This window comes from Specibacter sp. AOP5-B1-6, assembly GCF_052376555.1.
Taxonomy (GTDB): domain Bacteria; phylum Actinomycetota; class Actinomycetes; order Actinomycetales; family Micrococcaceae; genus Specibacter.
Genome location: NZ_JBQSVT010000026.1, coordinates 1 through 57,671, shown reverse-complemented (window position 1 = coordinate 57,671; position 57,671 = coordinate 1). Strand labels below are relative to the sequence as shown.

General features: G+C 62.0%; 38 protein-coding genes, 1 tRNA gene and 5 pseudogenes (1 of these 44 running past the window's edge). 13 read left to right on the top strand and 31 right to left on the bottom strand.

The window, feature by feature from the left end:
* The 12 genes from pglX to ACT3TS_RS13470 all read right to left on the bottom strand — a co-directional run.
* Positions 1 to 2,570, bottom strand: the 5' portion of a protein-coding gene (gene pglX / locus ACT3TS_RS13525) for a BREX-1 system adenine-specific DNA-methyltransferase PglX (protein WP_444532028.1). Its footprint begins 874 nt before the window's first position; the window shows 2,570 of its 3,444 coding nt (coding positions 1-2,570); its start codon is at positions 2,568 to 2,570; its stop codon lies beyond the left edge, outside the window.
* 12 nt (positions 2,571 to 2,582) lie between these two features.
* The gene (gene brxC / locus ACT3TS_RS13520) at positions 2,583 to 6,107 is read right to left on the bottom strand and encodes a BREX system P-loop protein BrxC (RefSeq protein WP_444532027.1); all 3,525 of its coding nucleotides are present in this window, start codon (positions 6,105 to 6,107) and stop codon (positions 2,583 to 2,585) included.
* The gene (locus tag ACT3TS_RS13515; RefSeq protein WP_444532026.1) at positions 6,104 to 6,715 is read right to left on the bottom strand and encodes a DUF1788 domain-containing protein; all 612 of its coding nucleotides are present in this window, start codon (positions 6,713 to 6,715) and stop codon (positions 6,104 to 6,106) included. The genes brxC and ACT3TS_RS13515 overlap by 4 nt, the downstream gene beginning before the upstream one ends.
* Positions 6,712 to 7,395, bottom strand: a complete 684-nt coding sequence (locus ACT3TS_RS13510; protein WP_444532025.1) for a DUF1819 family protein — start codon at positions 7,393 to 7,395, stop codon at positions 6,712 to 6,714. Before ACT3TS_RS13510 ends, ACT3TS_RS13515 begins: the two co-directional genes overlap by 4 nt.
* Before the next feature lie 31 nt (positions 7,396 to 7,426).
* Positions 7,427 to 7,624: a helix-turn-helix domain-containing protein gene (locus tag ACT3TS_RS13505; RefSeq protein ID WP_444532024.1), complete on the bottom strand. Its 198-nt coding sequence runs from the start codon at positions 7,622 to 7,624 to the stop codon at positions 7,427 to 7,429.
* A 272-nt stretch (positions 7,625 to 7,896) separates the two neighbouring features.
* Entirely contained in the window at positions 7,897 to 9,087 is a 1,191-nt protein-coding gene (locus tag ACT3TS_RS13500) for an ArdC-like ssDNA-binding domain-containing protein (protein WP_444532023.1), read from the bottom strand.
* Positions 9,088 to 9,103: 16 nt separating this feature from the next.
* A complete protein-coding gene (locus ACT3TS_RS13495) occupies positions 9,104 to 9,655 on the bottom strand; it encodes a hypothetical protein (protein ID WP_444532022.1) in 552 nt (183 codons plus the stop codon).
* A 2-nt stretch (positions 9,656 to 9,657) separates the two neighbouring features.
* A complete protein-coding gene (locus ACT3TS_RS13490) occupies positions 9,658 to 11,448 on the bottom strand; it encodes a type IV secretory system conjugative DNA transfer family protein (protein ID WP_444532021.1) in 1,791 nt (596 codons plus the stop codon).
* A gap of 29 nt (positions 11,449 to 11,477) precedes the next feature.
* Positions 11,478 to 12,938: an ATP-binding protein gene (locus ACT3TS_RS13485; RefSeq protein ID WP_444532020.1), complete on the bottom strand. Its 1,461-nt coding sequence runs from the start codon at positions 12,936 to 12,938 to the stop codon at positions 11,478 to 11,480.
* Positions 12,935 to 14,401, bottom strand: coding sequence for an SCO6880 family protein (locus ACT3TS_RS13480; protein WP_444532019.1), 1,467 nt, complete (start codon positions 14,399 to 14,401; stop codon positions 12,935 to 12,937). The genes ACT3TS_RS13485 and ACT3TS_RS13480 overlap by 4 nt, the downstream gene beginning before the upstream one ends.
* Positions 14,394 to 15,701 (bottom strand): type IV secretion system protein, encoded by a 1,308-nt coding sequence (locus ACT3TS_RS13475; protein WP_444532036.1) that lies wholly within the window; start codon positions 15,699 to 15,701, stop codon positions 14,394 to 14,396. Before ACT3TS_RS13475 ends, ACT3TS_RS13480 begins: the two co-directional genes overlap by 8 nt.
* Before the next feature lie 264 nt (positions 15,702 to 15,965).
* Positions 15,966 to 16,256: a hypothetical protein gene (locus tag ACT3TS_RS13470; RefSeq protein ID WP_104111952.1), complete on the bottom strand. Its 291-nt coding sequence runs from the start codon at positions 16,254 to 16,256 to the stop codon at positions 15,966 to 15,968.
* A 402-nt stretch (positions 16,257 to 16,658) separates the two neighbouring features.
* Between ACT3TS_RS13470 and ACT3TS_RS13465 the strand changes: the two genes are divergently transcribed.
* Positions 16,659 to 18,341, top strand: a complete 1,683-nt coding sequence (locus ACT3TS_RS13465; protein WP_444532018.1) for a hypothetical protein — start codon at positions 16,659 to 16,661, stop codon at positions 18,339 to 18,341.
* Here the strand turns inward: ACT3TS_RS13465 and ACT3TS_RS13460 are convergent.
* The 7 genes and pseudogenes from ACT3TS_RS13460 to ACT3TS_RS13430 all read right to left on the bottom strand — a co-directional run.
* Positions 18,278 to 19,584, bottom strand: a pseudogene (locus ACT3TS_RS13460) (ISL3 family transposase). The gene ACT3TS_RS13465 and the pseudogene ACT3TS_RS13460 overlap by 64 nt on opposite strands.
* Positions 19,585 to 20,144: 560 nt before the next feature.
* Positions 20,145 to 21,704, bottom strand: a pseudogene (locus tag ACT3TS_RS13455) (type I restriction enzyme endonuclease domain-containing protein); the annotation flags it as partial.
* A protein-coding gene (locus tag ACT3TS_RS13450; protein WP_444532035.1) for an IS5 family transposase occupies positions 21,703 to 22,585 on the bottom strand; the annotation gives its coding sequence in 2 pieces (ribosomal slippage) (positions 21,703 to 22,239 and positions 22,241 to 22,585; 882 coding nt in all). The pseudogene ACT3TS_RS13455 and the gene ACT3TS_RS13450, both read right to left, overlap by 2 nt.
* A gap of 78 nt (positions 22,586 to 22,663) precedes the next feature.
* A pseudogene (locus tag ACT3TS_RS13445) lies at positions 22,664 to 23,191 on the bottom strand (IS110 family transposase); the annotation flags it as partial.
* A 623-nt stretch (positions 23,192 to 23,814) separates the two neighbouring features.
* Positions 23,815 to 25,173 (bottom strand): FAD-dependent oxidoreductase, encoded by a 1,359-nt coding sequence (locus ACT3TS_RS13440; RefSeq protein WP_029153962.1) that lies wholly within the window; start codon positions 25,171 to 25,173, stop codon positions 23,815 to 23,817.
* A gap of 235 nt (positions 25,174 to 25,408) precedes the next feature.
* Positions 25,409 to 26,624 (bottom strand): annotated as a pseudogene (locus ACT3TS_RS13435) (IS256 family transposase).
* 130 nt (positions 26,625 to 26,754) lie between these two features.
* A pseudogene (locus ACT3TS_RS13430) lies at positions 26,755 to 27,723 on the bottom strand (ISL3-like element ISPfr3 family transposase); the annotation flags it as partial.
* A gap of 393 nt (positions 27,724 to 28,116) precedes the next feature.
* On the opposite strand from ACT3TS_RS13430, the gene dld reads away from it, so the two are divergent.
* On the top strand, positions 28,117 to 29,832 hold the full coding sequence (gene dld / locus ACT3TS_RS13425; protein WP_444532017.1) for a D-lactate dehydrogenase: 1,716 nt from the start codon (positions 28,117 to 28,119) through the stop codon (positions 29,830 to 29,832).
* A gap of 231 nt (positions 29,833 to 30,063) precedes the next feature.
* On the opposite strand, the gene ACT3TS_RS13420 is transcribed toward dld, so the two are convergent.
* A complete protein-coding gene (locus ACT3TS_RS13420; RefSeq protein ID WP_444532016.1) occupies positions 30,064 to 31,395 on the bottom strand; it encodes an ISL3-like element ISPfr3 family transposase in 1,332 nt (443 codons plus the stop codon).
* Positions 31,396 to 31,644: 249 nt separating this feature from the next.
* On the opposite strand from ACT3TS_RS13420, the gene ACT3TS_RS13415 reads away from it, so the two are divergent.
* A complete protein-coding gene (locus ACT3TS_RS13415; protein ID WP_444532015.1) occupies positions 31,645 to 32,952 on the top strand; it encodes an ISL3 family transposase in 1,308 nt (435 codons plus the stop codon).
* 518 nt (positions 32,953 to 33,470) lie between these two features.
* Here the strand turns inward: ACT3TS_RS13415 and ACT3TS_RS13410 are convergent.
* Positions 33,471 to 34,502, bottom strand: coding sequence for a C40 family peptidase (locus tag ACT3TS_RS13410; RefSeq protein WP_444532014.1), 1,032 nt, complete (start codon positions 34,500 to 34,502; stop codon positions 33,471 to 33,473).
* Between the two features lie 818 nt (positions 34,503 to 35,320).
* The gene (locus ACT3TS_RS13405; RefSeq protein ID WP_444532013.1) at positions 35,321 to 36,394 is read right to left on the bottom strand and encodes a hypothetical protein; all 1,074 of its coding nucleotides are present in this window, start codon (positions 36,392 to 36,394) and stop codon (positions 35,321 to 35,323) included.
* Between the two features lie 99 nt (positions 36,395 to 36,493).
* Between ACT3TS_RS13405 and ACT3TS_RS13400 the strand changes: the two genes are divergently transcribed.
* Positions 36,494 to 36,823: an ArsR family transcriptional regulator gene (locus ACT3TS_RS13400; protein ID WP_444532012.1), complete on the top strand. Its 330-nt coding sequence runs from the start codon at positions 36,494 to 36,496 to the stop codon at positions 36,821 to 36,823.
* Here the strand turns inward: ACT3TS_RS13400 and ACT3TS_RS13395 are convergent.
* Together ACT3TS_RS13395 and ACT3TS_RS13390 are read right to left on the bottom strand one after the other, a co-directional pair.
* Positions 36,771 to 37,274 carry a hypothetical protein gene (locus ACT3TS_RS13395; RefSeq protein ID WP_146213115.1) on the bottom strand — a complete coding sequence of 168 codons (504 nt, stop codon included), beginning with the start codon at positions 37,272 to 37,274 and terminating at the stop codon, positions 36,771 to 36,773. The two genes, ACT3TS_RS13400 and ACT3TS_RS13395, sit on opposite strands and share 53 nt — an antisense overlap.
* A gap of 167 nt (positions 37,275 to 37,441) precedes the next feature.
* Positions 37,442 to 38,287, bottom strand: a complete 846-nt coding sequence (locus ACT3TS_RS13390; protein WP_444532011.1) for a GIY-YIG nuclease family protein — start codon at positions 38,285 to 38,287, stop codon at positions 37,442 to 37,444.
* Between the two features lie 254 nt (positions 38,288 to 38,541).
* Between ACT3TS_RS13390 and ACT3TS_RS13385 the strand changes: the two genes are divergently transcribed.
* The 3 genes from ACT3TS_RS13385 to ACT3TS_RS13375 all read left to right on the top strand — a co-directional run bounded on the left by ACT3TS_RS13385 (position 38,542) and on the right by ACT3TS_RS13375 (position 40,412).
* The gene (locus ACT3TS_RS13385; protein ID WP_444532010.1) at positions 38,542 to 38,811 is read left to right on the top strand and encodes a winged helix-turn-helix domain-containing protein; all 270 of its coding nucleotides are present in this window, start codon (positions 38,542 to 38,544) and stop codon (positions 38,809 to 38,811) included.
* 121 nt (positions 38,812 to 38,932) lie between these two features.
* On the top strand, positions 38,933 to 39,148 hold the full coding sequence (locus ACT3TS_RS13380; protein ID WP_062292601.1) for a helix-turn-helix domain-containing protein: 216 nt from the start codon (positions 38,933 to 38,935) through the stop codon (positions 39,146 to 39,148).
* A 121-nt stretch (positions 39,149 to 39,269) separates the two neighbouring features.
* Positions 39,270 to 40,412, top strand: coding sequence for a site-specific integrase (locus ACT3TS_RS13375; protein ID WP_444532009.1), 1,143 nt, complete (start codon positions 39,270 to 39,272; stop codon positions 40,410 to 40,412).
* Positions 40,413 to 40,591: 179 nt separating this feature from the next.
* On the opposite strand, the gene ACT3TS_RS13370 is transcribed toward ACT3TS_RS13375, so the two are convergent.
* A tRNA-Thr gene (locus ACT3TS_RS13370) sits at positions 40,592 to 40,665 on the bottom strand.
* A gap of 108 nt (positions 40,666 to 40,773) precedes the next feature.
* Positions 40,774 to 41,679 (bottom strand): DsbA family protein, encoded by a 906-nt coding sequence (locus ACT3TS_RS13365; RefSeq protein WP_444532008.1) that lies wholly within the window; start codon positions 41,677 to 41,679, stop codon positions 40,774 to 40,776.
* A 188-nt stretch (positions 41,680 to 41,867) separates the two neighbouring features.
* Here ACT3TS_RS13365 and ACT3TS_RS13360 point away from each other — a divergent pair, with 188 nt between their 5' ends.
* From ACT3TS_RS13360 to ACT3TS_RS13345, 4 genes are all read left to right on the top strand, one after another.
* Entirely contained in the window at positions 41,868 to 43,325 is a 1,458-nt protein-coding gene (locus ACT3TS_RS13360; protein WP_444532034.1) for an alpha,alpha-trehalose-phosphate synthase (UDP-forming), read from the top strand.
* On the top strand, positions 43,322 to 44,107 hold the full coding sequence (gene otsB, locus ACT3TS_RS13355; RefSeq protein ID WP_444532007.1) for a trehalose-phosphatase: 786 nt from the start codon (positions 43,322 to 43,324) through the stop codon (positions 44,105 to 44,107). The genes ACT3TS_RS13360 and otsB overlap by 4 nt, the downstream gene beginning before the upstream one ends.
* 153 nt (positions 44,108 to 44,260) lie before the next feature.
* Positions 44,261 to 45,364, top strand: a complete 1,104-nt coding sequence (locus ACT3TS_RS13350; RefSeq protein ID WP_444532006.1) for an ABC transporter ATP-binding protein — start codon at positions 44,261 to 44,263, stop codon at positions 45,362 to 45,364.
* Positions 45,365 to 45,456: 92 nt separating this feature from the next.
* A complete protein-coding gene (locus ACT3TS_RS13345) occupies positions 45,457 to 46,824 on the top strand; it encodes a DUF4032 domain-containing protein (protein ID WP_444532005.1) in 1,368 nt (455 codons plus the stop codon).
* A 222-nt stretch (positions 46,825 to 47,046) separates the two neighbouring features.
* Here the strand turns inward: ACT3TS_RS13345 and ACT3TS_RS13340 are convergent, their stop codons facing one another.
* From ACT3TS_RS13340 to ACT3TS_RS13320, 5 genes are all read right to left on the bottom strand, one after another.
* Positions 47,047 to 48,444, bottom strand: a complete 1,398-nt coding sequence (locus ACT3TS_RS13340; RefSeq protein ID WP_444532004.1) for an FAD-binding oxidoreductase — start codon at positions 48,442 to 48,444, stop codon at positions 47,047 to 47,049.
* Between the two features lie 69 nt (positions 48,445 to 48,513).
* Positions 48,514 to 50,439, bottom strand: a complete 1,926-nt coding sequence (locus tag ACT3TS_RS13335) for a glycoside hydrolase family 13 protein (RefSeq protein ID WP_444532003.1) — start codon at positions 50,437 to 50,439, stop codon at positions 48,514 to 48,516.
* A gap of 2 nt (positions 50,440 to 50,441) precedes the next feature.
* A complete protein-coding gene (locus ACT3TS_RS13330) occupies positions 50,442 to 51,356 on the bottom strand; it encodes a sugar ABC transporter permease (RefSeq protein ID WP_444532002.1) in 915 nt (304 codons plus the stop codon).
* Complete coding sequence (locus ACT3TS_RS13325) at positions 51,353 to 52,891, bottom strand: ABC transporter permease subunit (protein ID WP_444532033.1); 1,539 nt, start codon at positions 52,889 to 52,891, stop codon at positions 51,353 to 51,355. The genes ACT3TS_RS13330 and ACT3TS_RS13325 overlap by 4 nt, the downstream gene beginning before the upstream one ends.
* A 198-nt stretch (positions 52,892 to 53,089) precedes the next feature.
* Complete coding sequence (locus tag ACT3TS_RS13320; protein ID WP_444532001.1) at positions 53,090 to 54,388, bottom strand: sugar ABC transporter substrate-binding protein; 1,299 nt, start codon at positions 54,386 to 54,388, stop codon at positions 53,090 to 53,092.
* A 308-nt stretch (positions 54,389 to 54,696) separates the two neighbouring features.
* Between ACT3TS_RS13320 and ACT3TS_RS13315 the strand changes: the two genes are divergently transcribed.
* Both ACT3TS_RS13315 and ACT3TS_RS13310 read left to right on the top strand, forming a co-directional pair.
* A complete protein-coding gene (locus ACT3TS_RS13315) occupies positions 54,697 to 56,463 on the top strand; it encodes a glycoside hydrolase family 13 protein (protein WP_444532000.1) in 1,767 nt (588 codons plus the stop codon).
* Positions 56,464 to 56,484: 21 nt separating this feature from the next.
* Positions 56,485 to 57,516 carry a LacI family DNA-binding transcriptional regulator gene (locus ACT3TS_RS13310; protein ID WP_444531999.1) on the top strand — a complete coding sequence of 344 codons (1,032 nt, stop codon included), beginning with the start codon at positions 56,485 to 56,487 and terminating at the stop codon, positions 57,514 to 57,516.
* The last annotated feature ends 155 nt before the right edge of the window (positions 57,517 to 57,671 follow it).

Below are 57,671 nucleotides of genomic sequence, written 5' to 3'. Positions count from 1 at the left end.
TCGCGAATTTTCTGAACCCGTGAGGAAGCGCTCTGTCTCACTTCCTCGAATGCCGCCTCAATCAATCGATGCTGGCTGGTTAGGCTCAATGGCCCTAAGAACTCCAACGATGTTTCGTTGGAATCCCAGTCATATTTGGAAATTGACACAAGCTCTTCAGCAATTTCGCGAAGACGTTCAGAATCGATCTGGCGCGGAACAGGAAGCGAAGCAATATTCCCCTCTGTGAAGTTTAGCGTTGGCGCATACGCCGCAAGCACGTCCTCAATTACACTAGAATTAAGAACTGCCAAAAGGGCAAATAAATCTCCCTGTATATGCGGAAAAAGTGCCCCGGCCGCCCCATCGAACATATAACCTGCAGGTACATGCCTGAAAGAAGGGCGACCCGAGGAAACCTTAGTCCAAGTTATAGATTCTCGAAGATAGTAGCTGGGGTTCCTCACTACCGACTTTGGGTATGCTCGAATTTCCGCCCCTTGATCTTGCCAGTTGACAACGTGCTCAACATTTCCGAACCACTTACGAAATCCACCGCCTTTATTATAGGGGTACCACTTCATAACCGCTGAACTACCGAGTGTAGTGCGTTCAAACGAAACCTCCCACCAGGCCCGCATGAATCTCGGCTTATCAGCCGGAGATAATCCCTGTCGCACATCCGCTATTGTTTCAAATTTCTCCGCTTCCCCTAGAACAGCCATAAGCTCCAGGCCAAGCCAATAAGAGATTGGTGCGCCGGGGACTCGTACGAAATCCAAGGCCGAAGCTACAAAACGCCGCTCAGAAGAAGGATCGTTGATCGCATCCAAAAACGCTATCCGCTTTTCATCAGAATTCAAAGGTGTCAGCCTTATGAACGGCGCCTTACGCCCAGGGGCGTCTGTCTTTGCCAGAACAAAAGCCGCATTAGCACCGAAAATATCTGGATGATTTGATACATCCCGGAGATGCACAAAACTATCGAATGAATGGCCCGCGAGAATGTCCCTTCGAAAATTTTCAAAGCTGACAATTGACATCCAGGTATCGCCAATAACCTTGGCGATGTAGCCGCCAGTGACGACCATTTCCAGTGATCGAAGAACAAAGCAGCCGTATAGGTCCTGTTTCCCATCAGGGTATCGGTCCTTGACATACGACGCGAGAATATCCTCCATATATTTTGATCCCATATAAGGCGGATTGGCGACGGAAACGCAGTACTGGGTGGAAAGGAATTTGGCCTGATGAATCACCTGCTCGGCACGTCCCAGGGCGTCTTCCACGAGAAGGTCTCCCCCGGAGTCGAGGGGAATGACATACTTGCCCAACCGGCGTGTCAGCACCGGGTCTGGTTGGATGAGCGCACCAAGAATATCGGCATGTTCGAACTGATTCCAAAACGTTTCCTCGTCATGGCGGTCGCCATCGCGAGTGGCGAGAAAGTCCAGCTCTTCGGGTCCGAATGAGATTGGTTCAATGACGCAAATCTTCGGCTCAATCTGTTTGCTGAAAAAGGTGCGCTGCCTGGCCCGAGCTTTCATGGCCAGCGCAAAAGCGGCGAGGACCCCGGCTCGCATGTCGATCTCGGCGCCGAAGAGATTGCGCGTGAGGATTAAGCTGGGAATGTCGGCCGGCGCGTAGCCCTCCTCTTCGTAGATGGAATAGAGCAGATCGAAAGCGTAAGTGAGCATGTGGCCGGAGCCGCAAGCAGGGTCAATTATGGTCAACTCTTCGGGTGTTGAGATCCTCAGAAAGTCGGTGTCTTCTTCAACAGGGGAGATGTAGTATCGCATTTGGTCAATAAGGCGCGAGGCTGGCCTGTTGAGCATCCATAGACGCCCTAGAGAGTTTTCGACGAGGTATCGGACGATCCAATGAGGAGTGAAGAGCTGAGTTGCTGCGGGAATCTCGTCCGCCCCTCTTTTGGCTTTGCTATCGAAGATCTGTTGTTTTCGCTCAGATGTGTAGAACTGATAGAGCCAACCGATCACCTCGACGTCCTCGCACACTTCTGCGGTGAGCACCTCGCGGACACAGGTCAGGATCGCGCCATCTGCGAGAAGGCCTGTGGGCACGAGTAGCTCGGTGTAGTCACCTTCGCGCTCGAACATGAACGGCATCGATTTGTGCCAGTAGCGGCAGTACTCGGTCAGCAATAACGCGTATGCCTCGCCCTCGGCATCAGTGCTGCGGCGGCTGCCATCGAGTAGACCGATAATCGCTTCTGCTTCGTTTTTAACGGTAAAAACTTCGGCATCTAGGTTGCCACGCTTGGCATCGGCGAGGATCTCAGGCTGCCCATGCATCTGCCCTTGCGCAGGCGAGACTACTCCGGCAGCCGTGTAGCCACAGGCGTCCATAAAGCGCAGCGCGACGATGCGGTTGAACCAGGTATAGGCGACTTTGTCTATCACATGGTAACGCCCGTGCGCGGCGATCTCTTTTTCGAGTTTCACTACCGCGCTGGCGCGTTCGCTACGGGCGACAGACCCGGGTGCGAGTATTGTAGTTGCCTGTGCGTCGACGGCTGCGAGGAGGTCACGGCGCGCCTGTGTTGCGAATCGCTCTAGAGGTTTAGTTTCCATGTCGTTCTCGTCCTAGAGCGCGATGCGCTTATTGTCGTTTATGGTCGCGAGCAGTGTCGCACGCAGCCTGTCAAGGTAAGTGTCGATGTCGTTTATGGTTTCGAGCACCTCACCAGCACCTGGAAGAGCAAGCGTGTTGATCGATACGGTGTGCTTCACCGGCACTGGCGCACGGCCCGGTCCGCTGCTGGGCTCAGGGGTTGGCATGGGAGCCTGACCCGGTACGACTTTGGCGGCTTCCAACTCGTCAAGGATGGACGGGTAGACGATGTCGGCGAACTGAGAGGCCAGATTCCTAACCGCCGGGATCTGTGTCTCGCGTTGTACCCGCTCGAGGACGACCTGCGCCTTGCCCGTCACCGACTGCTGTGCCTTCTCCGTGGCGCCAGCATAGGCCTCACTGTCGGGTACCTGGCGCCAGCGAGTCATGATGTCGTCGATTGCAGCATCGCGCTGCCCTTTGATCACCGTTCTGAGCTGAGCTTCCAACTCCTTCACCGCAGCGCCCATCTGCGTGGTTCTGTTGCCCCGGAAGATGTGAGGATCATTCAGGGCCAATGCAATCGCATTCATAGCCCCAGTGGGCAGGTAGGCCATATTGGCCTGGTTTGCCTGCATGAATGCCAGAGCGCTTTCGAAGATGCCGCGCTGGCTGCTGTTTGGGTGCAGGAAAGCTTTGATCGGGTCGATCACGTTGTCCTTGGCTTCCATCAAGTCATCAGCGCCGCGGAAGTCAGTGATGAACCAATCGACTTTGTGCTCGCTGAGTTCGGTGAGCATTTGGATCGGCTCATCGAGCTGGTCAACAAATGAGTAGTTGGCACCAAACCGCAGGGCCTTGAGCTCCTTGAGCCTAGACTCAAGGAGCTCCTTTCCAACACGAGCCAGCTCCAAGGGGTCCTTGGAGATTGCACCGTCGTCTATGAAGTCAACGACGAACTTCCGGAACGAGGTGACGACCTTCATGTCAAATATACGCTGCGGAGCGACAACCATGCTCGGGAAACTCTGAGTGTTGCGAAGGGCCCCGGGGATCTCTGTGCGGGCAAGCACCTTACCATTGAGCTGGACCTCGATCTTCGACTGGCCGGCAAGGTAGGCAACAACCGCAGCAACCGACCGCTGGTCCCATCCGAATGGCTTGCTCGTGTAGCGCTCCACCACCTGTTTCATCGTGACCATCTCGTGGCGCTTACCTCGCATCTCGAGATGCCCGAGCAAATCACTCCCTGGTACTTCCAGGATGCTGGCCGTCTCCTCCATGAGCGAGCCGTCGGACAGATTTACAAGGCCAACGAGGCTCTGCTCGTCAAAGGTCTTGCCTCCCAGCATGCCAAGATTTGTGTAGGTGGCCGCAATGACCCGTTGAAAGCCGTCGTTGATCCGCGCCACCGCGTCTGACGACGTAACGTCGAGTATGCCTGCGTTGTAGATCAAGGTCGAATTGCCTACAGCACTACGGAGTCGTTCAACGATCTCCTTTTCTCGCTCGGCGTTCTGCGTGCCCTTCGTCTGCAAGATTGTCTGCTCGATTGCAGTGCGGCTGGCGCCTTGTGCCCGCTTGACATACTTCTCTGTTTTCAGCTGTAGTCGCAAGTCGGCGAGGATCCGGTCTACTTCGAGAGGAAGCGCGACGCGGAGTTCGTCAAGCCCGGCACTATGGGCCTTGATCTGGTCTAAGCTGAACCCGGTCTCAGGACTGGTGAAATGCAGCGCCAGTTCGTGCTGCTTGCTCATCGCTTGCCCGTCCAGCTTGAACCCGAATGGGAAGTTCTGGCCGTTCTTGCTGTAGGTAACCTTGGGTAACTTAATGACTGAGGCAGTGAGTAAATCGGAGAACTTCTTGGAAACCTCGGAACTGTCGATGTCGACGTTCTTGATCTCCTGCTCGATCTTCTGCTCTTCATTCGTTAGGTAGTCGTAAACGTCGCCGTTGCGTTGGATGTATGTCTGTGCTTCCAGAGCGGCAAGAGCTATGTTGACGTCTTTGCCCAGCTGTGCAAGATCGGTATCAAAGCGGTTGTAGACCAGCACGGTGAGGTTACGCGGCGTGGCCTTGAACGTGTCCACATACTTTACGAGGAACAATGCCTTGAGCAGCCGGACCGCGAGCGGCGGCAGCGATGGGCTGCGCTCCGCTTCAATGATCGCGCGGTGGCTCGCTGCTTTCAGAGCGGATCGGATGCCTTCGAACATTTGGTCGAACGATGCCAAATGGCCAAGCGATTCAGCAGCGAGTGTCCGAGCAACTTCCTGAACGACTCCGAGCATTGACCGCTCACCCACCGAGCTGTTACGACCCTCGAAGATGTTGTGGTCACTGATGCCCTCGATCGCTGACTGGAACAACGGGAACTGGTACGTCACGAACGGGTATGTGCCTACAAAGTGCGTTTGGTCGCGATAGTTCGGGTAATGGCGTCCCTCAACGAAGTCGAAGAGCGTCCTGAAGTTCGTATGTTCAACCACGTAAGTCGCTGCAAGGTCTTGTTCGGAGGTTTCAGTCTTGGCCAGGAGGCGCTTCCGGATGACTTCCTCGACGTCCTGACTGGTGAGCTTGAGACGGTTCTTAAAGCGGGCTTGGATCTTGGAGAAGTCATTGGCCTGCGACTTGGTTCGGTCGCCCCCCACCTTTTCCATGTCTTCCTGAGAAGTAACGAAGATCCATGACCTACCGTGGCACCTGGTAGCAAGCGACTCAGCAATGGTCTGCAGGTTCAACATCAATTTGGTGTTGGTACCGATGAACTGACCGACCTCGTCAACGAAAAAGTTCAGCCGGAACCCGTCGGGTTGCTGACCGAGCCAGAGGGCAACTTCGTCGGCGAAATCGTCAATGGAGACCTTATAGTTGGCGCTGTACTGGCGGATGATACCGGGACTCTCGGTGCCGTTGACCTCGGTGAAGGCCTGGTCGATATGACCGGCTTCAAGCGCGGCCTGCTCACGTCCCTGCAACCACGGGATGCCAGCGATTCGTTCGAAGGCTGACTTAAAGGCTATGTATTGGCCCCGGGAGTCCAGATCACGCTCAAAGCGGGCGATGTGGCCTTGATTCCCGTAGTAGCCGCGGGACTCATCGAAGATCTTCACAAAGACTCTGAGCAGGGCATCGTTTTGGTCCTTGGAGATCAAGGTCGCCTTTTGGTCAATGTTGAACAGCAGGCTCTTCCCCGCGATGCGGTCAGCTTTCTCGATCAGAGCAGGCAGGAATGCATCCTCGGTCTTGGATCGAAACGACTCCGAGACCTTCTGGCGCGGGAAGTCATGACCGTCGATGTCGCCCAGCAAGTGCGCGAGCATCTTCAAAAGGTGTGACTTACCAGAACCAAAAAAGCCCGAGACCCACACGCCGTTGGCGTTCGTGTAGTTCGTGTACGCCTCTAGCACATGCTCAATGCCTTTGGCTGCTTCGTTGGTGAGAACGTACTCTTCGACCTCTGTGGCGAGTTGTGACGCGTCATCGGCCTTGATAACACCCTCAATTGCACGGCCGATGGGTTTGGCGAAGATGTCGTTGATCAGTGTCATGGTCATGGTTCCTGCTCCAAAATGTCCTTGGCCCGGTAATAGCTGTCACTTGTGCTGAGGTTGAGTGCGCGAAGCTGATGTCCACCTGTCTGAGTGAACTCGTAGGTTCCCGGGAACCACGCAAGCATCGGACGCCCAGTAACGACGCTTTGCAAATTCTCCAGCACTGTGTGGGTGCGGATGAAGGGAAAAACTTCGCCGATGCCTGTCAGGAAGACGATGTCGCTTGGCGTCTGTGAGATGAACTCGCGGATAGCGGGTGCGAGGTGGTCGTGTGGGTCGAGCATCCCCTGCAAGACTTCGCGGAATTCGGACTTGTCCATCTCCGGCTCCAACGCGAGAACCCGTTCCCATACGCCACGCTCTACTAGAAGCCTGACTGCGAGATCGTACAGATTGATCTCTACGACGCTCAGACCGTCATCGCTGCGGAGCTTGTTCGACACCCTATCCCGCATGTCTTCAACTTCAAGAGCCCAGGCAGGTGGGTAATGGTAGATGAAAAATGGCACCTCGTTGGAGAGACCCTCCATCTTGAGGAACCGTTCACTGCGCAGCACATCATAGACATGAGTCTCCTCCGCTTGGATGTTCCGTCTTTCAGTTGTATTCATCGTGTGGCCGCCTCGATCGACAAGTTGGTTGGGAAGAATCGGACGTCGCTCCGAGCCTGTCCGACGACCACCTCGTGGACGCGTTCCGAGAGAACGGCGGGGACGATCTCCCCTCTCTCGCTGAGCAGCCCGGACTCGTGGAGCATACGGAAGAGGTTCTGCCGAAGCTTAGCGCGCGTCGACGGTTTGAGTTCATCGAGCTCAGGATGCCACAGACCCTTTTTAACTATGAAGCGTTCGAAGTCTTCGAAATCGAGAGTCGGGGTGAGTAGTAGGAACCGCTCGCGAAGAACCTCCTCGGCAAAATCTCCGATCAGCTCGTAACGACGGCACGCGGCGACCCACATCAACTGACATCGCTCAGTCGGACTCCCATCTGCAAGGAGTTCCAACTCGGCATCGTCAAAAGTGCTCAACCGTTGGATCGTTTCGCGTGTCACACGAGCGCTCGACGACACCGTCCGCGACTGCAAGAGGTTTCCGTTCGTGACAGCGTTCCGCACCTCCGTCCAGTCTCGCTCACGTAGATAGACGGTCGTGATCACGTCTGCTTCACGCGCTAGGAGGCCACCGCTAGTGAAAGACAGTGCGAAGCGAGCATGATCGTTAGGATCGGGTGCCAACGGGCGCCTCCTTCCAGTTGGTGGGCAGTGGATCAGGACATTATTGAGCCCCAACATTGGGGTCGGTGGCTCGGTATGGCAGGATCCGTCAGCTCGGCCCTTCTTCGTCGAAAGCGGCCGCACTTCCTCGGCGAACCCAGTCATCGACCTCGACTGTCTGAAACTTCCACAGGCGGCCGATCTTGTGGGCAGGCATACCCTTGTCGGCGATCCATGTGTATACAGTATCTTTAGTGACTCCAAGGTGAAGGGCAACGTCGTCAGCGGATATCCATGGCTCGGTCACATCGGTCCTCCATAATCACGGTGGCCCGTAAGCGGCCAGCTATCCCCATGCTACCGGATTGAGCCGGTTTTGTTCGGGGTTATCCCGGTATAGGCGGCAAGACCTCGACCGCTCGGGCTATGGGACTTCGGCCTGGCTCATTCAAAACTTAGCCAAGCAGGTCTGTGCGGGATTCCAACGTCTTTCCCGCCGGCGCAAAATTCAGTTTGGCAATGAACTGCAACGTGACGATACACCCGATGGCAAAACGAATCGTGGCATTCTCAAGTGCGCTACCGCCCAAAGGCCGGCGGCGCGCAACTGTTATTGCTATGCGCGTTTTCCGCAGATCGAACACTCAAGACTGACGGCAAGTACTGCACACGCGCGCTCTCTCGACTTATCACCGGGCGGATTGGGCCCAGTCGCCCGCCAACCCCGGACGGGTTAGTTGTTTCAAGAATCGTTTTGGCCACGAATGTAACTCGGCCCAGCACGGACTTGGCAATGTCGACCCGGGACGTGGGCTTCCTGTCCCGAGTGCAGCGGAGTATCGAGTCGGCCTCGGCTTCCAAAACGGCGTCGGCCCATCCCGCCAAGTAACCAACTGACTGCTCACCGCGGTCGATGCCATGAGCCCTGAGGACCACATAGGCAACTGACTCAGCTTCTATTTCAGCCAGGCCTCGGTGTTCGGTGCTGCTCCCATAAAGGGCTCCGATGGCGTCACCGGGAACGTGCAATGAGGCGTGGGCAAGTTCGTGTGCGAGCGTTGCAACACGGTCTTCAGCGCCCAGCCAGGACCCGACGCTGATGAGGCGGCGTCCGTGGTCGATGTAGCCGTCCGCCAATCCTGCCTGCTTCTCTGAGACGACGATGTTGTAGCGTGCGTTTCGCGCCACTCCCGCGAGGGACTCCCACAGTTGCGTGCATGAATCGGTTTGGAATGGCACATCTGCCCGACCGGCAACGGGAACAAGCAAAGGCTCCCCCTCGGTCTGCGACACATCGAACACTGCTTGGCCACGCCATCCGACAATCCTGGATCGGTGTTCACCGTCCCCGGGTTCCGCAGGTTCAAGATCCCGCGTGCCGGCGGCCTTGCCTTCTTGATCGTCAGGTGTGATTCGGGCGGTTCTTGGCGCAATCACATACAGGGCGTGTTCACCTTTGAGAACATAGCGGCCGTGACGTTCCCACTCCTTGTACCCCGCAACCAGGGTCGGCTTCACTGGGCTTCGTTGGGCCATCTGCATCATCAACAGCGCCACGTTGCCTCCTGAGTACCGCCACATGGTCGCCGAGGCATCGAGGAGCCGGTGCCATTGCTGCGGGTGGTCCACAGCGTCCGCGAGCAGTGTGTAGAGGCCGTCGGTGAGTTCGGTAACGCGCTGTTCAGGACTGGGGTGTGTGGCCGGCGGCGCTCCCCCATTTGTTTGAACTGCTGTCAGCCATCGTGGTGTTGGTTCGGATGTAGTTTCCATGGCTCCATTCCTCCGTTTAATGCCCAGAATCGGTGGTGCCTGAATCCGCACTGCCGGGTGTTTCCGAATCGGACTGCTTTGCCCCGTCCACGCCGGTATGCGGCAACCCCGTCATAGCGGGACCGTCGTCAGGCAGTCGGCGCACGGGTGGCTCTCGGTGTTTCTGCAAGCTGACGCACCCAGCTGTCCTGGTCAGGTCCCTCAAGCGGACGACGCTGTGCTCCATGCGCTCATGAAAACCCAAGGGGCCGAAACCGCCATCGTCCTCGGTGTAGGAGGCCTGCTCCGCCCGCTGCAGCGCATACAGCTCAGCCACAATGTCCGAGTGCCTCCACCAGCAGTCGGGGATCACAGAGGTGGGCAGGTGGTAAGTTTCCACGAGCCAGCGAACCCAGCTGCCGAGGTGGTTCCACACTGTCTCGGCGGTGCGGGGGTCCATATCCCGCCACCGGTACGTCATGGGTACCCGCTCGGGTCGCAGGCCGCGCGTTGAGCCGAAGAGCAGGGCAGCGAAATTGTCTTCGGCACCGTTCTCGACGTCGTATTCAAAGGATTCGTCCTCGTCCATGGCTATGACTCCTGTTCTCCTGCGGGGATCGGTGTTTGTTGTTCGTGCTGTCGTTTGAGGTGGCCGGTGAGCAGTTCGAGCTCGGTTTGCTCCTTGGAACGACCCAACTGCGCTGCATCCTTACGCTTGTGCCATTCACGCAAGTCCAGCAGGATGGGGCGGCTGCGACGCCCGAGCATGATGGCCGTACCGGCCGGAAGCCGGCGGATTTCATGCAATGGGATTACCGGCGACTCCCTGATTTGTTCACCGTCCTGGCGACCTTGCGATGACCAGGATCGGGTGTTGAACGTCAGTGTCCGTTCACCGATGAGGCCGGCGAGTGCGCGGAGGTCGCGTTCGTCCGAGCCGCCTCCGAAGATGACCTTGATGATGGCGGCATCCCAAATGGTGGCGGCTTCGTCCATGGACCAGCCGGAGCGGGCCTGGGACAGTGACTGCAGAACGACGATGGTGGAGATGCCTATGCCACCACCGTCCGACAGCACCACCGGCAGCCCCGGCCATGGGGAGAGATTGGCGATTTCGTCGAGGATGAGCGACAACGGCGGGTCAAGCCGACCACCCGCGCAGACGAAAGCCATCTCCCTGGCGGCGTAGTCAATGTCATCGATCAACGCGGACAGGAAGGGACCGGCAGCGGCCGCGCCGCTCTTGGTCCCGATCAGGTAGAGCGTGCCGCGTTGTTCGATGAAGGCTTTGGGGTCGAATTGTTCGCTGCTCTCTCTCGGGTTCAGAGCAGCCAGGACCTTGGGTGAAGACAGCGGCGCAGCAGCCGCGGTTACGCCGATCCAGGAGTTGGAGGTGTTGCGGGGGTCGTCGTCGACGATGCCCATCAAATCGGCTTGCCAGCCCAGTGCAGCCTCGGGCCGTCCGAGGATGTTGAGGGCTTCCCTGGCCAGTACGGGGTTTGATGCCCAGCGGCGAAACGACGAAACTCCCTCACCCGAAAGCGCAGCGGCATGCAGCAAACATTGCAGCACTATCTGCGAGCGCTTTTGCCAAGCTGCGTTCTCTCCTTTGAGTGCGGCGTCTGCAGAGATGACAAGTGCTCGGCGGGTGGCGACGTCGGGGTCTTCGCAGCCCCTCACTGGTGACCAGCGCAGGGTTGTGGGCAGGCCGGACATTCCTTGTGGGTCGAAGACTGTGACGGGGCGGCCGTTGGTGGCGCGGGCTTTCATGGTCACGACGAGGTTGTCTGCCCGGGTTGAGGTGGTGACGACGGCGCCGGGTGCGTCGAGGATGGCGTTGATGATGACGTAGAGGCCCTTGCCGGAGCGGGGTGCGCCTTGGATGACGAGGGATTCTTCGGTGGAGACGTGGACGGTGACGCCGCGGGATTTGCCGATGGTCCAGGAGACTTCTTCAACTTTGGGGTTTTTTGCACTGGGGCGGGTGTAGCGGCCTCGCTTCAGTGCTGCCTTGGCGCCGAATTCGCGTGAGATTTCAGCCCGCCGCGCCACCCCATCACGGCTGAGGATGTCCTGCCGGAGCCAGGCCCCGGATTGGCGCCAGACATGCCAGCCGAGGATGCCTGCGAGCGCGGCAACAGCTACGAGAACAAGGACGGGTGCGACGATGAGCCAAACCTGTCCGGTACCGATACGACATGGGTCTTGGGCGGGCAGGATCCATTGGATCCGTCCACTGAACAGGCCGGGCAGGACGGCGGGGCTGAATTCCCACGGCGCAGCCGAGTTGCAATGGGCTGAGTAAGCCATGTGGGCGGCTGCCTCAATGAAGAGACTGAATCCCACATAGATGGTCGTGGCAACGAGTCCGATGGTGACCATCGGATTTCCATCATCCAGTCGCCGGGGCATCAGAGCATCCGTTCATCGGTGCCGAACACCGCCAGCTCGTCAGTTGTGACCTGGTTCGCCACAATGAAAGACCGATTGCCGACCTTCCACAGGCCCACGCCCTTGGGGAGTTTCTCTACGTGTTCGCATTCGGCTTCGGTGAGGCCAAGTGCTTCCTTGGTGAGTTGCATGGCGTCGTGCTTTTGCCGGTAGATGACCCTGGTGTCGGCTTCGGTTAGCAGGCCCAGTGCTTTTTGCCGCAGGCCGCTGGTGCTGTCGCCAATCTCGTTAAGGTCGGCGATCTTGTGCATGATGAGCAGGTTCGAGATTCCGTAGCCGCGGGCCAGGCGCCATTGTTCGCTCATCTTGGCGAGCATGTAGGGGTCTGCAAGCATCCGCCAGCCTTCGTCGTAGACAACTATCCGCTTGGCCCCGTCGGGGTTCGTCACAGCTGCTTCCAGCCAGGTCGCGCCACAGGCAGCCGCTAGGGACAGTGCCTGTTCCGAGGCGCCGATCAGGGCAGAGGTATCCATGACCATAATGGGGGCATCGGCGTCGAAAGCCACGGTTGAGGGTGCATCAAACATGCCTTCTAGGTCGCCTGAGACTGTTCTGCGCAGTGAATGTCCGACGCCGGTCCCACCGTTGGGCCCGACGAGTGCGGCTGTCGCTGGGGTGGGGTTAAGCAAGTACTCCAGCACCATGGGCAGCGTCGGGGTGCTATTGGCAGCTACGGCATCCGTCAACGCCATATCCAGTGCCGTATGTTCCACCGGGCTCAGCGGAACACCCGGACGCATAAGCGAAACCAGGGCCACGAGCAGGTGCCGGCGTCGCTGCCGCACCACTGCCAGCCACTGTGCATCGGACAGCGCGCTGGAGCGGGGGCCAGCGTCGAGTGGGTTGACCCTGGTCGCCCGTCCAGGCCCTACCGAGATGACCTTGCCGCCAGGGATCGCGTTGGCTACGGGAACCCATTCTCCTTTCGGATCCGACGCCACAGCTGCTTTGCGTCCAAGGGTGATGGAGCGGGTGACCAGCGACTTCCCGCACATGGACTTTCCAGTACCCACGGTGCCAATGACCACGATGGACGGACCGCTGATGAAACCTTTGTCGTACATGACCCACGGGTCGTAGCAGAATGCGCCGGAGCCAAACAAGTCGGTGCCGATATAGGTTCCCTCCGGGCCGAGACCCGACTCGGTGAGGAACGGGTACGCTGCAGCCATAGTCAGGGTCGAGGCCCGGTGCGGGGATGGGTGCACCCTGTGCGGGCCCCAGAGTGTGGATCCTTCCCGTTTGCCCCAATCCCCAGCCAGGCCGCTGCCTCCTGTTTCCGCTGCTCGCTGCGCCCGCAACTCACGCAAGGAAAGCTTGGGCGAGGTGTCCAAGGAACGTTCGCGCCGCCGTCGTACTTGCCGTTCGTTATGAGTCTCGCCGGCGGGAGCAATACTGACTGTGGCAACGTGCTTGTTCATTTCAGGCCCCTTCCCAAGGGCAGTGCCCCGGCGATGAACGCCGGCCATTGCTGCCCGGCCATAAGCCGCAACTCCACGAACGACCCTGCGGCGGCCGACTCGAGTTCCTGCCGGCAGCGCGACAGCTCATCGAGAGTGCCGGCTGTGATAGTTACATAGGCTGCGGGGCGGACATCCCCATGACCGGCGACGATCTCTTCCTCACGCTGGGAGACTTCTTCCTCTTCGGCTCGCTGTTCGCGGGTTAGGGGCCGGTCCAAGCGGGCGTTGATTCGACGGCGCGTGTCATGTGCCTCCTGCGCCGACCGGATGTCCCGGAGTGCCTGGTCAGTGGGCACTGTCCGGATCACTTGGGAGATGGTATGCCGGAACTCCCCCACATAGATCAGCGGTTGCAGGAACCCTGGATAAACCTGTTGACGGGGCCACTCTGCGACCCAAAACGTTTGGTGGAAGCCGGAATCAGTGCGCAGGTACGTCCAATGCTCGTCAGCGGCCATCGGACCCGGAGACACCGATGTGCTGCCATTGCTGCCTCCGGTTGATGCCGCCCACTTCGCCACGGCTTCCGGGTCAAAGGCCCCGCGGACCATAGCCGTCACAGCAGTGTCTGACAACCACTCCGTCACCGTCACTCCGTGCGTTTTCAACCCGGTACTAAAAGCCTCGACTTCCGAGCGAAGAACGTGCTCCAATCCGGCCATGGCGCCGCCTGCATCCTTGATCCGGCGGTGCGCCTTGGCCGTATCAAGAACAATCGTCATGATGATCTCGTGACTCATGGCAGACCCTGCTGCTTCGATCAAGTCCAGATAGGACTCGTCTCCCCACTGTGCGTCGGCAATTCGTTCCGGGGGCACGGCACGCTCGTAGTAGGCCCGGAGCGCACTGGATGGGTAGGGAACCGTATAGTCCTGAATGGCGATCCGGGCAATGGCTGGCCGCCGGGCCATGGCCGCCTGCACCCTTGACCAGGACTGGACGGCGAAGGCTTTGTCGTCGTTGTCCATGAGGGCAAAGGACGTGGTGGTGCAACGCAGCGAGGCCATGGCCTCATGCCCGTCGCGGTCCAGGACGAATCCTTCGCCACTCGCTGTCGTGCACAGTTCCAGACTGCCCAGACCGCCGGGCAGTGCCATGGTTCCGACCTTCTTCGGTTGTTCCGGGCGGGCCAGGTAGCGGGTCTCGTTCAACACTGAACGCAGAAAGAAGATCGACGCCGTAAATGCCCACACCGGGTAAGGGATGCGGGCGTATTGCAGGACTCCGAACAGCATGAGCCCCAGCCACACCGGCGCCGTCAAGATGAAGGTCAGTGGACCTCCCATAGCCGATGAGAGGGCAGCAATCAGCATTCCCAAGGCAACCAAGGAAAGCTGGTACCACTGCAACCCCATAAACAGTCCATGCCGTTCATGGCGCGGGAATCGAACAGGCTGCAATACGCGGGTGTCTTCAGTCATGATGTCCATCTCCATGGGTGGGAGGCTTATTCGGTAGTCGCTTGGAAGGATCAACAGGATAGTTCGGTGTGGGCGGTGCTGGGCGGGGCAGTGGACTCGTTGGGCCGGCCTTTGGCGCAGGGTTCGGACGGTCCGCCTTCGGCGGAGCCGGCCGGGACGCTCCTGCATTTTGTGGCATTGCTGTGCTACTTGAGGTTCCGGAGCTCCTGCCGGGGTAACGAGACGTAGTTGGCCCTGTGGGCGCGGGCGGAGGCGTCGAGGCGGATCGGCCAGGGGCAGCAGGCGGTTCGTGGCCATTCGCCGGGGCACCGGATTGTCCGCGCTTGGCCGATGGCCCCGGCGGCATGGGCCAGGCCGTGGACGCTCCCGATCCATGCTCCGGTGCTCCTGCATGGGCCGAGCCATGCGCTTTAGGGCTCGAAGCTGTCGGGCCCGCAGCCTGTGAGGGGTTGCCGATCCATGCCTTGCTCGCCCCTGCATGCATAGCGGCGGGGTGCAAGGGTGTTGCAGAATGCTTGGACGCCACCGGCGTCGGCCCCTTGCTACCTATACCTGGCATGTGCAGTTTGCCGCCAAACTGACGACCAAGCTGCCGGCTCGTGAAGCTTCCGGCCCGACTGGCAACATGGCCGCCACCTGCCATCTGGGCAGCGCCGGCAATCTCACCGCCGGCAAAGCTAACGAGCTTGAGGGCCATCAGTGGCGCCCCACAGGCCAACACCATTCCCACGGCGCCAGACGCAAGTCCGCTGAACGACGTCGAATCCGCAAACAATTTCACTGCCACCGCAAGGACAGTCGCAGCGAGTGGTTTCGCAATCAACAGCGCAATGACCGTCTCGCACCACATCCTGCTCCAGGACTTCGTCTTCTCCCAGGGCAGGAGCATGAGCGCCACCGGAGCAACAGCGGCCAAAACAATCAGCGCGAATGACCGAAAGATCATTGAGCACATGAGAATGAATGCCAGAATCCACACGACGAGAACGGCGATCGCCGTCACGACCACTGCCCCGGATAGGTCTCCGTTCGTCCCGGCGCTAAGGGACACGACATCCCACTCACGTCCAGAACCAGCTTCGGCTCGCTGGAAGCCGAACAATCTCATGAACACCACATACGGATCTTTACCGAGCGATGCGAGCAAGGCTGTGGACGCCGAATCTGTGAAGCTGGAGAGCTTTGCCATGAGGTTCGTCGCCAAGTAGACCAACGGGACAGCCAGCGCGCCGCCAAGAAGGGCGCGGCCGATGCGACGCGGCTGTTGACTGACCAGCCCTGCGATGAGCTGGATGATCATGACCACAGCCAAAGGCGTCATCATGACAACTACCCACCAGTTCGTCAGTCCACCAACAATGCCCCATTCCGATGCGTCAATGTCTGAAACGCCGAATGCACCAGAGATAAACGACCACATCCACGACGCCATGCTCTCGAGGATGCCGGCGATGTAGGAGGTAACCGACGAGGCGAAGTTGTCGTTCGCTTGGGACACGATGCCACAGCCGGGCGGCCACCAGCCGCCCATGCTGCATTTGACCATCGGTAGCATGGTCCACGCCTAGAATCCGAGGTTGAACGCGTTCTGGGACCACAGGATGTAGCCGTTGATGCCGCCCAAGATCGCGGCGACCGGTCCCGTCCAGAGTAGAATCATGCCGCCGCCAGACGCCAGACGCGAGGATTGGCTGAGCTTGCCAGCCAACAGCATTGCGGCCCCGATGATCGCCACGATGGCTATCACGATGAACGCGCCGACGAGGATACCCCCGCCGATTTCTTTAAGGGACTCGAGGAATGGGAAGTTGGTGTTCGGGGTGATCCCGGGATCCACCGCGGCCAGGTACAACATTGTGAACTCCAATCGATGGTTGCCCACATGCGTGGACGTTTTGTTCACCTGCTTCATGCCTGCGGGGAGGGAAAACTACATGACCGTGACCGTGGCTGTCTCAAGGCAACAACCCTATGGACCTTCGAAATTCGGTTTCATGTGCAACCTGCTAGCAACAAATTCACCTACAGATTGGGACTCTTGTCTGCCGGGATCAACGCGACGTATCCTTCCCAATGTCGCCCCTGGCTAAATTCACGTTCTGAGGGTGCACCACGGCTGTGCTGGCTCTACATCCGGTCACCTGGCTGACGATGCATTGAAAAAGCTAAGCCAAATGACCGAAGCCGAAGCTTGCGTTTTGCCCGCCTGCTCCGCACACTAATCTCAGGCAGGATAGCGGCACTCACAAGGGAGATCATGATGATCGCTGATTTTTGGCGCACCCCTACGAAACGGCTGCACATGAGCCCAGGGGTAGCAACACTGGCCGTGCTTGTATCGGTACTCCTGCCACTCATTTCCTCAAGCACTGTCGCAATAGCTGCCACACCACCTCAATCTGCGTCACGATCAGTTCAAGAAGTTTGCCAACAAGCAGATTTACTTACAGACAAAGACGAGCCACAAAAGGCATTGGATCTTATTAGAGAACTGCGCAAAGAGTCCGCAACCCCCGGTCCAGGCACTTCCAGCCCTATCGGGATCACCTCTACTTCATGTGCACAAGAAATGCTTAACGCCCAATATGCGATTGCAAAAATAACGAACATTAAAGTACCCGCCAAGGGATTCCCGAAAAATTGGGAAAAATATATAGGCATGTGGTCCCTCCCTCCTTACGGTGCAGGACTCGGACTGGTTGTGATGATCGCCATCAGTATAATATTAGCTCGACTACTTTCACAGGTACCCATAGCCGAGCATCCAAAATCACGAAGATCGCTCCGCGTTACCATCACTTGGGTAGCGTCATTGCTGGTAGCTGGCGGAGCGATCTGGCCCACGATTCTCTTAACGAAGATTGCTACCGGAGTTCCCGTACAATCTACGTGGATATATATTTCCTTTATCCCAATTACAGTTGGCACACTCACTCTGTCTTGGGCATTTGCACAGCGAATGAGAATGCGCATTACAGTAAGAGATGCAAAAGGAAAGATCACAGAACCACAAACTAGTCAAATAGTAGCGCTGCTTCGCGAGCTTGGAAATAAAAAATCATATGGAGTCGACGTACCCCTTGGCACAGGAACTAAGGCACTAACAGGATCAACAGTAATCGGAACGCCAGAGAACCGGATTATGGCCATTCTGCAAGTTGTGTTCGAAAACATAATTGGCATCACTCCTTGGCATGTTATTATTGATTCAGTCAATGAAGACACGCTAATTGTAGTGGTAATGCGAAACAGCCGCTCTAAAGGAGCCGCTCACCTAAATCGGAAAGATCTGGGACTCCATGAACCGCCGACAACTGACGATAGTTTTGGGGCCCTCCGAGGACAAGGTCCAGATTTACACAAGATGGCCGCCGCCGTCATAATTGCCACGCTAGCTATGAGCTACAAGGACTTCCAAAGTCTATGTGGCGCGACACAATGGAAAAGCATCGGTTTCCAATACATCGCTGCGACAGACTACATAGGGGACAGTGAAGCAGCCAAGAGACTTCTGATCAACGCGGTGCAGATAGACTGCAAGAACCTACCAGCCTCCCTAATGCTGCACGAGAGATGCTACAAAATTCCTCACGATGCCACACCCGCCGAGAGTGGGGAAATATTGCACGAGTACGCAAATTGGCTACTTAAACAAGGCCATAGTCTACGTGATGCTAAAACAAAGAAAATTATTTCAGGCTATGAAAATTCATACTTCATTTGCCTCAATTCATATCTCACGACTGTTAGAAACCTCAGAAATATCGAAGGATTTAATCTGAGTCACAGCGACGCTCATTTAGAAGCCGATGAGCTAATTGCCGCATTAAGGCCGGATTCGGCACCGTCCAAATCCGCCCGCGCTATAGCGGCTCTTCACAATTCGGGGTGTAGGTGTGGTCTGAATCCGCTGGCTTCGAGGAGTGCGCGGGCGATGTAGTTGGTGAGGTTGCGGAAGCCGAGGGCCAGGCCACGCAGGTGCTCGAGGCGACCGTTCACGGCTTCGGTAGGTCCGTTGCTCGTGCGCGGCCGGTCGAAGTAGGCCAGGACGTCGCAGGCGCGTCTGGTCAGGGTGCGGCCGAGCTTGCGCAGTTCTACCAACGCCTCAGGCACACTGTCGGCGAGGGCGTCGATCACGGAGCTCATCTCGACGCGGCCGGCTGCCCGGTCGGGGTGACGGTAGGCGGAGATCATGCGCTGGTAGATCCCCAGGTGCACTCGACTTGCACGTGCCGGTCCCCAGCGAAGAGCTTGTCAAGGCGCTCGTGCTGGCGGTCGGTGAGCAGGTCAGCCCCGGTGTGCAGGGTCCGCCGCGCGGTGTAGAGCGGGTCGCCCTTGCGTCCGCGGTGTCCGTGCAGTTCCTGCTGGACTCGGCGGCGGCACTCATCGAGAGCGTCCCCGGCCAACCGGATGACGTGGAAGGGATCCATAACCGTGACGGCGTCCGGCAGCTCCTCGGTGGTGGCGGTCTTGAAGCCCGCGAACCCATCCATGGCCACGACCTCGATCCCATCGCGCCAAGCCTGGTCCCGCTCGGCCAGCCAGTCCTTGAACGCCTTCTTCGACCGACCTTCGACCACGTCCAGCAGGCGTGAGGGCCCGGTGCCGTCCCGGACCGGGGTGAGGTCGATGATCACGGTGACGTACTTGTCACCGCGCCGGGTGTGCCGCCACACGTGCTCATCGACCCCGACGACCTTGACACCGTCCAGGCGGGTCGGGTCCTCGATGAGCAGACGCCGGCCCTCAGCCAGGACCGCGTCGTTGGCGGTGTTCCACGCCACGCCCAGTCCTTCGGCAACTCGGGCCATCGACAGGTGGCCGACGACGATCCCGACCAGACCCCACCGCAGGCCGGCGCGGGAGATCTTGGCCCGCGGCGGCGCCGCAGCGGTGGTGTCCTGACGCCACACGTGCGAGCACTCCTTGCAGCGGTAGCGGCGCACGGTGAGCACCAGCGTGGTAGGGCGCCACCCGAACGGCTCGTGCGCCAACTCCCTGCTCACCGTGTCACGGGGCACGCCCTGGCAGCCGCACCGCCTGCACCAGTCGCCCGGCTCCACGACCCGGCACGCCAGCACGGACCGGTCAGGCTCGAGCAGCTGGCCGGTGACCTCCAGACCGAGGCCGTCGAGGCGGGTGAAGGTAGTCAGGTCAGGGCGCGTGAAGGTAGCGTCAGGCACGTCGAGGTCTTCCGGACGGGTTGTGTGAGAACTCCCATCATCGGAAGACCTCGACCCTCACCCCGACACCGACGCGCCGCCCCAGGTCGCACCACAGCTACACCCTCATCTGTGAAGAGCCAGGAAAGTGATCGGATGGGCCGCCTCAGCAGACCACCCCTCAAGACTTCTAGCCTTCGCCCGTGGCCTAGTTGCAGCCGTATGGCTACCTACCTCTCCAATGGCAATTAACGCATGGATAATGCCTGCGTTTACAACCTTGGGCGAAGTCACTGTAGCCGTGCGGACGGGCTTTGTGACGTTGCCGTTGTTGTCAGGGTTTGGCTCAAATCGATGCGTTCCCTTTTCTGCCAGTCTTCTCAGTAGGAGCCCGATGTCATCTGCCAGGCCGCCGCCGCACTTAGCACTATACGGCTCGTTGCCTTTAATTCTGTTCGGATAGGCCTCCACGACAAAAACACGGAAGCCATATGCTCGTGTCATCGCTACAGGTCACCGATCCTTTGTGTTAACGAAAGGAGAATAAAGTCTGGCTCAGTACTCCTGGGATCATTCATTCGTCAACCAGCTTTCGTTCCGTGTCCGCTGACCGACCCGGCGAACACCTCTGCTTGTTCCAAGACGAGTTCGATGGCCTTGGCCTCCGCATCAGGTGGATAGTCGTGCTTGGCGAGGATGCGACGGACCTTGGAGCGCATCGCTGCCAGCACGGGCTCCTTGAGGTTCCAGTCGATCGTTGCTGATTGCCTGACAGACTTCACGAGCTCTTGAGCGATCGCCTTGAGTGTCTCGTCGCCCAACTCCATCACCGCAGAGTCGTTCTGCACTACCGCGTCATAGAAAGCGACCTCGTCTTCGCGCAGCCCGAGCTCCTCGTGCCGCTTCTGAGCGGCGCGCATCTGCTTCGCGAGCTTCACCAGCTCAGCGATGATCTCAGCGGTCGTCAACGACCGGTTCGTATAGCGGTTCACGGCCTCATCGAGCATCTCCGAGTACTTGCGCCCCTGGACGACGTTCGTGCGCTGCACCGTACGGATCTGGTCGTTCAGGAGACGCCGTAGCAGCCCCATCTGAAGGTTTGGCTTGTCCTTCTCCGCAAGCGAATCGAGGAACTCATCGCTGAGGATCGAGATCTCAGGCGTCTCGATCCCGGCGAGCTTGTACACGTCCACGACCTGATCAGCAGTGACCGCCTCGTTGAGAAGTTGACCGAGCGCGGTGTCGATCTCGACCGCGCCCGAACCGCCCCGGCCGGAGTCGGGGTTCTGGATCTTCAGGATCGCTGCTCGGACGTCCGTGAACAACCGGACATCGTTCCGAATCGCCGCCGCCTCGTCGCGCGCGCCCGCCAGCGCGAACGCGTTCGCCAGAGCCAGGACCTGGTCATTGAATCGCGATGTCCGGTCTGGGTCTGCCATGACGAAGTCGAGGACCTTCGCGTACTCGTTCAATCGCTGTGACGCTGTCAGCTCCGGGGAAGAGTCGAACTGAACTCCGTGGAGGAGTCCGCGCACGATGTCGTGCTTCTCCAGCATCACCTGGACCATCTCGTCGATGGGCACGCCTGCCTGATCGCGGTCGGACGGCGAGTACTCGCTCAACGCGTTCTGGAGGTTCGCGAACACTCCGATGTAGTCGACGATAAGCCCGCCAGGCTTGTCGCGGAACGTCCTGTTGACCCGAGCGATGGCCTGCATGAGCCCCGCGCCCTGCATGGTCTTGTCGACGTACATCGTGTGCATCGACGGGGCATCGAAACCGGTCAGCCACATGTCACGGACGATCACAAGTTCCAGCGGGTCGTCCGCGTTCTTCGCCCGCAGCTTGAGGTCCTTGCGCACGTCCTTTGAGTGGATGTGCGGCTGGAACTCAGCAGGATCAGACGCGGACCCGGTCATGACGACCTTGATCTTGCCCTGTGCCGGGTCATCCGAGTGCCAATCGGGCCGCAGTGCGACGATCTTCTCGTACAGCCGCACGGCGATCCGGCGGCTCATGGTCACGATCATGCCCTTGCCGAGCAGGGACTCCCGGCGCTTCTCCCAGTGCTCCACGATGTCGCGGGCTACGAGGTCAAGTCGTGCCTCCGCTCCGACGACCGCCTCTAGGGCGTGTCTCCTATATTTGGAGCCATTGGAGGATGGCGTGTAGGACTGTGGCTGACCTGCAGGTGACGGCAAGCTTGTCGTACCTGGTGGCCAGACCACGCCACTGTTTGACGCTGTTGAAGGAGCGTTCCACGACGTTTCGTCCCTTGTATGCCTCTGCGTCAAAGGCGGGTGGACGGCCTCCCTTGGAGCCCTTCTTCTTCCGGGAGGCGATCTCGTTCTTCTTCTGGGGGATCACTGCCTTGACGTGGTGATCTCGAAGGTATTCACGGTTCACGCCCGACGTGTAGCCCCGGTCCGCCATGACCGTGTCGGGTGTGGTGCGGGGCCTGCCGGTGGGCCTGGGGACGTAGATGTCCTTCAAGGTGTCCTGCATCATCGCGCCGTCGTTGCGCTGGCCTCCAGTGACGACCATGGCCAAGGGACGCCCGTTGCCGTCCACGACCTGGTGGATCTTCGTGGTCAACACCCCGCGCGAGCGTCCAATGCCGTGACCTGCAGGCTCATCCTCGCCCAGCGGAGAATTCTTGTAGTTCGATGAAGCCCCCCGTGTCCTGGTCGGGGCGCGTCGTGTTCGTGGCGTGTTGGTGGGCACGGTTGATCGTGGCGTCAATGCTGACCGTCCAATCCACTTTCCCAGCCGAATCCGCTTGGGCCACCACCTGAGAAAGGACACAATCCCACACGCCCCGCCTCGCGTAGGAACGGTGACGCTTCCACACCGTCTGCCACGGCCCATACCTCTCACGAGGCAGGTCTCTCCAAGGAATCCCCGTCCTGTAGCGGTAGATGATCCCGTTGACGATCATCCGACTATTCGAGAACGGGCGACCCCGACGCCCACAGTTCGTTGGCAACAGGGGCTCCACACGCTCCCACTGCTCATCCGTCATCGCCTCAAACCGAGACTTCTCATTCACCCCGCCAGTATCCCGCGACCCTCACCTCACATATAGGAGACACGCCCTAGCCAGGTCATCGAAGACGATCAGTGCGGCGGGAAAGAACTCCCGCAACGCCGAACGCAGGCGCAAGACGTGGCGGGTCCGTTCCCAGATCAGGTTCTGGTGCGCGCGGGCCGCGAGCTTCACGCCTTCGGCCAGGGCCGTGTCGCCAGCGATCGGGCGGTGATGGGCCCGGTCCAGGCGGACGAGCTCTGCCAACAGGTGGGCGTCGGCCCGGTCTGACTTGGCGCCCGACATCGAGTGCCTGTCGCGGTAACGCGACGCCATCCTTGGGTTGATCGCGAACACCTCGTAGCCGGCCGCGACCAGCGACGCGACCCAGGCTCCCCGGTCGGTTTCGATCCCGACGACCACCGGCGGCCAGGCGGCTGGATCACCGTCTGGTTCGCCCAGGTGATGGGCGATCAGCTCGTGCAGTTGCGTGATCCCTGCCAGTCCTTCCGGCAGGCGTTTGCGGGCCAGGACCTTGCCGTCCTCGTCGATGATCTCGACGTCGTGGTGGTCCTCGGCCCAGTCGTCCCCGACGAACAACATGGTGTGTCTCCCCGTTCTCGACTATCCGCTCCGACAGCAGCAGTGAGGGAACTCCCAGCGATCTCATGGCCACAGTGCTCACCCAAACCCGCGGGGGCACGACATCCCAGTAGCGGTCACTGTCCCCTCACGATGGGCGGGCACACGGTCTGCCGCCAGGCCTTCCATGGCCAGATGAGAAACGCGAGTGCTGACCCGCCCATCGCTACCGGAACCAAGCCTGACACTCGACCGACAGGCCCGGTAGAACCCATGAGTTGAGGACGTTCTGATCGCGGGTAGCCCGCCCGTTCCGCTCTAGCCTCTGCGGACGAGGATGAACCCGTCCCATCCCTTTACGCCGACAGTTTGGAGCACAGTGGCGGTCAGGTCGGGATTAGCGGCGATGGCATCGACGACAGCACGGACGCCTCGAACCGAGCCATCTTGCGATGCATACCCCTACAGGGTACACCTATTCGAACCACGATCCGGCAGGGTCTATTCCCGGGGCGGGTCGGTCAGCCTCCAAGACATGCGGTGCCTGCGTCGGCGGCGGGGCCGGACGCCGGGCCCGACCGCCCCCGTCGAAGCAGTACGCCCTCCGACCCATCGGGTCGGAGGGCGTACTCGTGCCTGAGCGGTCAGGCCAATGGCTCCAGGGTGCCGAGCACCTCGTTGAAGGCCTCGGTGCTGGACGGGTGGGTCCAGATCCCGTCGCGCAGGTCGGAGACCTTGGCGCCCAGCCGGATGGCCAGGGCGACCATGTTGACCAGCTCCTGGGAGTCGATGGAGAAGATCGTCGCGCCGAGGATCTCTTGGCTGTCGGCGTCGACGAACAGCTTGAACAGGCCGTGGGTCTCGCCGACGATCTTCGGCCGGGGCATGGCGGCGATCTTCGCCACCTCCTTCTTCGCCATCAGGACGTTGCGGCCGGACTTGCGGGCCTGGGTCTCGTCCATGCCCACCATCGACAGCGGCGGGGTGATGAAGGTGGTGTTCGGCACCGCCACGCGGTCGCTGCGGCGGCGCGTGCCCTGGCCCATCACCGCGTCCCACACGATGCGGTTGTCGTCCAGCGAGACGTAGGTGAACTGCGGGCCGCCGTTGACGTCGCCCACCGCGTACACACCGGGGACGCTGGTCTGCAGCTGGTCGTCCACGACGACGAAGCCCCGCTCGTCCACCTCGATGCCGGCGGCCTCCAGGCCCAGCTCGCCGGTGACCGGCACGCGTCCGGCGGCCACCAGCACGGCCTCGGCCGCGAAATCGCCCTTGGTGGTGTGCACCACGGCGTGTGTGCCGTCGTCGTCCAGCGACGTGGGCCGGACGCCCTGCTCGATGGTGACGCCCATGTCGAGCAGGGTCTGCCTCACGGCCTCGGCCACGTCCCGGTCGACGCGGGGAAGGAGCTCCTCGCCGCGGTCGAGGATGGTGACCTTGGAGCCGAAGTGGGTGAACATGCTAGCGAACTCCAGCCCAATGAAGCCGCCGCCCACGATCACCAGCCGTTCGGGCAGCGGGTCGATGTGCTGGATGGTGGTCGAGTCGAACACCCGCGGTGAGTCGAAGCCGGGCAGGTCGACGCGGCGCGAGGTCGCACCGGTGCCGATCACCACGGTCTCGCCGGTGAGCTCCACCTGGCCCTCGGCGGTGTCGACGACGACCGTCCGCGGGCCGGTGAACCGGGCGGTGCCGTCCACCAGGGTGACGCCCGGCTTCTCCAGCATCTGGTGGTTCGCGGCGTTGAGCGTGCCGATCAGCGCGTCGCGGCCGGCGACGGCGGTGCGGAAGAACTCCTGCGGGTCGTCGGAGTCGCGACGCTCCTCGGCCGAGACGACGAGGTCCTTGGTCGGCACGCAGCCGATGTTGATACAGGTGCCGCCGTACATCTCGGGCGAGCGCTCCACCAGCGCCACGGTCTTGCCGGCGGCCGCGAAGCGCCCCGCCAGGGTCTTGCCTGCCTTGCCCCAGCCGATCACCAGCAGGTCAACGTCCATCATAATTCTCCTTCGCGTAGTCACGCTCTCGCTCGCAACGCTCGCAATCCACGAGGTGCGGGATTTGCCGGTGGGCATCCTTCCAGCGGCGCCGCTGAGATGGAAAGCCAACTGCTGACATCGCTCTGCTGGTCGGAGCCACGGCAGGTTCAACCGGTCGTCGCAACACCGGCTTCTTCCAAGGATCATAGTTGCTCTTCGAAGACCGAGCAATAGTCAAGACCTGTGGATCGGCGTGTCATGCGGCTTGAGCGTCACCTCCTGATTCGTGGGTGGAGGTCTGCTCGTCGTGGCCGTCTGGTCGTTCGACGAGGATGCCGTTCTTGAACGTTGCGCCGGCGCGGACGAGGGCGACGAGGTGGGGCGCGTTCACGGCGCGCCACCTCGTCTGGGCGGACTCGATGAGCTTGAAGGCCATCGCGATTCCGGCGGCTCGGGAGCCGGGTCCCTTCGTGACGCGCTGGCGCAGCCGGACGGTCGCGAACGTGGACTCGATCGGGTTGGTCGTGCGTAGGTGAACCCAGTGCTCGGCGGGGTAGTTGTAGAACTCCAGGAGGACGTCGAGGTCGTCGGCGATCTTCGCGGCGGCCTTGGGCCACTTGGTGCCGTAGTCAGCGACGAACGCCTCCGCAGCACGCTCGGCGTGGTCGCGGTTCTCGGCGTTCCAGATCTCGGCCAGCGCGGCCTTCGCGCCCGGCTGCGCGGACTTCGGCAAGGCGTTGAGGACGTTGGCGATCTTGTGGAACCAGCACCGCTGCTCGCGGGTCTGGGGCCAGATCTCGGCCAGCGCGGCCCAGAACCCGAGCGCCCCGTCGCCGACCGCGAGGACCGGAGCCCGCATCCCGCGGCGCTTGCAGCTGCGGAGCAGGTCGAGCCAGGACTCGGTGGACTCTCGGTGCCCGTCGTCGAGCGCGACCAGCTCCTTCGTGCCGTCAGCACGGACACCGACGATAACCAGCAGACACACCTTGTCCTGCTCCAGGCGGACCTTGAGGTGGATCCCGTCGACCCAGCAGTAGACGAAGTCGGTGCCGGCCAGGGACCGCTGGTTGAACGCCCTGGCTTCGTCTTGCCAGTCCCTTGGCCAGCCGTGTAATCACCGACGCCGACAGGCCGTGGCTGGTGCCGAGGAACTGCTCCAGTGCGGGGGTGAAGTCGCTGCTGGACAGGCCGTGCAGGTACAGCAGCGGCAGCACCTGCGCAACCCGCGGCGCCTTGACCGGGATCGCGCCCGCCGCGGTGGTCACCTCCCGCGGCTCGTGGAAGCCGTTGCGGACCACCAGGCGACGACCCGCCTCGTCGAGCTCGTCGGTGAACTGCTCGACGTAGGCCGCGACCTCGGCCTGCAACGCCGCCGCCAGCATCTGCCGAGCGCCGTCGCCGACGATCTCATCGAGCAGCGACCCACCGGCTGCATGGTTGGACGCCTCGACGTCTTGGACTACCTTCAACATGAGCGCACCTTCCCGAACCAGCGCGCCAACGCCGGTCCTGATCAGAGTTCTGTGACTACAAGATCTTCCTCGGGAAGGTGCGCTCCGTCGCGCTCACCCGCCGAGGGCCATCCACAGGTTCTGATCATTGCTCGTCGGCGAACAGGGTGTCCAGTCGGTCCTTCTGCTTGTCGTTGAGCAGGTCGGCGCCGGTGGACAGGGTCCGGCGGGCGGCATAGAGCGGGTCGCCCTTGCGGCCGCGGTGCCCACAGATGGCCTGCTGAACTCGCCGTCGGCACTCATCGAGCGCCTCGCCAGCGAGGCGCGTGACGTGGAAGGGATCTAGCACGGTCACCACGTCGGGCAGTTCCTCGACGGCGGCGGTCTTGAACCCGGTGAAGCCGTCCATCGCGACCACCTCCACGCCGTCGCGCCACTCCTGCGGGCGGTCGGCCAGCCAGGTCTTGAACGCCTGCTTGGAGCGTCCTTGGACCATGTCCAGCAGCCGTGCCGGGCCGGTGCCATCTCGCACTGGGGTGAGGTCGATGATCACGGTGACGTACCTGTCGCCGCGACGGGTGTGCCTCCACACGTGCTCATCGACCCCGACGACCTTCACCCCCTCGAAGCGGTGCTCCTCGTCGATCAGCACCCGCTTGCCCTCGGCCATAACGGCGTCGTTGGCGGTGTCCCAGGCCACCCCGAGCCCCTCGGCGACCCGAGCCACGCTCAGGTGCTGGACCACGATCCCTTCCAGCGCCCACCGCAGAGCGCGCCGAGACAACTTGGCCCGGGGCTCGGCCGCGGCGGTGGTGTCCTGGCGCCACACATACCCGCAGCCGCTGCAGCGGTAACGGCGCACGACGACCTCCAGCGTCGTGGGCCGCCAGCCCAGTGGTTCGTGGGCAAGCCGTCGGACCACGGTGTCACGTGGTCTCCCTTCGCAGCCGCAGCGCCGGCACCACTGGTCGGGCTCGACCACCTGGCAGGCCAATACGGCACGATCCGGCTCGAGTCGCTGCCCGGTGACAACGAGGCCGAGTTCGTCGAGGCGGCAGAAGGCAGTCAGGTCGGGGCTGGCGAACGCATCAGCGCGCCCGCCGACGGTAGCGTCGTGCACGTCGAGGTCTTTCGGGCTGAGTGTGTAGGAGCTCTCATCCTCGGGAGACCTCGACCCTCACCCCGACACCGACGCGCCGGCCCGCCGCGCGACGTGCGCTACACCCTCATCTGGGAAGAGCCTCCGAACCTACCGGAGTCCGAAAGTACCGCGGTCCGAAACTATCTGATGCGCATCTTCTACAATGAGGATGTGCGTATGCACATGCATACGCACACGCACACTCCTTGGACGCCGTAGCGAGCTTCCGGGCAGACGGTCGCAGACGTCGTCCCCCTGGCTCGTTTCCCCGCCCATCAAAAAATGAACGACCGCGGACTAGCTCGGATCAAGGCGACATCCCCTCAGCATCATGACGCGCTTGTGATGCAACTGAATATAGGAAGCTTAGATATGACGCAACCAGGACAGACCACCACGACTTCGCACGAAGCGATCGATGCGTTCAAGAGAATCGTCGGCGACGAACATGTACTGACCTCTGAGCGTGCCACGATGCCATTCAGCAAAGGCTATCGATTCGGCGGAGGACCAGTCTTCGCCGTGGTGCGCCCCGGCACGCTGGTCGAGATGTGGCGGGCGCTGCAGGTATCCGTCGACAACAACCTCATCGTCATCCCGCAGGCATCGAACACGGGCCTGACTGGTGGATCCGGCCCCGGCTTCCAAGACTACGATCGCCCCATTGTGATCATCTCGACTCACCGCATCGATGAGGTGCACCTCATCAACGACGCGCGCGAGGCGATCTCGCTCGCGGGCACCCCGCTGACACACCTGACCGACGCGCTCGCCAAGCACCAGCGCGAGCCGCACTCGGTGATCGGGTCGACATCAATCGGCGCCTCGGTCATCGGCGGCATCGCGAACAACTCGGGCGGCAGCCAGATTCGCAAGGGTCCGGCATTCACGCGCGAAGCGATCTTCGCCCGCGTCAACGACGACGGCAAGGTCGAGCTGGTCAATCACCTGGGCATCTCGCTCGGAGACGACCCTGAGGTCGCACTCGACCGTCTACAGCGCGGCGAGTGGTCTCCCGAGGATGTCACCCCAGCTCCCGAAGACTCGAACGAGACCGAGTACGCCGAGCACTTGCGCAAGATCGTGCCTTCGCCTGCTCGCTACAATGCGAACCCCGAGTACCTGTTCGAGGCTTCCGGCTCGGCCGGCAAGCTGATGGTGTTCGCGGTGCGCACCCGCACCTTCCCTCGCGAAGTGCACCCGACCGTGTTTTACATCGGCACGAACAACACGCACGAGCTCGAAGAGATCCGTCGGTTGTTCCTCGAAGCCGACATGCCGCTGCCTATCTCTGGTGAGTACATGGGCCGCAGTGCCTTCGACTTGGCCGAGAAGTACGGCAAAGACACCTTCGTCTTCCTGAAGTTAATGAGTCCAGCGCTGCAGACGCGCATGTTCTCGTTCAAGACGTGGGCCAACGGCTTGTTCTCGAAGATTCCCGGCATTGGTCCGACCTTCGCCGACACGGTATCGCAAGCCATGTTCAGCGTGCTGCCCAACCAGCTGCCCAAGCGCATGATGGAGTACCGCAACCGTTTCGAGCATCACCTGCTGCTCACCGTCAGCGAGTCGCAGAAGGCCGCGAGCGAGAAGATGCTCAAGGAGTTCTTCGCAGAGCCCGAGCACACTGGTGAGTTCTTCATCTGCACGTCTGATGAAGAAAAGAGCGCGTCGCTCAACCGGTTCGGCGCGGCCAGTGCCGCCACTCGCTACGCCGCGTTGAAGCGCCGGCACATCGCAGGGCTCATCCCCATCGATGTGGCCCTGCGTCGCGACGATTGGAACTGGCTCGAGGTGCTGCCGGAGGAGATCGACGACCAGCTTGAGGTCAAGGCGTATTACGGGCACTTCTTCTGCCATGTGATGCACCAGGACTATGTCGCCAAGCAGGGCGTGGATCCCGAGGCGCTGCACGACCGCATCCAGCACCTGCTGGAGGAGCGCGGCGCGAAGCTGCCCGCCGAGCACAACTACGGTCGCATCTACAAGCTGCCGGAGTCCATGGAAGAGCACTTCAAGGAGCTCGATCCGACGAATACGTTCAACGCCGGTATCGGCGGCACGTCGCCGCACAAGGACTGGGCCTAAGTCCCCAAGGTAGCGCGACGCCGTGAGAGCCTGAGCGATGTCTTATCCATCTCGGGTGGACCTAGGGCTCGACTCCCTAGGTCCACCGGGACGGATGAGTCGAGACATCGGTCAGAGGCTGGGCAGGCCATAGAATCGCGTGGCGGCGAGGGCCGCGCCCGGTCCGAGAACGGGTCATCGCCTCACGCCGTCAGCTGACCCGCGACGGCCGGCACACCGGCGAAATCCGGCTCATCCGAATCCAGGGTGTAGTCGGGGTCTGAACCCGCCGGTCTCGAGCAGGGATCTGGCGATGTAGTTGGTCAGGTTGCGGAACCCCAGCGCCGAGCCGCGCAGGTGCTCGAGCCTGCCGTTGATCGCCTCGGTGGGCCCGTTGGAGGTGCTGGGCCGGTCGAAGTAGGCCAGGACGTCGGCGGCGCGCTTCTTCAGCGTCCTGCCGAGCTTGGTGATCTCGACCAGGGCCTTGGGGACGCCGGTGCTGATCGAGTCGATGAGCCGGGCCATCAGCTCGCGGCCGTGGCGCCGGTTCTCGTGGCGGTAGGCGGCGATCATGCGCTGGTAGACGCTCCAGGTGACCTCGACCTCGACGTGGGCGTCGTCGGCGAACAGGGTGTCCAGTCGGTCCTTCTGCTTGTCGTTGAGCAGGTCGGCGCCGGTGGACAGGGTCCGGCGGGCGGCATAGAGCGGGTCGCCCTTGCGGCCGCGGTGCCCACAGATGGCCTGCTGAACTCGCCGTCGGCACTCATCGAGCGCCTCGCCAGCGAGGCGCGTGACGTGGAAGGGATCTAGCACGGTCACCACGTCGGGCAGTTCCTCGACGGCGGCGGTCTTGAACCCGGTGAAGCCGTCCATCGCGACCACCTCCACGCCGTCGCGCCACTCCTGCGGGCGGTCGGCCAGCCAGGTCTTGAACGCCTGCTTGGAGCGTCCTTGGACCATGTCCAGCAGCCGTGCCGGGCCGGTGCCATCTCGCACTGGGGTGAGGTCGATGATCACGGTGACGTACCTGTCGCCGCGACGGGTGTGCCTCCACACGTGCTCATCGACCCCGACGACCTTCACCCCCTCGAAGCGGTGCTCCTCGTCGATCAGCACCCGCTTGCCCTCGGCCATAACGGCGTCGTTGGCGGTGTCCCAGGCCACCCCGAGCCCCTCGGCGACCCGAGCCACGCTCAGGTGCTGGACCACGATCCCTTCCAGCGCCCACCGCAGAGCGCGCCGAGACAACTTGGCCCGGGGCTCGGCCGCGGCGGTGGTGTCCTGGCGCCACACATACCCGCAGCCGCTGCAGCGGTAACGGCGCACGACGACCTCCAGCGTCGTGGGCCGCCAGCCCAGTGGTTCGTGGGCAAGCCGTCGGACCACGGTGTCACGTGGTCTCCCTTCGCAGCCGCAGCGCCGGCACCACTGGTCGGGCTCGACCACCTGGCAGGCCAATACGGCACGATCCGGCTCGAGTCGCTGCCCGGTGACAACGAGGCCGAGTTCGTCGAGGCGGCAGAAGGCAGTCAGGTCGGGGCTGGCGAACGCATCAGCGCGCCCGCCGACGGTAGCGTCGTGCACGTCGAGGTCTTTCGGGCTGAGTGTGTAGGAGCTCTCATCCTCGGGAGACCTCGACCCTCACCCCGACACCGACGCGCCGGCCCGCCGCGCGACGTGCGCTACACCCTCATCTGGGAAGAGCCATACAGGCTCTTCACAGATGAGGGTGTAGCGCGTAGTCAAGGATCGAACGGCGTGGCGCTGCCCGGGTAGGCGTCGAGGCCTTCCGATGATGGAAGTTCTCACACTGCCCATCTGGAAGACCTCGACGTGCCTGACGCTACCTTCACCGACCCTGACCTGACCATGTTCTGCCGCTTGAATGAGCTCGGCCTTGAGGCCACCGGTCAGCGCCTCGAGCCCGCCGGTGCGGTCCTGGCCTGTCGAGTCGTCGAACCCGACCGCTGGTGCCGACGCTGTGGCTGTGAAGGAACCGGGCGCGGCACGGTTGTCCGCCGGCTGGCCCACGAGCCGTTGGGGTGGCGTCCGACGACGTTGGAGGTCACGGTCCGCCGCTACCGGTGCACCGGCTGCGGCCACGTGTGGCGCCAAGACACGTCTTTGGCGGCCGAGCCACGCGCGAAGCTCTCCCGGCGAGGGCTGGCGTGGGCGCTGGAGGGCATCGTCATCGCCCACCTGACGGTCGCGCGGGTCGCTGAGGGGCTCGGGGTTGCGTGGAACACCGCCAACGATGCCGTCCTGGCCCAGGGCACACGCGTCCTGATCGAGGACCCGAACCGCTTCGACGGCGTCCGCGTGCTCGGCGTCGACGAGCACGTCTGGCGGCACACACGCAAAGGCGACAAATACGTGACCGTGATCATCGACCTGACCCCGATCCGCGACCGCAGCGGCCCAGCACGACTGCTGGACATGGTCGAGGGCCGCTCCAAGCGAGTCTTCAAGGAGTGGCTCGCCGCTCGCCCTCAGGCATGGCGTGAGGCCATCGAAGTCGTCGCGATGGATGGCTTCACCGGGTTCAAGAGCGCCACCGCCGAGGAACTGCCCGACGCGGCTGCGGTGATGGATCCCTTCCACGTCGTGCGCCTTGCCGGTGATGCCCTCGACCAGTGCCGACGCCGAGTCCAGCAGGAACTGCACGGGCACCGCGGCCGCAAAGACGACCCGCTCTACCGTGCGCGTAGAACGTTGCACACCGGCGCGGGCCTGCTCACCGACAAGCAGCAGACCCGCCTGCAGGAGCTGTTCGTGCTCGAGGAGCACGTGCCCGTCGAGGCGACCTGGGGGATCTACCAGCGGATGATCGCGGCCTACCGCGAGAAGGACCGATCCCTCGGCCGCGCGGCGATGGAGGCGCTCATCGACGCCGTCAGCCAAGACGTCCCCGCCGGGCTGGACGAGTTGCGCAAGCTCGGTCGGACCCTGAAGGCTCGCGCCACCGACGTGCTGGCCTACTTCGAGCGGCCTGGCACCAGCAATGGCCCCACAGAGGCGATCAACGGACGCCTGGAGCACCTGCGCGGCTCGGCCCTGGGCTTCCGCAACCTGACCAACTACATCGCCAGATCCCTGCTCGAGTCCGGCGGATTCAGACCTCAACTACACCCTCATCTGTGAAGAGCCGCTATAGCTCGGGAGCCAAGTTCTAATTTGCGACTTTCTTTGGCGCACATATCGAACGTAGGACTGCTAACAAACCCATCATTAGATGACATTAATAAATTGTCAACCCTGGTCGGATCCAGTGGGGCATGTATCGTGAGGTACAATTTCGGTTGCGTTTTGCTTGAAGTTGCCAAGAGACTTAAGGATCCGAAATTGATCGATGCAGCAATTAAGCACATTAGATACGGGATTAACGATGCACGGCTATCGAAATGGGCCAAAGATGACCCGGTAATCAATAGGGCACTATCCGACAGTCAAACTGAAACCTGCCTTACCGACAATCAAATACAAATATTGCGGAGCCTTATCGCCCCCGGCACTTAGACTTCTCTGCTTGCCGCACGATTACAGTTGAATACTATTCCAATTGAAACATAAAGCATTATATGCTTTTTTCAGCTTTAGTTCCACCACAACCCGCTATCTCCACATTCGCCCACAATGCCTAGAATCTGAACATGTTTCGATCATGCGAATATTTTGAAATATGCAGTCCCTGTATTCCAGGCCACGGGGTGGACCAGCGTCCCGACTGCCGGATTCAGTGCACTGTACATCATGCCGTTGCCGGCGTAGATGCCGACGTGGCCCCAGTGGTTAGGGCCGTCCGGTTTCTGTACAACCAGGTCTCCTGGCAGCGGATTGCTGGTTGGCGTTCCCGCCGTCCACTGTTCCGTGCGTGGCAACGTGATGCCGGCTTTGCCGTAGACCCACTGCACGTAGCCCGAGCAGTCCCAGGCCTTGAATACTGTGCCACCCCAGACGTAGGCTCCACCAACGCCTTCCTGGGCGTAGGCGAGGATTTCCCGCCGGAGCTGGCTCAAGTCAGAGGGCAGCACAGGTTGGGAGGCGCCCGATTTTTCAGGACTGCATGCAGCCGGTGCCGTTGCCATCGCAAACCCGGCCAGAATGGCTGCAGCTTCGGGCTGCCATTTAGCGTACCGCTCCGGAAAAGCTGATCCTTGGACTGCTTGGGCGGCTGAGCCTTTGTCCATCTGTTGCCATCCTTGGATATCCAACAGACCCCGCGGCGATCCCTGGTTGGGACCATGCGGCCCGCCATAAAAAGCTTCGGCGTTGTAGGCCGGTTGCATAAGTTCCTCGACACTCCCCCAACCTGCCGCAGGGCGCTGTTGGGCACTGCCAATAGAGTCATGGTCGCTGCCGACGCCGTCGTGAGGGAATTTCAGGGACTCGGGAACAGATGGGTTGGCCAACATTTGCAGGTTGGATTCTTGGAGACCCATCATCAGGGCAATAACGATGCCGTCATCTGGGACGCCCAGGGCGCGGCCGACAGCAATGTAAGCCTTCGCCACCACAACTTGGGACTCACTGAATATGGCAGGCGTCTGGCTCGGGACCGAGATCGATACCGCCGCACCCGGGCCACTTGCGGCGCCAGTACAGACTGCGGTCGAGCCTTGTGATGCGAAGGCCACCAGAGCGATTGATCCGCAAAATCCCATGACACAACACAGCACCAATGCACTGGCCATCGCTCCAATCAGTCGCAGCGCGGCACGCTTCTTGATCAGTCCCAGGAGGAGCGCCGGGGCTGGCATCAGTAGACGATTCTGTCCGATGACGCGTAGAACGCCACCATTTCACAGCGATCAGCCGGGGCTGTGGCGGCGGGCGGGCAGTTCACCATAACGCTGATGGGCGCCGTATAGCTGTTCGTGCCCGAGGTTGCATGCTCCGTCACAGCCAAGGTCACCGTACAAACATGAAGACCTTCCCACGGCGCGGGATACTGGACAAATTGGGCTAGTTGCGCGTCGCACGTGGAATTCTCAGCCTTGGCCGTGCGATGTCCATGCGCGCCGGTGAGGGACGCATATGCTGCCGCGTTGGTCCCCGTGGCCTCGAACTGATCAGCAAAAACGGTCAAGGGGTTTGAGCCGTCGGGGAGCACGTGCCACCAGGCACGTATCCTTCCGTAGGTTTCCGAATATGTGGCCTCGCGCGTATCCCACGTATAAATGGTGGTGGCAGCTGCTGTAGCCAGTTGGCGGAAGTCCAACGTGACAGGTTCATCGGCTGGAGCAGGCTGCGGATTTGCCGGCGAACTTGTAGCCGGTGACACCGCGGCAGTCGGCGCCGCAAGCGAATGTGAAATCGCGGGTGCACTCGACGGAGCCTGCCTATTTCCTTCAGGCGTCGCCGCTGGGGTTCTGAGCGATAACACCACTGCGATTCCGGCCACAGCCAGAACAGTGACTAGCAAGAGCAGCCAAGCTCGTCGTCGACTTGGCCTGCCCCTTGATGTCAGCCATCTCGTGTTCATGCGTCCACCTCATCGCTGCGTAGCTGCTCAGGCCTTGGTCACTGTGTGGTCCATCAGCGCGGTGGGTGTTTCAATGACGGTGCCTGCCCATGAGGTGCCGGCACGGAGGATTTCTTCGGCCGCCAGGACCAGGTCGCGTACCAATCCAATTTGTACCTTCACGTAGCGCACGCTCACACCAGCCTCTTCGGCGACGCCGGAGACAGCGGCGGCACGGGTCTTCCGGACCACTGCTGGCATGACAATGTCCCTAGCGATGAGCTGGAACAGCGGCGTCGGCAGTGCAGCGACAGTGGCGGTTCGCAGAGCTGCCAGATCGACAATCTGCTGCGGTTCAACGTCCATTGCGTGGCTTATGGTCAGTGCCATCTGGCGCACCACAAAGATCGCGTGCCAGCGAGTCCTGGTCGACGCGTCCTTGGTCATCGCCACGGCAGACTGGTCTTTCCAATCAGACAGACTGGCCAACGCCAGTTCCCAAGTGCGTTCGGGCACATGCGTCTTGACAAGCTGCAAAATTTCCATGACCCAGATGTGGTTGATGGACTGCTCTTCGAGGCGCGTCATCTGGATGTCCATCACCTCGTTGACTTTGGATTCAAATCGCTCATCCAGCGGCACCGTTGACCTGGCAATGCTCCGCCGTGCGTGATGGGCGCACAGGTTGCAGGCGATCCCCTGAACCCAAGCATCAAACTTCACCCCGGGAACCGCTTGGTAGCTTCCCCGAATTGCGCCTCGCCAGGCGGCGAACCGGATGTCCTGCAACACGTCGTCAACGTCCTCGCTGAGCCCAAACCTGCCCAAGTGAATCTTGACGTAGGGCCGAACACCTTCGACAGCCCTCATCAGCTGGTCAGTGGGAATATCGTATTCGGGCGGTCGGATGAGTGAATGTTCCGCCGTGGTGGTGCCAAATGCTTCATAAGTTTTGCTGGCCCTGGGACCCATGATGATCACCGCTTTGTAGATTGCTTGACTATCAAGCGCGACGCCGTTGGGCGCTGCGTGGAAAACCTTGCGGACACCGTTGGTGGCGGCAAGATCGTGCCGGCGGGAGCCGGACCCAGCGGGCTGGGCGTGGTCAACGATCGCGGACAACCCTCGTCAAAATGTAATATTTCTAGTGTGCAAGTATCAAGATAATATTGTCAAGGGGTCAGTCTTACACTGTTGACAACTATGGGGCAGAATGAAGACATGGCACGAAACACGCATCCAGTAGTCAGGGATTGGTCACCCGAAGCTAGGATTGCGATGACCACATTCGGCAACGAAACGCGCAATGACATCATCCTCTATTTGCTTGAGCACGGCCCAGAGCCTCGCGGGGAAATTGTCGCCAATGTGGACGCCAGCGATGCCAGCGTGGCCAAGCACTTAGTATTCCTGGAAGGCGCCGGAATCGTCGGTGCCGATGTCGAACCAGGGCGCCGGCACGGCCGCGCACCAAGATACTTCGTCAATCCCGATCGTATTAGGGTTCTTTTCGAGGCCCATCTTCATCATTTGACGACCCCAAAGCGGTAGTTCGGTCATCAGGTGCCGGGATGCCATGGTTCAGGAACTCTGCGATCGCGTTCAAGGTTTCTGGCGTAACGTCATCCAACGTACGTGCAGCGAAGGCCTGGATCCGGGCCACCCTCAGCGCTTTGACGAATTCAAGCCGGGCCTGGATATTCTCGGGAAGTTCGCTGGAATCCAAATCGAGCAGATACGACGGAGCAACGTCGAACATGCCACAAATGGCCGTCAAGACCTTTTCGTCCTTAACCAGTGGCCCTGTTCCGTCCTTCATGTAAAACCATCGGGCCCGCGACATGCCCACGCCGCGAGCCGCTAGTTCGGCCTTGATCTCAGGAAAGAGCACTGCAGAACCGCGCTTCTCTGCGGCGGCGTCCAAGAGCAGGTTGATGCGCTTGCCCATGACCACCTGAGGCGTTGGCAGCTCAGAAGCGTTGCCGTCGCGTCCAGCATTCAAGACGGACTCCTCACGATGGCGGGGCCGGTTGGCCAACAGAATCTGGTTTCACCGTTTTGTCTTCTCCAGTATTGTCTGTGGCGTCCAGCCCTGCAAGAGAGCGTTAAATAACGCGGCCCACCTTTGGTGGACACACCATTGCGGTGCTGGCATTGGACCACGGGAGGTCAGTTCCTGTTCAGGCCGAACTGACGCGTGAGAAGGGCATGCTTGAAATGACTCTCGGCCACGTCAACTTCGGCGGTTGATGCTCCTGGGCTGAAGACCCGCAAGATGCTGAACTGGAAGTGCTGCCGATGAGCCATGTCCAGGCTGTTGAGCTCACGCAGCGCAACATTGCCACCATGGCCCGTCTTCGCATACTCGCTCCAGCGCCCCAAGATTCGTTGAGCTCCGTCGGCCTTGCCTACATATAACTGTCCTGATTTTGTGTCTGCGATGAGGTAGATGCCTTGGACGGAGCTCAGTGCCTGGCGCCAATGCTCATAGCGCGAATCGGCTACGACAGCCGGAAGTTCGCTGAAGGGGATGACCAACTGGGCAAAGCCGGGAAAAGGTTCTGGGCGTGCATCGGCGATCTCGGTGACCGCGAAATTGAGCGCACTCCCGGCCGTCTTTGCCCAGTTGACAGTGTCCTTGGACCATTCAATCACCAGCCGTTCATTGAGGTTGCTGAGGAATGTTGACGGCTGCAGATCGAAACAGTGCATGCCCTCGGTCCGCTGGTTGTCTATTTCTCCGTGATTTTCGTATGCGAAAAGGAACCGTGAGCGACGGCCGCCGGCAGCGATGAAGTTCAACCAATATTTGGGCGGCGTTTTCCCGATCTTGTTGCCGATTCCTTGCCACCGCACATACTCATGTATCTTTCCCGGCGTCAAATCGGCGGGGCCGGTCAGCCCATCGGGATTGTAGGTGTGGCGTAGGAGCAAGACCTTCTGCCGATCGACTCTCGTAGCGTCGATGAGGTCGGCGAAAACCAGCTGCCCAATAAATGGTGTTTGTAGTGTCACCTGGCCGAGTTTAGCGCCCTATCAGAACGGGGTTTACGCGTCGAGCAACGTTGCGGCGCTTGCACGCCTCCATGTCATGCGACACCGGCCTGCCGTCGACTTCTTCTTGCTGCGGTCAGTTGCCTCCTGCCAACACATCCGCCTACCTCAGTCATGTCGTTTAGCAGCATTTACACCATGGTTAAGTGAGAGTAGATTTTTCGTTAGACAGATCCAATCGGCACGCGTCGTGTGCGCCGCCAGGGAGCGTTTCCATGGAACCTTCAATTTTAATGAATCTGAGGCGTGGCCGAATCGTCCACATGCTGGCGAGCCTCGGACCTGCAACGGCCGAAGACCTTGCTGTCGGGCTGGCCATAAGTCCAGTCACGTTGACCAAGGAAATCGGTATCCTGTCAGACGCCGGCATCATCAGAGTGACTGGTTCCCCTTCCGCCGATTCCCGGCCAATATTTACCGTGGACATACCCACGATTGTCGCCGAAATAGCGCAGGCGCGCCAATTCTTTTCGCCTTGGCTATGAGCCGGGTATACCTCGGCAAAGATTGCGGTCACGTAGTAAAAGTCATTTCCAGCCATGGTTAGGTATCGAATCCATCCTTCCGGCACTCAGCCGCCGGCAAGATTGAAGGCAAGGTACCGACATGAGCATCTCCACCCAGAACAGCCGTCACATCGATTCCGACACCACTCAGTGGCTCTCCCCCACGGAGATCTGCAGCGAATTGCAGATTCCGCTGCAGACCTTCTACCAGTGGCGCGCGAAGGGTATCGGTCCGCACGCCTACCGGATCGGTCGTCACCTGCGCGTCAGCAAGGAAGACTTTGAAGCTTGGCTCTCGCTCCGGTCGGATCCGTAAGCCCTGCAGAACCGACGGAATCATCATGTCCAGGTTACCCATCCCCTTGGGAAACTGGGGTGTTATTCGGACAAAACGGATGACACCCCATTCTTGGCGCGCCCGCGCCTACTATCGCGACATGGACGGCGCGCTTCGGCTGGTCGAGGCACGTGGCCCATCGTCTACTGCGGCCCAGCGCAACATTCAAGTGAAGCTAAAGGAACGCCAAACACCCCGGTATGGAGTCGTGTCTGCTAAGGACAGAGTTAACACGCTCATTGACGTATTTCTCGTTGAAATGGAAGCCTCCGACAAGGCAGACCGCACAAAGGATAAGTACTCATATTGCGTGAAGAAATACATCAAACCAGCTCTCGGCTCTGTCCGCATTAGCGAAGTGACTTCCGGAGTCGTTGACCATTTCATCCGGACGCTCGTCTCGGACGTCGGTTCGTCCACCGCCAGGTCATGCGGGGCTGTGCTGTCGTGGATGTTCAAGGTTGCGCTCCGCCACGACGCAGTCACTGTAAACCCCGTCGTCGGCGTTTCCATCCCCAAGAACTCGACAGCAAAGCCCAAGGCGCTCGACATGACGCAATATCAAGACCTGCGCCGCAAACTCATCGCCTGGGAGCAGGCACCTGCCCTCGGCAGGCCCCGCATGCAAGAACTACACGAAATCGCAGACTTCCTTGTCGGCACAGGGCTTCGCCCCGGCGAACTCCTCGCGCTCCACTGGGAGGACATCGATTTGGAATCCGACCCGCCCACGGTGTCGATCAGCGCCACGGTGATCAGAACCACCAGCGGCGGTGTGAGGATTCAGGACCATCCGAAGTCCAGACACGGCGTCCGCCGCCTGACGCTGCCGGCGTTCTTGGTTGTCGAACTTCGAAAGAGGCTAGTGCGCCAGGAAAATGCCAGTTCGCCGAATCCAATAGACCTCGTCTTTCCCTCGTCCACCGGTACCCTCATCGATGCAAACAACGTGGGCAAGGTCTGGCGGAAGGCCGCGGATAGCATCGGCTACGACTGGGTCACCTTCAGGACCCTGAGAAAGTCCAATGCCACCGTCATCGCGAGATCCATGGGTGCCGAAGCCGCCGCCTACCAACTCGGGCATTCAAAAATCGCGATGACCCAAGAGCACTACATCGAGGAATACAAGGAAGCTCTGGACACCCGCGCAGCTCTCGATGGATTCGCTTCTCCCCTGGCCATCGAAGCGAAAAAGCCACTTCAGGCCCAGCCCGAAGCCTCCGACTCTGACGCCGAGGAATGATCGGTTTTGCCGCGCTGAGCCTCAACATTGTCGACCACTGTCGACAAACCGCCGTAATCAGCGAACCCTCAACCCCAAAAAGAGGGCCCAATTTAATGAGTTTTTAATGAGTTAAGTTGAAAATGGCCCCTTTTGGGGCCATTCTCACTTCCAAAATCCCTGTAAATCCGAGCTTTTTGGGCCCCCTATCAGATTCGAACTGATGACCCCCGCTTTACAAGAGCGGTGCTCTGGCCAGCTGAGCTAAGGAGGCAAACGCAATCAAGCGCTAGACAAGGCTACCGTACGCCCCGACGAAAAAGAAAACCGGCCCCTCCCACCGCCAAGCGGTGGGAGGGGCCGGCATCATCGGGGCAAATGCCTACTTCTTGGCGTCCACCACGGTGTTCAGGAAGGTGCTGAAGTCCTTGACTTCCTCCGGCATCCACTGCTGCCCGTCAACAAAGACCGTGGGCGTGGCATTGACGCCGGCCGAGGAGGCAATGGCCCCCGTGTAGGCAACGTACGGGCGGAACGTCTTGGCATCAACACAGCTGCTGATGTCCGCCGCGCCGGCCTCGGTGGCCAGCTTCCCCAGCTTCGCGTTGTCCAGGCCCTTGCTGTTTTCTGCAGGCTGGTTCGTGTACAGGGAGTCGACGAATGCCTTGTACTTCTCCGGTGACTGGTCCGCCACGCAGGCAGCCGCGGCGCCCGAGCGGGAGGAGTAGTTCGTTCCGGAGGAGAAACGGTCAAGGTACGGCAGCGGACGGTACTCGACCGTGATCTTTTCCTCGTCGCGCAGCTTGTTCAGCTCGGGGCCGTAGTTCGTCTCAAAGGAGTTGCAGGCCGGGCACATGAAGTCCAGGTACAGCACCACCTGGGCGGGCTCGCCGGACGCCGACGCCTTGACACCAATCTTGTCGGGCTCCGCCACCGAGGTGGGCGCCGCCGTCGGCATCGGCGGAACAGAGTTCATGTCCACGGTCTTTTCCGTGGTCGTCGGAGCAATGACGGCACCGCCCTTGCCCACCGTCACGCCGCCGTACGAGTTGGCATTGGCAGGCACCGCGCCGGTCTCGGCAATCGGCTCGTTGGCCTTCTGCGTGTTGATGACAATCAAGGCGATAATGACCACCACGGCCACGGCCGCAACCAAAACACCACCGCGGATCAGCCAACTGTTGCGCTTTTCCTTTTTCAGCTGGGCATCACGAATAATCTTTGCCTGTGCCCGGGCCTGTGCCGTGCGTTCAGCCTTGGTCAACCGCGGTTCGTTTTTGGGGCTCATAGTTCCTCGAGTCTTTGGACATGAAAAAAGGCCGTTTACCGGCAACTTCTTGACCATCCTAGGGGAGGAACCTTGGAGAACGCCCAAAGATGACCGTCAGCACCACGCATGCACGGCATTACCGCCACATGACACGGATTTCTCCCCGCAAGCTAAGCTGGCACAAAGCCGAGATCTACCCATGGGAGTTGCACGTGCCTAAAGAATCCAATGGTAAACCTGCCCTTCACCCTGGCAATTCAGACTTCATTGTCGTGTCCAACCGGCTTCCCGTGGACAGGGTCCCCCAGGAAGAGTCCGACGACGGCTGGCGGCGCTCCCCCGGAGGTCTCGTCACCGCGCTGGCCCCCGTCATGGCCAGCCGCGGTGGCGCCTGGGTTGGCTGGCACGGCGCCCCCGACGAGGCGCTGGAGCCCTTCCACCACGACAACATGGACCTCATCCCCGTCGGTCTGTCCGCCGAAGAGGTGGAGCTGTACTACGAGGGTTTCTCCAACTCGACGCTCTGGCCGCTGTACCACGACGTCATTGCCCCGCCGGAATTCCACCGCACCTGGTGGGACGCCTACCGCACCGTCAACCAGCGCTTCGCCCACGCCGCGGCCGGCGCCGCCGCGAAGGGCGCCACGGTCTGGGTGCAGGACTACCAGCTGCAGCTCGTGCCGCGCTACCTGCGCCAGCTGCGCCCCGATCTGCGCATCGGCTTCTTCAACCACATCCCCTTCCCTCCCCCGGAGATCTTTGCCCAGCTGCCCTGGCGCAAGGAGATCATCTCCGGGTTGCTTGAAGCCGATCTGGTCGGCTTCCAGCGCGCCAGCGACACCGCCAACTTCCTGCGCTCGGCCCGCCGCTTTGTCGGCGCCGGCGTCAAGGCCGCCCAGGTCCAGTCCAAGGACCAGGACGGCAAGGTGGTGCACATTTCCCGTGCCGCACCATTCCCGATCTCCATCGACGTCGGCCAAATCCAGGAACTCGCAGCCAATCCGGACGTGATTGCCCGCGCCAAGCAAATCCGTGAGGACCTCGGCAACCCCAAGACCATCCTGCTCGGCGTGGACCGGCTCGACTACACCAAGGGCATCACCCACCGGCTCAAGGCCTACGGGGAACTTCTCACCGAAAAAACCATCAAGGTCGAGGACGCCGCCTTGATCCAGGTCGCCAGCCCCAGCCGCGAGCGCGTGGAAACATACAAGCAGCTGCGCGAAGACGTTGAAGGCATCGTGGGGCGCATCAACGGCCAGCATGACACCATCCAAAACACGGCCGTCCGCTACCTGCACCACAGCTACCCGGTCGAGGAGATGGTGGCCCTGTACCTGGCCGCCGACGTCATGCTCGTCACCGCCCTGCGCGACGGCATGAACCTCGTCGCCAAGGAGTACGTTGCGGCCCGCGGCGACAACACCGGCGCCCTGGTCCTGAGCGAGTTTGCCGGCGCCGCCGACCAGCTCAAATCCGCCCTCCTGGTCAACCCGCACGACATCGACGGGCTCAAGTCCACCATCGTGCGCGCCGTCAACCTGTCCCCGGCCGAATCCAGCCGCCGCATGCGCGCCATGCGCCGGCAGATCCTGACCCACGACGTCCAGCGCTGGAGCGAGGATTTCCTGACCACGCTGCAAACGGAGGCCGAGCCGGTATGACCCTGCCCGCAGGGTTGCGCGAGGCCGTCCTCCGCATCGCCCGGACGCCGCACCTGCTGCTGGCCCTGGACTTCGACGGCACCATGGCCCCGCTCGTCAGCCGCGCCGAAGACGCCCGCCCGCTGCCCCGGTCCGCCGCGGCACTCGCAGCCTTGGCAACACTGGAAGGCACGACGACGGCCCTCGTGTCCGGGCGCGCGCTGGCCAGCCTGCGTGCGGTCGCCGCCCCTCCGGCACCGACACTGCTGGTGGGCAGCCACGGCGCCGAAACCTGGTGGGGGCCCGACTCCCCCGCGCTGGAGCTGACCACAGCCCAACTGGACGCGCTCACCCAGGCGCGTGCCGCCGTCGCCCGGGCCACCACGGCGTTCCCGGGCACGGTTGCGGAACAAAAGCCGGCCGGCGTCGTCCTGCACTACAGGTTGGCGAATGAGGCTGACGGGCGTGCCGCCGTCGACCTTGTCAGCCGGGAGCTGGCCGGCGACCCCGCCTTCCACATCACGACCGGCAAGATGGTGCTGGAAATTTCGGTGCTGAACGCCAACAAGGGCCAAAGCCTGACCGCCCTGCGGACCTTCAGCGGCGCCACGGCAACATTTTTTGCCGGTGACGACGTGACCGACGAGCACGCCTTTGCGGCCCTCCTGCCCGGCGACCTTGGTGTCAAGGTGGGCCCTGGCGAGACGTCGGCCGCGTTCCGCATCCCCGCCGAAAGCGAACTGCCCGAGCTCCTGGAGCTGCTGCTCGAGGCCCGCACGGCGCAGCTGCCCGCAACAATGTGACGCGAATCATGGCGGACATGCGGACGGCGGGGCAAATGTGTCATACTTCATATGTCAGCCCACCAACCGCATTGGTGGTTTTTGGGCTGCTGAATAACAACCATTCACAACGGATCGTTCGGCACGTACCTGCCGATGAAGGGATTTATTGCTGTGGCTACAGTAACTTTTGACAATGCAACCCGAATCTACCCGGGCACCACCAAGCCGGCTGTTGACAAGCTCAACATCGACATCGCCGATGGCGAATTCCTGGTTCTCGTCGGCCCCTCCGGTTGCGGCAAGTCCACCTCACTGCGCATGCTCGCCGGCCTCGAAGATGTCAACGCCGGCCGCATCCTGATCGGCGACCGCGACGTCACGGACGTTCCGCCGAAGGACCGCGACATCGCCATGGTTTTCCAGAACTATGCGCTGTACCCGCACATGTCCGTCGCCGACAACATGGGCTTCGCCCTGAAGATCGCCGGCATCCCCAAGGAAGAGCGCGCCACCCGCGTGAAGGAAGCCGCAAAGCTTCTTGACCTTGAGGCGTACCTGGACCGCAAGCCGAAGGCACTCTCCGGTGGCCAGCGCCAGCGTGTTGCCATGGGCCGCGCCATCGTGCGCAACCCGCAGGTGTTCCTCATGGATGAGCCCCTCTCCAACTTGGACGCGAAGCTGCGTGTGCAGACCCGCACCCAGATCGCATCCCTGACCCGCCGCCTGGGCGTCACCACCGTTTACGTGACCCACGACCAGGTCGAGGCCATGACCATGGGTGACCGCGTTGCAGTCCTCAAGGACGGCCTGCTGATGCAGGTTGACACCCCGCGCAACCTCTACGACGCCCCGCAGAACGTGTTCGTCGCCGGCTTCATCGGCTCCCCCGCCATGAACCTGCTCGAACTGCCCGTGGTCGACGGCGGTGTGAAGTTCGGTGGATCAATCTACCCCGTGCCTTCCGCCGTCCTCGGTGAAGCCGCAGGCAACACCGTCACCATTGGTGTCCGTCCCGAAGACCTCGAGATTGTCGGCACCGGCGAGGGCCTGGCTGTTGAGGCCGACGTCGTCGAGGAGCTGGGTGCCGACGCTTACGTGTACGGCCACGCCATCATCGACGGCAACGAGCGCGACATGGTCCTGCGTGTCGACGGCCGCCGCCCACCGATGAAGGGCGACACCATCCACGTCCGCCCGCAGGTTGGCCACGTGCACCTCTTCGACGCCACCTCGGGCGCCCGCCTGGGCGACAAGTCGATCACCCGCGAGGCGTAACACCCACGGGTTCGTGACTTAGTGGCGCGGCTGCCTGCTGGACATTTTCCGGCAGGCAGCCGCGCTGCTCCTTTTAAGAGAGAATTTGTACTATGACTGAGCAACCAGGCGCCAAGTGGAACGACGAGCCGACAGACTTTGAACAGATCGGCAAGCTGCCCCGGCTAAGCGCCCCGCCGCCGCAGGTGATGGGCTCGCTGAACATCACCGCCGCCACCGCCGACCCCGGCCTGCTGGACCTGCCCTGGCACATCACGCTCGAGGAATGGCCCGCAGCCAACCTGGCGGCCCTGCCCCGCGGCATCTCCCGGCACGTGGTCCGGTTCGCCCACCTGGACGGCTCCGTCATTGCCATCAAGGAAACGTCCGAGCACGTGGCCCGGCACGAATACCACATGCTGCGCAAGCTGGCCCGCCTCGACGTGCCGTGCGTGGAGCCGGTCGCCGTGATCAGCGGCCGCACCACCCCGTCCGGTGCGCCCCTGGACCCCGTGCTCGTCACCCGCCACCTCAAATTTTCGCTGCCGTACCGCGCCTTGTTTTCCCAGAAGTTGCGCCGCGACACCCTGACCCGCCTGATCGATGCCCAGGCCCTGCTGCTGGTCCGCCTGCACCTGGTCGGCTTCTACTGGGGCGACGTGTCGCTGTCCAACACCTTGTTCCGCCGCGACGCCGGCGCCTTTGCCGCCTACCTGGTGGATGCCGAGACCGGCGAGCTGTATCCGGACCTGTCCACCGGGCAGCGCGAGTACGACCTTGAAATTGCCCGCGTCAACATTGCCGGCGAGCTTATGGACCTGCTCGAGGGCGGGCTCATTGAGGAAAAGGTGGATCCCGTGGCCACCAGCGAACTCATCATGGAAAGCTACCGCCGGCTCTGGACGGAGCTGACGGAAAAGGAGTCCTTCGAACTGGGTGAGCGCTGGCGTGTGGGTGCCCGCATCCGGCGCCTGAACGAGCTTGGCTTTGATGTTGAGGAGTACGCCATCAAGACCACGCCCGACGGCTCCACCATCCAGCTGCAGCCCAAGGTCGTCGACGCCGGACACCACCAGCGCCGGCTGCTGCGCCTGACCGGGCTGGACGCCCAGGAAAACCAGGCCCGCCGCCTGCTCAACGACATGGACTCCTTCCGCAACGACGTGGCACCGGACAAGGACGAGGAAATCAGCGCCCATGAATGGGTCAGCTCCATCTTTGAGCCCATTGTGCGGTCCATTCCGCGCGAGCTCGGCGGCAAGCTGGAACCGGCCGAGGTGGTCCACGAAGTCCTGGAGCACCGCTGGTACAAGTCCCAGCAGGAGGAACGCAATGTGCCCCTGGCGGAGGCCGTGCAGTCGTATGTGGACACCATCCTGCGCTACCGCAGGGATGAGGACGCCATCATGCTCAGCACCGACACGGACACCATCAAGATGCTGGAGGGCGGAGTCCTCCCCGACGCCGCCTTCGAAGACTAACCGCCCACGCCGTCCAACGTCCCAACCCCAATAGCCCCCACCACCAACCCTCTCGCAGCAATGGTCAGTTTTTTGGCGACGCTCTCGCAGCAATGGCGTGTTTGTTCCAAACCCTCTCGCAGGCACCGTTGCGCGCACGGCAGTTGCTGCGACAGCGTTCGTGTTAAAGTAGCCATTGCTGCGACAGCGTTCGTGTAAAAGTAGCCTTTGCTGCGAGAGGGTTTATGAGGTGGCGGGCGGGATGGCCTTGCCGGGGTTCAAGATGCCCTGGGGGTCGAACAGCGCCTTGATGTTGCGCTGGAGCTCCAGCACCTGTTCCGCCTGCTCCAGCGGCAGCCAGCGCAGCTTGTACTGCCCGATCCCGTGTTCGCCGGTAATCGTGCCGCCCAGTTCAAGCGCCTTGTCGATGGACTCGTCCAGGGCGTCGTTGAGTGCCTTGATGCTGATGGCGTCCATCCCCGGAACCGAAAACGTGGGGTGCAGGTTGCCGTCGCCGGCATGGGCAATCACCTGCAGGTTCACGCCGTGGCGGACGGCCATTTCCTCCAGGGCGGTGATGTAGTGGACAAGTTGTGAGCGGGGCACGGCCACGTCCTCCCCCACCCGGTTCTCGGCGTCCATGTCCAGGCCGCGGTTGTTGCGCCGCAGATCCACCAGCCGCTGCGCCTCGGCCGGGTCCTCGCGGCTGACATTGCCGCCACTCTCCGACAGGGCCGCCGCGGCCAGGGTTTCCTCCTGTTCGGCGGCCAGGCCGTCGAATTGGATGAGCAGGAGTGCGTTGCCGCGCTGGGACAGGTTGCTGCCGTTGCGGAAATCGAGTTCCCGCAGCGCCTGCCCGTCCAGCAATTCCAAAATGCACGGCTGCACCCGCGCGGCCCCCAGTGCCAGCACACCGGCAGCGGCCGACTGCACGTCGGGGAAGAACACTGCCAGGGTGCGCACAATGGCCGGCAGGTACTTCAGCCGCACCGTGGCACCCACAACAATGCCCAACGTGCCCTCCGAACCCACAAACAAGCTCGTCAGGTCGTAGCCGGCCACACCCTTGAACGTCCGGTGGCCGGTGTGGATCAAGGAGCCGTCGGCAAGGACCACGTCCAGGGCCAGCACGGCGTCGCGGGTGACGCCGTATTTGGCGCAGCGCAGCCCGCCCGCGTTGGTGGCAATGTTGCCGCCAATGGTTGAGATCTTGTAGCTGGCCGGATCGGGGGCAAACATGAGCCCGTGTTCCGCCACGGCGTCGTTCAGGTCCCCGTTGATGACGCCCGGTTCAACCCGCGCAATCTCATCTTCGGCGTTGATTTCAAGAATCGTGTTCATCCGGGTCAGCTCCAGCACCACGGAACCCGCAGTGGCGTGGGCGCCGCCGGAGACCCCAGTGCCGGCGCCGCGCGCCACCAGCGGGACGTTGTGCGCAGCCGCTGCCCGCACCACCGCTTGGACGTCGGCAATGCTTTCGGCCCAGACGACGACGGCGGGCTCGTGATAGTCGGTCACTGGCCCCTGGTCGGTGGCATGGCTTCGCAGATCGGCCGGGCTGGCGCTGAGCTGGTCACCACGCAGGGACTTGCGCAGCTCCGCGGCGAATGTTTCGTTGAGCTGTGGCTCGTGTCCTGCCATGACCGTTGCAGACCTTCCGTCGTTGCCAGTGTGTGCCCTCCAGTCTAGGAGGCCCACACCCGCAGCGGATCAGGCTGGGACGTCGATCCCCGGCAGCCGCCACACATAGGCGCCCGGCCCGGTCAGGGAAAGACCCGCCGTCGAACTTTTTAGCTCACCTGTACTGAATACCGGCCCGGCGTTGGCGGCGGCAATCGCGGCGGCGTCGAGCCCCAGCGCATCAAGGCCAAGACCGGCAACATCGGCCCGCACGGCAACGACCAGCAGCGACTCCTGCGCCGACTCGCGTACAAACGCCAGCACGTCGCCGTCGGCCATCAGCCAGCGCATGCCGCCGGCAGCCACGGCGGGACTGTCATGCCGGAGCCGGGTCAGGGCCGCGTACGGGGCCCGCAAATCCGTAACAACGCGCTCCGGCTCGTCCCACGGGATCGGCGTGCGCGATGCCTCACCGTTCCACCCCTCCAGGCCAAACTCGTCGCCGGCAAAAATGACCGGAATGCCCGGCAGCAGCATCGACATGGCGGCGGCAACCACGGGCCCGCCCGGAATCATGACGCTTGCCGCGCGCGCCGTGTCATGCGTGTTCAGCGCGTTCATGGTGGCATTGCGCACGGGCCAGCTGAACGCGCTGGAGAGGTCCCGGTGCGTGGCCAACACGACGTCGGCCGCCACCTTGTTGGGGCCCGCCAGCGGGGTGCCAAAAAAGTCCACGCGCGCATTGGGGTCGCCCAGCCACTGCCACATCGGCCGGGTGAAGTTGGAATACGTCATGGCGCCCTGCCAGCCGAAACCGTCGACGTCGGCACCGGCGTCTGAGGTTTCCTCACCCAGGAGCAGCGCATCCGGGTTGATCTCCAGGATCCGCCGTTGGATGAGGGCGGCGACCTCCTTGTTGATGTCCTGTGCGCCCAGGCGGCCGGTCATGTTGCCGACGTCGATCCGCCAGCCGTCGAGGTTGAACGGCGGCTTGAGCCAGTGCGCCACCACCGAGTCCTCGCCGGTGACGAACGCTTCGCGCAGGGCGGGCGAGGCCCAGTTCAGTTTGGGGAGCGACTTCACGCCCCACCAGCTCTCATAATCGCTGTGGTCCTCGTTGAAGTAAAAGTAACCGGCTTCAACACTGGCCGGGTCCGCCTGCGCCCGGGTAAACCACTCGTGGGCATCGCCAGTGTGGTTCGCCGTGAGGTCGCCCATGACCTTCATGCCGCGGGCGTGGACGGCCTCGACCAGCCGGATCAGCGCCGCGTCGCCGCCGAGCAGCGGGTCAACTTCCATGAATGTTGAGGCGTCGTAGCGGTGGTTGGAGCGGCCGGGGAAGAACGGTGTCAGGTAGACAATGTCGACGCCCAGTGCCGCCAGTTCGTCCAGCCTGCCGGTGACCCCGTCGAGGTCTCCGCCGTAAAACTGCCGGGCAACATCCGTGCCGCGGCCCTCCACTGGCGTGTCCCAGGCGCAGGCCACGGCCCATTCGGGGGTGGCCCTGTCCGCAGCCTGCGCGGAGCGGGCGAACCTGTCGGGAAACACCTGATACATCACGGCGTCGCGCGACCACGCCGGGGCGTCGTTGGCCGTGGTGACCCGGAAGTCGTTGTAGTCGGAGGTGTCGCGGTTGTGCAGGCCGGCGTTGTTCAGGTGCCAGTAGACGGGCCCGTCCGCCCCGCCACCGGCAATCTCGGCGCCGGCAACCCCTGCGCCGGCCGCCCCGGCACCGGCAATCTCGGCGCCGGCAACCTCGATGACAAATCTGTACAGCGCCACCGGGTTGACGTGCAGCATGGACGCTTCCCACCACACCCAGCCGTCGGCGCTGCCAACAACCTTCGCCTCGTCGTAGCGGGGCTCGGCATCCTGGACGCTGCGCACCCACACCCGCGAGGCCGTGCCCCATTCTTGCGGCACGCGCAACCGCAGCGTGCAGCGTTCGCCAAGTTCCGGCGTCGAACTTCCCACGTAAAGAGCTGAACCGTCGTGGTGGGGTTGCTGAAAAGCCATGTTTATCCCTTTACTCCGCCTTGAACCAATCCACTGACAATGTATCGCTGAAGGAACAGGAAGAGGGCCATGACAGGCACGGCGGCCAAAACTGCGCCGGCGGAGAAGATGCCCCAGTTCTTGGAGCGGGTGTCGGCGACGAAGGAATACAGTCCCACGGCCAGGGTTTGCGAGTCGGGATCGGTGAGCACCACGGAGGCGATGACGAACTCGCTGGAGATGGCGATGAACGAGAGCAGCGCTACGACGGCCAGGATGGGGGTGACCAGGCGCAAAATGATGCCGAAGAAGATCTGCAGGTGGGAGGCACCGTCTATCTTGGCGGCCTCATCCAGCGACTGCGGGATCGTGTTGAAAAAGCCGTACATGAGGTAGGTGTTCACGCCGAGCGCGCCGCCGAGGTAGACCATGATCAAGCCCAGCTGGCTGCCCAGGCCGAGGGCGGGGATGACGTCGGAGATGCCGCTGAGCAGCAGGAAAATTGCGACGACGGCGAGCAGCTGCGGGAACATCTGCAGCAGGAGCAGCGAGAGCAGGCCCATCCGGCGGCCCTTGAAGCGCATGCGGGAAAAGGCGTAGGCCGCCATGGCACCGAGGAAGACGGTCGCGGCCGAGGTGACCACGCCGATCACGAGGGTGTTGATGAACCAGCGGCCAAAGGGGCGTGCCGGGTCGTTGAACAAGTTCACGAAGTTGCCGACGTCGATGCGGGTGAACAGGCCCTTCGTGCCGGCCAGGGTGCCGTTGGAGTTCAGCGCGGCGGAGAGCACATAAAGCAGCGGGAAGATGGCAAAGAGTGTGACCAGCACGCCCACCAGGTGGCGCCAGCCCTTGTCCTTGAACCAGACACCCAAGGGGCGGCGCTTGGCCTGCGGCGGCTCTGTTGCGGTTTGCACGGGAATGGTGGTGGTGCTCATCGGTTCACTTCCTCAAGTGCCTTGGTCTGCTTGAAGCTGATGGCCGAAACGGTGGCCACAATGATGAAGATGACGATTGCCAGGGCGCTGGCCAGGCCGTAGTCGCGCCCGGTGCCCTGGCCAAACGCCACCTTGTACACGAGCGTGATGAGGATGTCCGTGGAGCCAATGTCCCGGGTGGTGTCCTCAAAACGCGGCCCGCCGCCGGTCAGCATGTAGATGACATTGAAGTTGTTGAAGTTGAACGCGAAGGAGGCAATCAGCAGCGGGGCGATCGAGACCAGCAGCAGCGGCAGCTTGATGGAGCGGAAGATCCGCCAGGCACCGGCGCCATCGACGCGGGCTGCTTCGTCGAGTTCGACGGGCAGCGACTGCAGGGCGCCCGTGCACACCAGGAACATGTAGGGGAAGCCCAGCCACAGGTTGACCACCAGGACGCTGATCTTGGCCAGCACCGGATCCGTCAGCCAGCCAATTTCCGCCCCTCCCAACAGTGTCTGGTTCAGCCAGCCAAATTGGGGGTTCAGGATGCCCGACCACACCAGGCCGGAGAGGAATGCCGGGAAGGCGTAGGGCAGGATCATCAACACCCGGTAGACCTTCTTGCCGCGCAGGTCGTCGCGGTTGAAGGTGATGGCCAGGAACAGGCCAAGGCTGAAGGTCAGGATCACCGAGACGATGGCAAAGGTGAACGTCCAGGCGATCACGTTCAGCAGCGGTGCGCGCAGATTGGGGTCGGTGAATGCCCGCACGAAGTTGTCGAAGCCCACGTTGATCTTCCAACCGGTGGCCAGCCGCTCGCCGTTCGCGCTGGCAAAGGCGCCTTCGCCGTTGTCGGTAAAGGTGGCGCCCGTTTCCGCATCCGTGAACGTGTCGGTGGCTGCGTCGTAGACCATGCTCGGCTTGAACGCGTAGGCTGTGCTGCCGTCGGCCGTGCGCAGGCTGCCCTGGGCCGGGTCTGCCGAGACCGGAACGGAGATGGCCAGAATATCATTTTGGTTGGCCACAATTTGGGCAAAGTTCAAGGTGTCATAGCCGGGCAGGGACACCGCCTTGCCGGTAGCGTCAAGCGTTGCGTCGGTGACCGGCGTCAGCGGTTCCGTGGCGGAACCGACGGTGATGGTGCCGTCGGGGTTGGTGAACATCAACACCAGCTCACCATTTTGTTTAAGCACAGTCGTTTTAAATGCGGGGGAATCGGCCACGCGCTTTTGCGCCGTCATCTGGATCGCCGAGATGGCGTCATCCTTGCTGCTGTTGTGCCCGTCGCCGTAATTGGTGAACGCAATGTAGCCGGAGTAAAGGACGACGAAGACCTGGAAGACGACCAGGAAGAAGACGCCGGGGGCCAGGTATTTGGCCGGCAGCCCGCCCTTGCGCAGGTAAATCCAGTTCACCACCAGCGTGACGACGGCGGCAATGGCCAGGATGGCCCATGATTCGTTCAAGAACAACGTGATCATGACGAAGACGGCGAAAGCATCCACCAGGCCCAACAACACCACCTTGACCAGGGTGCCACGGAGCGATTCCATGCCGCGGGGCTTCTTCGTTGCCCGCCGTTGCGGCGGTTGCTGGTCGCCGCCGGCCCGGGGTGCGGGTCCGGCGTCGTGGGTGGATTTGGAAACTAACGTCACGTGGCTGTCCTCTTGCAGGGGTTCAAGCTGGTCAAAACGGTGTGTGGCGCGCGGGCTCCCGGCCCGTGAGCCACACACCGCTGCTGGCAATGGCGCTTATGCGCCGATCTTGGTCTTGATGGTTGCCGCCATCTTGTGCCAGTCGGTGGCCGGATCGCCCTTGCCCTTGATCAGGTCCAGTTCGGTGGCTCCCCAGTCGTTCCAGACGGCATCCATTTCGGGGATGGCGGGCATGGGCACGCCGTTGTCGCCGATCTTGCCGAAGGCCTCCACAATCGGGTCGGAGGCGGCCTTGTCGAAGGACGTCTTCAGGGCCGGCGGGCGCCCGCCTGCCGTGAACATCGAGTCCTGGGCTGCCTCGGTGGTCAGGTAGTTCGTGACAAATTCCGTCGTGGCCAGCGCGTTGGCGCTCTTGGCGCTGATGAAGAAGCCGTTGACGCCGACAAACGGCTGTGCAGGCTTGTCGCCGGCGGTGGGCAGCGGGTCAACGGCCAGCTTGATGCCGGCCTTCTGCAGGTCCGGGACATTCCACGGGCCGGACAGGAAGTACGGGCTCTTGCCGTTCTTGAACTCTTCCTTGGCAATGTCGCCGGTGATGTTGGAGTTCAGGACCTTGGCACCGGAGTCGCCCCATTCCACCAGCTTCTTGGCAAATTCGACGCCGGCCGGCTCACCCAGGACGAGGTTCTTGGGGTCGTAGCCGCCCTCGGCGTCCAGACCGAACACGGCCGAACCCATCGAGGTCTGCAGCGGATACAGGTGGTAGGGATCGCCCTGCTTGGGGTCAAGGCCCACGAGGAAGGAGTACTTGGCGTTGCCCGCATCAACCACGCCCTGGCCGGCGGCGATCACCTCGTCAAAGGTGGTGACGGCGGCAGGCAGCAGCGCCGTGTTGCGCAGCAGTGCAATGTTTTCAACCGAGTACGGGACGCCGTAGGTTGAGCCCTTGAAGGTCATGGCTTTGACGGCCGTCGCGGAGAAGGACGCAGACTTCTCGCCCAGCTCGACCGGTGCGATGACGCCGTTCTGCACAAACTTGCCTACCCAGTCGTGCGGGCCGACGATCAGGTCCGGGCCCTTGCCCGTGGGAACCTGGGTGATGAAGTCGTCGCGGACGGCGGCGAAGTCCTTGATGACGAGCTTTACTTCGATGCCTGTGTCGGTCTTGAACTTTGCCGCGATGTCCTTCAGCGCCGGGGCGCGTTCCGCGTCCACCCACATGGTGATCGTGGAGGCGCCGCCGGCGGCCAAGTCCTGCGGTGCGGCCGATTCAGGGCTTGACGCCTTGGTGTCGCCGCCGCAGGCGCTGAGCGCGAGGGCGCCGACTGCTGTCAGCGCGCCCACGGCAAAGACGCGGCGGCTGACCGGGGTGGCACTTGTATTAGGCAACTTCATTGGTGTCCCTTTCTGGAGCCCGGCGCCCGTGGGGCGTTGCAGGCAAAAATCACATCAGTGGCTTACCTCACAACGGGCAAGCATTTTCCAAGATACATGTAAACGGTTCCAAAAAGAAGTGGCCACGCAGGACGAAATATCCTCGGGCGCTCAAATCACTGCAGCTTGGGCGCCCGCGGGCTGATCCGCCAGCGCTTGTCACGGCCCGCAGTTGCGGGGAACTTCGCGTCGCCACGCTGCGCTTCCAACTTTCAGCGGAATTTTTGAGAACGTTTTCATTCTGTGACCCAGTCCCCTAGAGTGGTGCCATGCCTGTCATCTCTCCGGACCTCGTTGTCCCCGCCGTTGTTCCCGCCTCCGCAGCTGCTTCCGCCACTTTTTCCGGCCGCTTGACGCCGGTTCATGCGGCCGCACCCGGGGGTGCGCAGCACTGGTCGGCGGATTCCGTGATTTACCAGGTCTACCCGCGCTCCTTCCGCGACAGCGACGGCGACGGGGTCGGGGACCTGGCCGGCATCACCCTTGAGCTGGAACAGTTGGCCGAGCTCGGCGTCGACGCCGTCTGGCTATCGCCGTTCTACCGGTCCCCGCAACGCGACGCCGGCTACGACGTGTCCGACTACTGCGAGGTTGACCCGCTCTTTGGCACCCTGGCCGATTTCGACCGGCTCATGGACAAGGCAGCCGCCCTGCAGCTGCGCGTGATCATCGACCTGGTTCCGAACCACTGCTCGGATCAGCACGTTCTTTTCCAGGCAGCCCTGGCGGCCTCCCCCGGCAGCGCGGAGCGGGAGATGTTCATGTTCCGCGACGGCCGGGGCCCGGAGGGTTCGTTGCCGCCCAACAACTGGCAGTCGCACTTTGGCGGTCCGGCCTGGACGCGGGTTGTTGCCGGGGACGGCACGGCCGGCCAGTGGTACCTGCACCTCTTTGACGGCACCCAGCCGGATTTCAACTGGGACAACCCCGCCGTCCAGGCAGAGTTTGAACGCGTCCTGCGGTTCTGGCTTGACCGCGGCGTGCGCGGCTTCCGGGTGGACGTGGCCCACGCCCTGGTGAAGGCGGCCGGCCTGCCCGATTGGGGCGGCACGGCGTGGGGCGGCAGCTCCGAGGGCTTCCCCGGACACCTTGCCCCCATGTTTGGCCAGCCGGCCCTGCACGACATCTATCGCCGCTGGCGCGAGGTCCTGGCCGAATACGGTCCCGAACGGATCCTCTGCGCCGAAGCCAATGTGGACCCTCTCGAACGCATGGCCGATTGGGTGCGCCCCGACCAGATGCACCAGGCCTTCAACTTCCCGTACCTGACAACCGGCTTCTCGGCGCCTGCACTGCGCCACGTCGTCGAGACCTCCCTCAACGCCTTTGATGCCGTGGGTGCCACCAGCACTTGGGTGCTCTCCAACCACGACGTCGTCCGGCATGCCACCCGCTTCGGGTACGACGGCGGTGGTCCCCGCGACGGCGACGGCGTCGGATCTGGCGACGCACAACCCAATCTGGAGCTGGGTCGCCAACGTGCGGCCGCGGCGTCGTTGTTCATGCTGGCCCTGCCGGGCGCCTGCTACCTCTACCAGGGCGAGGAACTGGGCCTCCCGGACCACACCACGCTGCCCGACGAGGCGCGCCAGGATCCCACCTTTGCCCGCACCGGCGGCGAACGGCTTGGCCGTGACGGCTGCCGCATCCCGCTGCCGTGGCGCAGCGGCAGCCAGGCTGCCGGCTTCAGCGACGGCGCCACTGCCCCGGCCGCGCCCTGGCTTCCCCAACCCTCGGACTGGCAAAGCTACGCCCGCGACACCCAGGCCGGCGACCCGGCGTCGCACCTCTCCCTGTACCGCCAGGCCTTGCGGATCCGGAGCGAGCTCAAGCTGGGCACCGGATCGCTGCAGTGGGCCGAGGACTACTGCACGGCGGATACGCTGGCATTCCTCAACGGCGACATCCTGGTGCTCATCAACACCGGCAGCGACCCCCTGCCATTGCCCGCGGGCGCCGTCATTGCCCGTTCACTTCCCGAGCTCGGCGAATCCTCTCAGCTAGAATCGTCCGAGGCCGTCTGGCTGAAACTCTGATCAAATTCGAGGGGCGATAAAGTGGCCGGCATCAAAGAGGTTGCGGAACTTTCCGGGCTGTCCATAGCCACGGTTTCACGTGCGTTGGGCGGCAGGGGAAGCGTCTCGGCCAAGAGCCGGAAGCTCGCCCAGGACGCCGCCGCGGAGCTGGGGTTCGTCCTGTCCTATGCGGCCTCCAGCCTGGCCTCCGGGCGAAACCACAACATCGGCATCGTGGTCCCCGGAGTGAACCGATGGTTCTACTCCTCGGTCATCGACGGTGCCTCCGCCGAGCTCCTCGAAGCCGGCTACGACCTCACGCTGTACACCACCAGCCAAAATGAAAGCCACCGCGCCACCATCCTCACAGATTTCCTGCTGCGGAAAAGGCTCGACGCCGTCATAGCAGTTTCGCTGGAACTCACCGAGGCCGAGGTCGGCCAGCTGCTGGCGATACACCGACCCGTGCTCGGCATTGGCGGGCCGCTCCCCGGAGCCGACAGCCTGCGAGTGGACGATTTTCATCTGGCGAAAAGGGCCACGGAGCATTTGATCGGGCTCGGCCACACGCGTATTGCGCACATTGGCGGGGACCACGAGTACGACGCCGACTTCAAATTGCCCGGGACCAGGCGAAGCGGCTACCAAATGGCCATGCAGGACGCTGGCCTGCCCACTTCAGAGGCTTGGCAGCAGAGCTCCGACTTCACCGTGCAGGGCGCCTACGCGACCGCCCGCGCCCTCCTGGGCGCCGGCCTGGTCCGCCCCACAGCGGTCTTCGCCGCCTCGGATGAAATGGCCATCGGCACGATCCTCGCAGCCAGGGACTTTGGCTTGCGTGTCCCCGAGGAACTCTCAGTCATTGGCATTGACGGTCATGAGCTGGGCCAGGTTTTCGGGCTGACAACGTTCGACCAGAATCCGCGGGGGCAGGGCTCCCTGGCCGCCAAGCGCATTCTGGCCCGGCTGGAGCAGTCAACCCAGGACGGGACCACCCCGTACGAACCTGTGGCAGAGGAATTCCCCACGAAGCTTGTGGTGCGGACCAGTACGGCCATTCCGCCCGTGGAGTGAGCCGTTCACGCGCTAACTGACTGTGCATTAAATGGGTGTGGCCGCACTGGGCGGCCGTGTGGTGGTTTTGGTTGGTGGCTGACTGTTGGTTGGCGGTGTTGGGTGGGGTTAAGTGCAGGGAGGCCCCACACCTGGTGGTGTGGGGCCTCGACCTG

Bases quoted from the DNA above. Each gene is read 5' to 3' on its own strand.
- ACT3TS_RS13365 (WP_444532008.1), bottom strand. From the start codon at position 41,679: ATGAGCCCCAAAAACGAACCGCGGTTGACCAAGGCTGAACGCACGGCA.
- ACT3TS_RS13470 (WP_104111952.1), bottom strand. From the start codon at position 16,256: ATGTTGTACCTGGCCGCGGTGGATCCCGGGATCACCCCGAACACCAAC.
- ACT3TS_RS13380 (WP_062292601.1), top strand. From the start codon at position 38,933: ATGAGCATCTCCACCCAGAACAGCCGTCACATCGATTCCGACACCACT.
- ACT3TS_RS13375 (WP_444532009.1), top strand. From the start codon at position 39,270: ATGGACGGCGCGCTTCGGCTGGTCGAGGCACGTGGCCCATCGTCTACT.
- ACT3TS_RS13515 (WP_444532026.1), bottom strand. From the start codon at position 6,715: ATGAATACAACTGAAAGACGGAACATCCAAGCGGAGGAGACTCATGTC.
- ACT3TS_RS13410 (WP_444532014.1), bottom strand. From the start codon at position 34,502: ATGGCCAGTGCATTGGTGCTGTGTTGTGTCATGGGATTTTGCGGATCA.
- ACT3TS_RS13385 (WP_444532010.1), top strand. From the start codon at position 38,542: ATGGAACCTTCAATTTTAATGAATCTGAGGCGTGGCCGAATCGTCCAC.
- ACT3TS_RS13440 (WP_029153962.1), bottom strand. From the start codon at position 25,173: ATGATGGACGTTGACCTGCTGGTGATCGGCTGGGGCAAGGCAGGCAAG.
- ACT3TS_RS13465 (WP_444532018.1), top strand. From the start codon at position 16,659: ATGATGATCGCTGATTTTTGGCGCACCCCTACGAAACGGCTGCACATG.
- ACT3TS_RS13475 (WP_444532036.1), bottom strand. From the start codon at position 15,701: ATGATCATCCAGCTCATCGCAGGGCTGGTCAGTCAACAGCCGCGTCGC.
- ACT3TS_RS13325 (WP_444532033.1), bottom strand. From the start codon at position 52,891: ATGGAATCGCTCCGTGGCACCCTGGTCAAGGTGGTGTTGTTGGGCCTG.
- otsB (WP_444532007.1), top strand. From the start codon at position 43,322: ATGACCCTGCCCGCAGGGTTGCGCGAGGCCGTCCTCCGCATCGCCCGG.
- ACT3TS_RS13400 (WP_444532012.1), top strand. From the start codon at position 36,494: ATGGCACGAAACACGCATCCAGTAGTCAGGGATTGGTCACCCGAAGCT.
- ACT3TS_RS13485 (WP_444532020.1), bottom strand. From the start codon at position 12,938: ATGAACAAGCACGTTGCCACAGTCAGTATTGCTCCCGCCGGCGAGACT.
- ACT3TS_RS13330 (WP_444532002.1), bottom strand. From the start codon at position 51,356: ATGAGCACCACCACCATTCCCGTGCAAACCGCAACAGAGCCGCCGCAG.
- ACT3TS_RS13340 (WP_444532004.1), bottom strand. From the start codon at position 48,444: ATGGCAGGACACGAGCCACAGCTCAACGAAACATTCGCCGCGGAGCTG.
- ACT3TS_RS13345 (WP_444532005.1), top strand. From the start codon at position 45,457: ATGACTGAGCAACCAGGCGCCAAGTGGAACGACGAGCCGACAGACTTT.
- ACT3TS_RS13510 (WP_444532025.1), bottom strand. From the start codon at position 7,395: ATGTTGGGGCTCAATAATGTCCTGATCCACTGCCCACCAACTGGAAGG.
- ACT3TS_RS13490 (WP_444532021.1), bottom strand. From the start codon at position 11,448: ATGGTCACCATCGGACTCGTTGCCACGACCATCTATGTGGGATTCAGT.
- ACT3TS_RS13480 (WP_444532019.1), bottom strand. From the start codon at position 14,401: ATGACTGAAGACACCCGCGTATTGCAGCCTGTTCGATTCCCGCGCCAT.
- ACT3TS_RS13315 (WP_444532000.1), top strand. From the start codon at position 54,697: ATGCCTGTCATCTCTCCGGACCTCGTTGTCCCCGCCGTTGTTCCCGCC.
- ACT3TS_RS13320 (WP_444532001.1), bottom strand. From the start codon at position 54,388: ATGAAGTTGCCTAATACAAGTGCCACCCCGGTCAGCCGCCGCGTCTTT.
- ACT3TS_RS13335 (WP_444532003.1), bottom strand. From the start codon at position 50,439: ATGGCTTTTCAGCAACCCCACCACGACGGTTCAGCTCTTTACGTGGGA.
- dld (WP_444532017.1), top strand. From the start codon at position 28,117: ATGACGCAACCAGGACAGACCACCACGACTTCGCACGAAGCGATCGAT.
- ACT3TS_RS13500 (WP_444532023.1), bottom strand. From the start codon at position 9,087: ATGGAAACTACATCCGAACCAACACCACGATGGCTGACAGCAGTTCAA.
- ACT3TS_RS13495 (WP_444532022.1), bottom strand. From the start codon at position 9,655: ATGGACGAGGACGAATCCTTTGAATACGACGTCGAGAACGGTGCCGAA.
- brxC (WP_444532027.1), bottom strand. From the start codon at position 6,107: ATGACCATGACACTGATCAACGACATCTTCGCCAAACCCATCGGCCGT.